The organism is Actinomycetospora soli, from assembly GCF_021026295.1.
Taxonomy (GTDB): Bacteria; Actinomycetota; Actinomycetes; order Mycobacteriales; family Pseudonocardiaceae; genus Actinomycetospora; species Actinomycetospora soli.
The window spans coordinates 1-56,697 of the sequence record NZ_JAJNDA010000022.1; the positions used below are offsets into that span (position 1 = coordinate 1).

The 56,697-nt window shown below is 73.9% G+C and carries 55 protein-coding genes (1 of these 55 only partly in view); 31 read left to right on the forward strand and 24 right to left on the reverse strand.

All coding sequences use genetic code 11. The features are described from left to right. Positions 1–116 precede the first annotated feature (116 nt). On the forward strand, positions 117–779 hold the full coding sequence (gene istB / locus LN037_RS26325) for an IS21-like element helper ATPase IstB (protein ID WP_308286196.1): 663 nt from the start codon (positions 117–119) through the stop codon (positions 777–779). A gap of 545 nt (positions 780–1,324) precedes the next feature. Here istB and LN037_RS26330 read toward each other — a convergent pair. Next, positions 1,325–1,723, reverse strand: coding sequence for a cytochrome c oxidase subunit 4 (locus tag LN037_RS26330; RefSeq protein WP_230759093.1), 399 nt, complete (start codon positions 1,721–1,723; stop codon positions 1,325–1,327). Positions 1,724–1,754: 31 nt separating this feature from the next. After that, the gene (ctaC, locus tag LN037_RS26335; protein WP_230759095.1) at positions 1,755–2,678 is read right to left on the reverse strand and encodes an aa3-type cytochrome oxidase subunit II; all 924 of its coding nucleotides are present in this window, start codon (positions 2,676–2,678) and stop codon (positions 1,755–1,757) included. 200 nt (positions 2,679–2,878) lie between these two features. On the opposite strand from ctaC, the gene asnB reads away from it, so the two are divergent. Next, positions 2,879–4,801 carry an asparagine synthase (glutamine-hydrolyzing) gene (gene asnB / locus LN037_RS26340; RefSeq protein ID WP_230759097.1) on the forward strand — a complete coding sequence of 641 codons (1,923 nt, stop codon included), beginning with the start codon at positions 2,879–2,881 and terminating at the stop codon, positions 4,799–4,801. A gap of 100 nt (positions 4,802–4,901) precedes the next feature. Continuing rightward, positions 4,902–5,891 (forward strand): adenosine kinase, encoded by a 990-nt coding sequence (locus LN037_RS26345; protein WP_230759099.1) that lies wholly within the window; start codon positions 4,902–4,904, stop codon positions 5,889–5,891. A gap of 133 nt (positions 5,892–6,024) precedes the next feature. On the opposite strand, the gene LN037_RS26350 is transcribed toward LN037_RS26345, so the two are convergent. From LN037_RS26350 to LN037_RS26360, 3 genes are all read right to left on the reverse strand, one after another. Beyond that, positions 6,025–6,381: a HesB/IscA family protein gene (locus LN037_RS26350; protein WP_230759101.1), complete on the reverse strand. Its 357-nt coding sequence runs from the start codon at positions 6,379–6,381 to the stop codon at positions 6,025–6,027. 168 nt (positions 6,382–6,549) lie between these two features. Then, on the reverse strand, positions 6,550–6,723 hold the full coding sequence (locus LN037_RS26355) for a hypothetical protein (RefSeq protein ID WP_230759103.1): 174 nt from the start codon (positions 6,721–6,723) through the stop codon (positions 6,550–6,552). Between the two features lie 9 nt (positions 6,724–6,732). Then, positions 6,733–7,275: a glycerate kinase gene (locus tag LN037_RS26360; RefSeq protein WP_230759104.1), complete on the reverse strand. Its 543-nt coding sequence runs from the start codon at positions 7,273–7,275 to the stop codon at positions 6,733–6,735. A 90-nt stretch (positions 7,276–7,365) separates the two neighbouring features. Here LN037_RS26360 and LN037_RS26365 point away from each other — a divergent pair, with 90 nt between their 5' ends. From LN037_RS26365 to cobS, 4 genes are all read left to right on the forward strand, one after another. Beyond that, positions 7,366–8,013 (forward strand): DUF3043 domain-containing protein, encoded by a 648-nt coding sequence (locus tag LN037_RS26365; protein WP_230759105.1) that lies wholly within the window; start codon positions 7,366–7,368, stop codon positions 8,011–8,013. Further along, the gene (locus LN037_RS26370) at positions 8,010–8,552 is read left to right on the forward strand and encodes a bifunctional adenosylcobinamide kinase/adenosylcobinamide-phosphate guanylyltransferase (protein WP_305059619.1); all 543 of its coding nucleotides are present in this window, start codon (positions 8,010–8,012) and stop codon (positions 8,550–8,552) included. Before LN037_RS26365 ends, LN037_RS26370 begins: the two co-directional genes overlap by 4 nt. Positions 8,553–8,615: 63 nt before the next feature. Next, positions 8,616–9,560 (forward strand): nicotinate-nucleotide--dimethylbenzimidazole phosphoribosyltransferase, encoded by a 945-nt coding sequence (locus LN037_RS26375; RefSeq protein WP_443611903.1) that lies wholly within the window; start codon positions 8,616–8,618, stop codon positions 9,558–9,560. Then, on the forward strand, positions 9,557–10,345 hold the full coding sequence (cobS, locus tag LN037_RS26380; RefSeq protein ID WP_230759107.1) for an adenosylcobinamide-GDP ribazoletransferase: 789 nt from the start codon (positions 9,557–9,559) through the stop codon (positions 10,343–10,345). The genes LN037_RS26375 and cobS overlap by 4 nt, the downstream gene beginning before the upstream one ends. On the opposite strand, the gene LN037_RS26385 is transcribed toward cobS, so the two are convergent. From LN037_RS26385 to gcvT, 4 genes are read right to left on the reverse strand one after another with little or no spacing between them, the layout of a single operon-like run. Further along, positions 10,342–11,445, reverse strand: coding sequence for a branched-chain amino acid aminotransferase (locus LN037_RS26385; protein WP_230759108.1), 1,104 nt, complete (start codon positions 11,443–11,445; stop codon positions 10,342–10,344). The two genes, cobS and LN037_RS26385, sit on opposite strands and share 4 nt — an antisense overlap. A gap of 10 nt (positions 11,446–11,455) precedes the next feature. Beyond that, a complete protein-coding gene (locus tag LN037_RS26390) occupies positions 11,456–13,438 on the reverse strand; it encodes an MFS transporter (RefSeq protein ID WP_230759109.1) in 1,983 nt (660 codons plus the stop codon). 47 nt (positions 13,439–13,485) lie between these two features. Then, entirely contained in the window at positions 13,486–13,977 is a 492-nt protein-coding gene (locus LN037_RS26395) for a cupin domain-containing protein (RefSeq protein ID WP_230759111.1), read from the reverse strand. 7 nt (positions 13,978–13,984) lie between these two features. Then, a complete protein-coding gene (gene gcvT / locus LN037_RS26400; protein ID WP_230759113.1) occupies positions 13,985–15,106 on the reverse strand; it encodes a glycine cleavage system aminomethyltransferase GcvT in 1,122 nt (373 codons plus the stop codon). A gap of 89 nt (positions 15,107–15,195) precedes the next feature. On the opposite strand from gcvT, the gene LN037_RS26405 reads away from it, so the two are divergent. From LN037_RS26405 to LN037_RS26440, 8 genes are all read left to right on the forward strand, one after another. Further along, complete coding sequence (locus tag LN037_RS26405; RefSeq protein ID WP_230759115.1) at positions 15,196–16,746, forward strand: leucyl aminopeptidase; 1,551 nt, start codon at positions 15,196–15,198, stop codon at positions 16,744–16,746. Positions 16,747–16,904: 158 nt separating this feature from the next. After that, a complete protein-coding gene (gene lpdA, locus LN037_RS26410) occupies positions 16,905–18,287 on the forward strand; it encodes a dihydrolipoyl dehydrogenase (RefSeq protein WP_230759116.1) in 1,383 nt (460 codons plus the stop codon). A gap of 37 nt (positions 18,288–18,324) precedes the next feature. Continuing rightward, complete coding sequence (sucB, locus tag LN037_RS26415; RefSeq protein ID WP_230759117.1) at positions 18,325–20,358, forward strand: 2-oxoglutarate dehydrogenase, E2 component, dihydrolipoamide succinyltransferase; 2,034 nt, start codon at positions 18,325–18,327, stop codon at positions 20,356–20,358. A 233-nt stretch (positions 20,359–20,591) separates the two neighbouring features. Continuing rightward, positions 20,592–21,479, forward strand: coding sequence for a TIGR01777 family oxidoreductase (locus tag LN037_RS26420; RefSeq protein WP_230759118.1), 888 nt, complete (start codon positions 20,592–20,594; stop codon positions 21,477–21,479). Next, positions 21,476–22,756 carry an NAD(P)/FAD-dependent oxidoreductase gene (locus LN037_RS26425; RefSeq protein WP_230759119.1) on the forward strand — a complete coding sequence of 427 codons (1,281 nt, stop codon included), beginning with the start codon at positions 21,476–21,478 and terminating at the stop codon, positions 22,754–22,756. The genes LN037_RS26420 and LN037_RS26425 overlap by 4 nt, the downstream gene beginning before the upstream one ends. A gap of 105 nt (positions 22,757–22,861) precedes the next feature. Continuing rightward, positions 22,862–23,596, forward strand: a complete 735-nt coding sequence (lipB, locus tag LN037_RS26430) for a lipoyl(octanoyl) transferase LipB (RefSeq protein ID WP_230759120.1) — start codon at positions 22,862–22,864, stop codon at positions 23,594–23,596. 93 nt (positions 23,597–23,689) lie between these two features. Then, a complete protein-coding gene (locus tag LN037_RS26435; RefSeq protein ID WP_230759122.1) occupies positions 23,690–24,187 on the forward strand; it encodes a CAP domain-containing protein in 498 nt (165 codons plus the stop codon). Between the two features lie 159 nt (positions 24,188–24,346). After that, positions 24,347–25,039: a CAP domain-containing protein gene (locus tag LN037_RS26440; protein WP_230759123.1), complete on the forward strand. Its 693-nt coding sequence runs from the start codon at positions 24,347–24,349 to the stop codon at positions 25,037–25,039. A 24-nt stretch (positions 25,040–25,063) separates the two neighbouring features. On the opposite strand, the gene LN037_RS26445 is transcribed toward LN037_RS26440, so the two are convergent. Continuing rightward, complete coding sequence (locus tag LN037_RS26445; RefSeq protein ID WP_230759124.1) at positions 25,064–25,987, reverse strand: LLM class F420-dependent oxidoreductase; 924 nt, start codon at positions 25,985–25,987, stop codon at positions 25,064–25,066. A gap of 44 nt (positions 25,988–26,031) precedes the next feature. Between LN037_RS26445 and lipA the strand changes: the two genes are divergently transcribed. Further along, positions 26,032–27,054: a lipoyl synthase gene (lipA, locus tag LN037_RS26450; RefSeq protein ID WP_230759125.1), complete on the forward strand. Its 1,023-nt coding sequence runs from the start codon at positions 26,032–26,034 to the stop codon at positions 27,052–27,054. Between the two features lie 25 nt (positions 27,055–27,079). Further along, a complete protein-coding gene (locus LN037_RS26455; protein WP_230759126.1) occupies positions 27,080–27,823 on the forward strand; it encodes a DUF4191 domain-containing protein in 744 nt (247 codons plus the stop codon). A gap of 60 nt (positions 27,824–27,883) precedes the next feature. On the opposite strand, the gene LN037_RS26460 is transcribed toward LN037_RS26455, so the two are convergent. Continuing rightward, positions 27,884–28,339 (reverse strand): RDD family protein, encoded by a 456-nt coding sequence (locus LN037_RS26460; RefSeq protein ID WP_230759127.1) that lies wholly within the window; start codon positions 28,337–28,339, stop codon positions 27,884–27,886. Between the two features lie 313 nt (positions 28,340–28,652). Between LN037_RS26460 and glnA the strand changes: the two genes are divergently transcribed. Beyond that, positions 28,653–30,104 (forward strand): type I glutamate--ammonia ligase, encoded by a 1,452-nt coding sequence (gene glnA / locus LN037_RS26465; protein ID WP_230759128.1) that lies wholly within the window; start codon positions 28,653–28,655, stop codon positions 30,102–30,104. 117 nt (positions 30,105–30,221) lie between these two features. On the opposite strand, the gene LN037_RS26470 is transcribed toward glnA, so the two are convergent. Next, on the reverse strand, positions 30,222–30,542 hold the full coding sequence (locus LN037_RS26470; protein WP_230759129.1) for a hypothetical protein: 321 nt from the start codon (positions 30,540–30,542) through the stop codon (positions 30,222–30,224). A gap of 239 nt (positions 30,543–30,781) precedes the next feature. Here LN037_RS26470 and LN037_RS33215 point away from each other — a divergent pair, with 239 nt between their 5' ends. After that, entirely contained in the window at positions 30,782–32,449 is a 1,668-nt protein-coding gene (locus LN037_RS33215; RefSeq protein ID WP_305059600.1) for a trypsin-like peptidase domain-containing protein, read from the forward strand. A 199-nt stretch (positions 32,450–32,648) separates the two neighbouring features. Continuing rightward, positions 32,649–34,016: a S1 family peptidase gene (locus tag LN037_RS26480; protein ID WP_230759130.1), complete on the forward strand. Its 1,368-nt coding sequence runs from the start codon at positions 32,649–32,651 to the stop codon at positions 34,014–34,016. Between the two features lie 78 nt (positions 34,017–34,094). Here the strand turns inward: LN037_RS26480 and LN037_RS26485 are convergent, their stop codons facing one another. The 4 genes from LN037_RS26485 to LN037_RS26500 form a co-directional block, all read right to left on the reverse strand. Continuing rightward, on the reverse strand, positions 34,095–35,471 hold the full coding sequence (locus tag LN037_RS26485) for a pyridoxal phosphate-dependent decarboxylase family protein (RefSeq protein ID WP_230759131.1): 1,377 nt from the start codon (positions 35,469–35,471) through the stop codon (positions 34,095–34,097). An 8-nt stretch (positions 35,472–35,479) separates the two neighbouring features. Then, positions 35,480–38,524 (reverse strand): bifunctional [glutamine synthetase] adenylyltransferase/[glutamine synthetase]-adenylyl-L-tyrosine phosphorylase, encoded by a 3,045-nt coding sequence (locus LN037_RS26490; protein ID WP_230759132.1) that lies wholly within the window; start codon positions 38,522–38,524, stop codon positions 35,480–35,482. A 110-nt stretch (positions 38,525–38,634) separates the two neighbouring features. After that, the gene (locus tag LN037_RS26495; RefSeq protein ID WP_230759133.1) at positions 38,635–39,978 is read right to left on the reverse strand and encodes a glutamine synthetase family protein; all 1,344 of its coding nucleotides are present in this window, start codon (positions 39,976–39,978) and stop codon (positions 38,635–38,637) included. Positions 39,979–40,041: 63 nt separating this feature from the next. Then, positions 40,042–41,631, reverse strand: coding sequence for an alpha/beta hydrolase (locus LN037_RS26500; protein ID WP_230759134.1), 1,590 nt, complete (start codon positions 41,629–41,631; stop codon positions 40,042–40,044). Positions 41,632–41,851: 220 nt separating this feature from the next. Here LN037_RS26500 and panB point away from each other — a divergent pair, with 220 nt between their 5' ends. Then, positions 41,852–42,670, forward strand: a complete 819-nt coding sequence (gene panB / locus LN037_RS26505) for a 3-methyl-2-oxobutanoate hydroxymethyltransferase (RefSeq protein ID WP_230759136.1) — start codon at positions 41,852–41,854, stop codon at positions 42,668–42,670. 38 nt (positions 42,671–42,708) lie between these two features. Continuing rightward, a complete protein-coding gene (locus tag LN037_RS26510) occupies positions 42,709–43,041 on the forward strand; it encodes a DUF3140 domain-containing protein (protein ID WP_230759138.1) in 333 nt (110 codons plus the stop codon). Between the two features lies 1 nt (position 43,042). Here the strand turns inward: LN037_RS26510 and npdG are convergent, their stop codons facing one another. Both npdG and LN037_RS26520 read right to left on the reverse strand, forming a co-directional pair. Further along, positions 43,043–43,729, reverse strand: a complete 687-nt coding sequence (npdG, locus tag LN037_RS26515; RefSeq protein WP_230759140.1) for an NADPH-dependent F420 reductase — start codon at positions 43,727–43,729, stop codon at positions 43,043–43,045. 49 nt (positions 43,730–43,778) lie between these two features. Continuing rightward, the gene (locus tag LN037_RS26520) at positions 43,779–44,708 is read right to left on the reverse strand and encodes an alpha/beta hydrolase (protein ID WP_230759142.1); all 930 of its coding nucleotides are present in this window, start codon (positions 44,706–44,708) and stop codon (positions 43,779–43,781) included. Positions 44,709–44,895: 187 nt separating this feature from the next. On the opposite strand from LN037_RS26520, the gene LN037_RS26525 reads away from it, so the two are divergent. Then, positions 44,896–45,174 (forward strand): hypothetical protein, encoded by a 279-nt coding sequence (locus tag LN037_RS26525; protein WP_230759143.1) that lies wholly within the window; start codon positions 44,896–44,898, stop codon positions 45,172–45,174. A 72-nt stretch (positions 45,175–45,246) separates the two neighbouring features. Here LN037_RS26525 and LN037_RS33220 read toward each other — a convergent pair whose 3' ends face one another. Beyond that, a complete protein-coding gene (locus tag LN037_RS33220) occupies positions 45,247–46,008 on the reverse strand; it encodes a DUF4190 domain-containing protein (protein WP_305059605.1) in 762 nt (253 codons plus the stop codon). Positions 46,009–46,151: 143 nt separating this feature from the next. Here LN037_RS33220 and LN037_RS26540 point away from each other — a divergent pair, with 143 nt between their 5' ends. The 3 genes from LN037_RS26540 (at position 46,152) to LN037_RS26550 (ending at position 48,985) form a co-directional block, all read left to right on the forward strand. Next, positions 46,152–47,012, forward strand: a complete 861-nt coding sequence (locus tag LN037_RS26540) for a hypothetical protein (protein WP_230759144.1) — start codon at positions 46,152–46,154, stop codon at positions 47,010–47,012. Positions 47,013–47,299: 287 nt separating this feature from the next. After that, on the forward strand, positions 47,300–48,436 hold the full coding sequence (locus LN037_RS33910) for a polyhydroxyalkanoate synthase family protein (RefSeq protein WP_230759145.1): 1,137 nt from the start codon (positions 47,300–47,302) through the stop codon (positions 48,434–48,436). A gap of 102 nt (positions 48,437–48,538) precedes the next feature. Then, positions 48,539–48,985 (forward strand): DUF6918 family protein, encoded by a 447-nt coding sequence (locus LN037_RS26550; protein ID WP_230759146.1) that lies wholly within the window; start codon positions 48,539–48,541, stop codon positions 48,983–48,985. A 62-nt stretch (positions 48,986–49,047) separates the two neighbouring features. On the opposite strand, the gene LN037_RS26555 is transcribed toward LN037_RS26550, so the two are convergent. After that, positions 49,048–50,226, reverse strand: a complete 1,179-nt coding sequence (locus LN037_RS26555; protein WP_230759147.1) for an alpha-hydroxy-acid oxidizing protein — start codon at positions 50,224–50,226, stop codon at positions 49,048–49,050. Positions 50,227–50,233: 7 nt separating this feature from the next. Here LN037_RS26555 and LN037_RS26560 point away from each other — a divergent pair, with 7 nt between their 5' ends. The 5 genes from LN037_RS26560 (at position 50,234) to LN037_RS26580 (ending at position 54,325) form a co-directional block, all read left to right on the forward strand. Next, positions 50,234–51,067 carry a putative protein N(5)-glutamine methyltransferase gene (locus tag LN037_RS26560; protein WP_230759149.1) on the forward strand — a complete coding sequence of 278 codons (834 nt, stop codon included), beginning with the start codon at positions 50,234–50,236 and terminating at the stop codon, positions 51,065–51,067. Further along, on the forward strand, positions 51,052–52,053 hold the full coding sequence (locus LN037_RS26565) for a patatin-like phospholipase family protein (RefSeq protein ID WP_230759151.1): 1,002 nt from the start codon (positions 51,052–51,054) through the stop codon (positions 52,051–52,053). The genes LN037_RS26560 and LN037_RS26565 overlap by 16 nt, the downstream gene beginning before the upstream one ends. 64 nt (positions 52,054–52,117) lie before the next feature. Continuing rightward, positions 52,118–53,347: a Rieske 2Fe-2S domain-containing protein gene (locus tag LN037_RS26570; RefSeq protein ID WP_230759153.1), complete on the forward strand. Its 1,230-nt coding sequence runs from the start codon at positions 52,118–52,120 to the stop codon at positions 53,345–53,347. Continuing rightward, positions 53,344–53,511, forward strand: a complete 168-nt coding sequence (locus LN037_RS26575; protein ID WP_230759154.1) for a hypothetical protein — start codon at positions 53,344–53,346, stop codon at positions 53,509–53,511. The genes LN037_RS26570 and LN037_RS26575 overlap by 4 nt, the downstream gene beginning before the upstream one ends. Before the next feature lie 37 nt (positions 53,512–53,548). Then, positions 53,549–54,325: an SDR family NAD(P)-dependent oxidoreductase gene (locus LN037_RS26580; RefSeq protein WP_230759155.1), complete on the forward strand. Its 777-nt coding sequence runs from the start codon at positions 53,549–53,551 to the stop codon at positions 54,323–54,325. Positions 54,326–54,351: 26 nt separating this feature from the next. On the opposite strand, the gene LN037_RS26585 is transcribed toward LN037_RS26580, so the two are convergent. The 4 genes from LN037_RS26585 to LN037_RS26600 all read right to left on the reverse strand — a co-directional run. Continuing rightward, positions 54,352–54,990, reverse strand: coding sequence for a biliverdin-producing heme oxygenase (locus LN037_RS26585; RefSeq protein WP_230759156.1), 639 nt, complete (start codon positions 54,988–54,990; stop codon positions 54,352–54,354). Positions 54,991–55,072: 82 nt separating this feature from the next. Continuing rightward, entirely contained in the window at positions 55,073–55,855 is a 783-nt protein-coding gene (locus LN037_RS26590) for a polysaccharide deacetylase family protein (RefSeq protein ID WP_230759157.1), read from the reverse strand. Between the two features lie 246 nt (positions 55,856–56,101). After that, on the reverse strand, positions 56,102–56,491 hold the full coding sequence (locus LN037_RS26595; protein ID WP_230759158.1) for a helix-turn-helix domain-containing protein: 390 nt from the start codon (positions 56,489–56,491) through the stop codon (positions 56,102–56,104). 175 nt (positions 56,492–56,666) lie between these two features. Continuing rightward, positions 56,667–56,697: the end of an Hsp20/alpha crystallin family protein gene (locus LN037_RS26600; protein WP_230759159.1), read on the reverse strand. 458 nt of this gene lie beyond the right edge of the window; 31 of the gene's 489 nt are visible here — the last part of the coding sequence; the start codon falls outside the window, past its right edge; the stop codon is at positions 56,667–56,669.

A 56,697-nucleotide genomic window follows, 5' to 3' on the forward strand; every position in this document is an offset into this window, starting at 1 on the left:
CCGCGGCGTCGTTGGCGACCGACTGAAGATCTTCGTCGTTCACTGGGACGTCCTTCCCGACCACCATGCCCGGCACGGAAGTCGATCTTGGTCCGTCCGCTGCTTACACGGTTGCCGTGACACGCCCCCTCGCGGCCTGCCTGCAACGCGAGGTCGCCGCCCGCGAGGCCCATGGCGGGGAGAGCCGGGTCCGCGCCGCCCGATTCCCCGCGCGAAAGTCGCTGGAGGACTTCGACGTCGAGCACCAGCGCTCGCTCAAGCGCGAGACCCTGGCCCACCTCGGGACCCTGGACTTCATCGCGAACAAGGACAACGTGGTGTTCCTCGGCCCGCCGGGCACCGGCAAGACCCACCTCGCGGTCGGGCTCGGGGTCCGGGCCTGCCAGGCCGGGCACCGCACCGCGTTCGCCACCGCCGCCGAGTGGGTCGCCCGCCTTGCCGAGGCCCACCACGCCAACCGGCTGCAGGACGAGCTGGTCAAGCTCGGCCGGGTCCCGCTGCTGATCATCGACGAGGTCGGCTACATCCCGTTCGAAGCCGAGGCCGCGAACCTGTTCTTCCAGCTCGTCTCCTCGCGCTACGAACAGGCCAGCCTGATCGTCACCTCCAACAAACCCTTCGGACGCTGGGGTGAAGTGTTCGGCGACGACGTCGTCGCCGCCGCAATGATCGACCGGCTGGTCCACCACGCCGAGGTCGTGTCCCTCAAGGGCGACAGCTACCGCCTCAAGGACCGCGACCTCGGCCGCGTCCCCGCCGCCGGCAAGACCGACGACTAGCTAGATCAACAACCGCAGAGGGGTCCGTTTTCGGCCGTCGCCAGAGGGTCCAGATTCAGGCGCCGTTGACATCAGCTCGGCGGCAGCTCCGCGACTGATAGCCAGGCAGCCGATGCGTCTCCGGGCCTGCCACATGCACCTCTCGCCAGCCCCTCGCGAGGTGTACACCAGGCATCCTGATGCGCCTCGCGGCCTGCCTCATGTGCCTCTCGCGCGACGGGCCCGCGGCCAGCCCCTCGCGAAGTGCACACCAGGCATCCCGATGCGTCTCAAGACCTACCTCATGTCACTTTCGCGCCCGACCGGTGCATCGACGTCGCGCTCAGCTCGGCGACTGGTACGTCAGGCAGCCCCTCGGGGGGCCCGGGACCAGTCCCATGTACCGCTCGCCGGCCCTTCGCGAGGTGCACACCGGGCAGTTCAGCGGGCCCCAGGAGCTGCCTCATGTACATCTCGCGACCAAGAACGCAGGCGACCAGAGAAGCCCCCGTACACACACGAAGGGCCCCTCCCGCCGCAGCAGGAGGGGCCCTCGGGGTCGAACGTCAGTGGGCCTCGGGGCCCGCGTGGTACTCGAAGACCAGGCCGCAGATCGTCACGATCATGAAGATGCCCGCGAGCACGATCAGCCACCACTGGTAGATGGCCAGGCCCAGCCCGGTCAGCGCGACACCGCCGGCCACACCGAGCGGCCAGTAGCTGCCCGGGCTGAAGAAGCCGATGTCGCCGGCGCCGTCGGAGACCTCCGCCTCCGGGTTGTCCTCCGGGCGCTCCTCGAGGCGCCGGGCGACGAACCGGAAGTACGTGCCGATGATGAGGGTGAGGCCACCGGTCAGCGTCAGCGCGACGATGCCCACCTCCTCGCCCGACAGCACGCCGTAGACGATCGCGCAGACGAAGCAGAAGACGGTCAGGATTTCGAAGATCCGGGACTCGACCTTCATCGCCGAGTGCTCCTCTCAGCTGCCGTGACCATCAGAACGCCAGGCGGTCGGTCGGGTTCGGGTTGAACGGCCGCGTGGTGGTCGCGGTGGGCGAGCAGAGCTCCCCGCAGTTCATCTGCTGCAGCGCCTCGGCGGCCGAGTACGGCTGCCGGGTCTGCGGGTTCAGCGACTGCCGGAGCTGCATGTACTGGTCGAACAGGTTGCCCGGCAGGGCGCGGACCTCGAAGTTCATCATGGAGTGGTACGAGCCGCAGTACTCCGCGCACCGGCCCACGAAGGAGCCCGGGCGCTCGATGCGCTCGATGACCCAGGTGTTCTTCTGGTCGTTCTTCTCCGGCTCCGGCAGCACGTCGCGCTTGAACAGGAACTCGGGGACCCAGAACGAGTGGATGACGTCCTCGGCGTGCTGGGTGAACGAGATCGGCCGGTCGGTCGGCAGGACGAGGAGCGGGACGTCCTCGGTGGTGCCGACGGTGGCGACGGGCGTGCCGTTCGGCGTGCGCGCCTCGGGGTAGGCGAACTCCCAGTTCCACTGGAAGGCGACCACGTCGACCTTGAGCTCGTTGCCGGCCGGCTGGCGGTCGACCACGTTCTGCACGACGACGGTGAAGTAGAAGAGCACCGCGACGATCACCAGCGGGATGACCGTGAGCACCAGCTCGAGCGGCAGGTTGTACTGGAACTGCCGCGGCAGCTCGGACGCGCCGGCCTTGCGGCGGTGGAACGCGACGGTCCAGGCGGTCAGGCCCCACACGATGACGCCGACGACGAGCGCGGCGATCGCGGACCAGGTCCACAGCTCGCGCATCATCCCGGCCTCGGGGGTGACACCCACGGGCCAGCCGAAGCGGATGGCGTCCTGGAACGAGCAGCCCGTGGCCGTGAGCGCCGTGACGACGGCGAGACCGGTGAGCTGTGCGGCTCGCGTCAGACGTCGCCGCCGGGTGGTCGACACCTCCCCGGCCTGGGCAAGACTCCCTGCTCGGCGCACTGCTGGTTGCCCTCCTCGAGGCCGTGCGACCTGGGTGTTCGACGCGCTGCCGCCCACCCGAGGTCCGGACACGCGGAGCCTAGCCGAGCTGACTCCTACGCGCTGTCGGAGGGGCGCCACGGGCGGGTCCGAGGGTGTCGGACCCCGTCGCCATACTGGCTGACGTGTGCGGGCTGATGGGGTGGATCACCACCGAGCGGACGGGAGCACGACACGCCCAGGATCTCGAGGCGGCGCTGCCCTGCATGCGCCACCGGGGTCCCGACGAGGCGGGGACGTGGTCCGACGAGGACGTCGCCCTGGGCTTCGCGCGGCTGTCGATCATCGACGTCGAGGGGTCGCACCAGCCGCTGGAGTTCGACGGCGGGCGCTACCGGATCATCTTCAACGGCGAGATCTACAACTACCTCGAGCTGCGCGAGGAGCTCGCGCGCGACCACGGGGTCACCTTCGCCACCGAGGGCGACACCGAGGCGATCGTGGCGGCGTACTCGGTGTGGGGCGCCGACGCGGTGCCGCGACTGCGCGGGATGTTCACGTTCCTCATCTGGGACACCGTCGAGCGTGTCCTGTTCGGCGCCCGGGACCCGTTCGGCATCAAGCCGCTGTTCTTCGCCGCGGGCGCACACGGTGTGGCCTTCAGCAGCGAGAAGAAGTGCCTGCTCGAGGTGCTCGAGCCGCTCGGGGCGTCGTCGGCGGCGCCCGACCCCGAGGCCCTGCAGCACTACCTGACGCTGCAGTACGTCCCCGAGCCCGCGACGCTGCACCGTGGCGTACGACGGCTCGAGTCGGGCTGCTCGTTCACCATCTCCCCCGGCGAGCCGATCGCCGTGCAGCGCTACTTCACCCCGCGCTTCGACGAGCGCCCGATCCCCCGCGGCGACGCCGCGGAGGAGACCCGCCGGCACGAAGAGATCACCGAGGTGCTGCGGGACTCGGTCGCGAAGCACATGCGCGCGGACGTCACCGTCGGCGCCTTCCTCTCCGGCGGCATCGACTCCACCGCGATCGCGGCCCTCGCCCGCGAGCACAACCCGGACCTGATCACGTTCACCACCGGGTTCGAGCGCGCCGGCTACTCCGAGGTCGACGTCGCCGCCGAGTCGGCGCACGCCATCGGGGTGCAGCACGTGGTGAAGACGGTCACCGCGCAGGAGATGATGGACGCGCTCCCGCTGATCGTCTGGTACCTCGACGACCCGGTGGCCGACCCGGCGCTGGTCCCGCTCTGGTTCGTGGCCCGCGAGGCCCGCAAGCACGTCAAGGTCGTGCTCTCCGGGGAGGGCGCCGACGAGCTCTTCGGCGGCTACACCATCTACAAGGAGCCGCTCTCGCTCGCGCCGTTCGACGCGCTGCCGGGCGCGGTCCGCAAGCTCGCCGGGGCGCTCAGCGAGAAGCTGCCCACCGGCATGCGCGGCAAGGACCTGCTGCGGCGCGGCGCGCTGCCGCTGGAGCAGCGCTACTACGGCAACGCCCGGAACTTCTTCCCGGCCCAGCTCGCCGACGTCCTGCGTTCCTACGACGACGAGCTCTCCCACGTCGACGTGACGGCCTCGTTCTACGAGGGCTCGCGCGACTGGAGCCCGGTGGCGCGGATGCAGCACGTCGACCTCTTCACCTGGCTGCGCGGCGACATCCTGGTCAAGGCCGACAAGATGACGATGGCCAACTCGCTGGAGCTGCGGGTGCCGTTCCTGGACCCCGAGGTCTTCCGGGTCGCCTCCGCCCTGCCGACCGACCAGAAGATCGCGCACGGCACCACCAAGTACGCCCTGCGCCGGGCGATCGAGGGCATCGTGCCGCCGCACGTGCTGCACCGCCGCAAGCTCGGGTTCCCGGTGCCGATCCGCCACTGGCTGGCGACCGACATGCTCGACTGGGCGCGCGGGATCGTCCGCGAGTCGCAGACCGACGCGATCCTCGACAAGGCGGCCGTCCTGCGTCTGATCGACGAGCACCGCAGTGGCCCGGTGGACCACTCGCGGCGCATCTGGACGCTGCTGGTCTTCATGCTCTGGCACGGCATCTTCGTCGAGCAGCGCATCCGTCCCGAGATCCCCGCGCCGGTGTACCCGGTCTATGCGTGACGTGGGCAGGACAACGATCGGGCTGTCGGAGCAGCGTCGTTCACCTACGGTGATGCGTTGATCCGTAGCGAGTAGTCAACCGAGAGGATTCTCCGGCCCGATGGACGTACTGGGGATCGGCAACGCCATCGTCGACGTGCTCACGCAGACCGACGACGACACCATCACCGCCTTCGACCTGCCGAAGGGGGGCATGACGCTCGTCGACCAGGACCAGGCGGAGTCGCTGTACGCGAAGGCCGGACAGACCACCGAGCGGTCCGGTGGCAGTGTCGCCAACTCCATCGCCATCGCGGCCGCGCTCGGCTCCGACGCGGGCTACGTCGGCAAGGTGCACGACGACCAGCTGGGCACCTCGTTCACGGAGTCCATCCGCAGCCACGGCGTGAGCTTCCGCACGCCGGCGCTCACCGAGGGCCCGTCCACCGCGCGCTGCCTGGTGCTCGTGACGCCCGACGGCGAGCGCACGATGGGCACCTACCTGGGCGCGTGCACCGCGCTCGGCCCGTCCGACATCGACCAGGACGAGGTCGCCGGCTCGGCGGTCACCCTGATCGAGGGCTACCTGGCCGACACCGAGCACGCCCGGCAGACGATCGGCAAGATCATCGACGCGTCGGCCAAGAGCGAGGCCAAGGTCGCGCTGAGCCTGTCCGACGCACTGTGCGTCGAGCGGCACCGTGAGTACTTCCGCGAGCTCGCCGCCGCGAACATCGACATCATCGTCGCCGACGAGGACGAGGTCGCGGCGCTGGTCGGGGACGACGCCATCGAGTCGCTGCTGAGGGACCGGGGCGGCAACTGCGAGATCGTGGCCGTCACCCACGGCGCCAAGGGCTCCACGATCTACGCGACCGGCGGGGTGCGCCACGAGATCGAGTCGCGCCCGGCCGACGAGCTGGTCGACACCACCGGCGCGGGCGACGCCTACGCCGGCGGGTTCCTCCACGGCATCACCCACGGCCTCGACCTCGACGTCGCGGGCCGGGTGGGCTCGGTGGCCGCGTCGCACGTGGTCGCCCAGCTCGGGGCGCAGCCGCCGGAGAACCTGAAGGCCAAGGTCGCGCAGGACGTGCCGCAGGCCGGCTGACGCATCGACACCCACGAACGGGCCGTTCGTCACGGACGACCGTGACGGGCGGCCCGTTCGTCGTCGGTGCACGGCCCCCGGAACGACGAGAGCCCCGGTCCGCAGCGGGACCGGGGCTCGTCGTCGGGAACGATCAGTTGAAGCTGTCGCCGCAGGCGCACGACCCCGTGGCGTTCGGGTTGTCGATGGTGAAGCCCTGCTTGTCGATGGTGTCGACGAAGTCGATGGTGGCGCCCTGCACGTACGGCGCGCTCATGCGGTCGACGGCCACCTTGAGGCCGGCGAAGTCGCGGAAGAGGTCGCCGTCGAGGGTGCGGTCGTCGAAGAACAGCTGGTAGCGCAGACCGGCGCAGCCCCCGGGCTGCACGGCGATGCGCAGGTGCATGTCGTCACGGCCCTCCTGGTCCAACAGGGCCTTAGCCTTGCTCGAGGCCGCGTCGCTGAGCTCGACGCCGTGCTCCTCGGTCTTGGTGGGGTTCTCGACGGTCATGGTTCTCCCTGAGCTCCCGATGCGTTTCGCGCCGTGCAACCCCGCCGGGCGGCGGGATGTTCCCGCCCGGCGCGGCCCCGTCGTCTCCGAAGGGTCCTCCCGACGACGGCGGGACGCGGCTCGCCTGCGATCTCCATGGTGTCACATCGCGGGCGCTCCCATCACGTCTCAGGAGGTCCCGGTGGCGCGCGGCACGGCCACGTGGTGCCAGCGGGACCCGCGGACGAGGGCGAAGGCCGCCACGACCAGCATCCACGTCACCTGCCACCCGGTCCCGAGGACGAGCGCGGGAACCCCGGTGACCACCACCAGCAGGACGAGTCCGTCGACGTGGTCGTCCATGACGTCCCCTCACTCCGGGGGGTCGTCCTCCCCGGGTCGCGGCCCCGGCACGAGGGGTTCGGGACGCGGCGGCGGCAGCATCTCCGGCCGCAGGTCCGACCGGCCGCGGCGGCCGCCCCAGTGGACCGCGATCCCCTCGGCCAACGTCGTGAGGGTGCCCGAGGGATCGGCCATCGACGCCTCGACCGAGCCGGCCTCCGCGGCCGTGCCGTACGCCCCGTGGATCCCGGCCTCGAACGCGACGCGCGCACCGACGTGGACCTGCCCCGCCAGCACCACGCACGGGACCGAGCGGGCCATGGCGGCGGCCGCGAGGGCGGCGACGGCGGTGTCGCGCAACGACCGGAACTCGAGGCTGCCCTCGCCGGTGACGACGAGGTCCGGCAGTTCCTCCTCCGGCGCCATCTCCAGGGTGTGGGCCGCCTCGCCGACCGGGGACCGCCGGATCTCGTCGGCGGTGGCCCCGCGGGTCCAGCCCTCCGCGATCGCCGTCGCGGCCTGGTCACCGGTGAGGGTGCCGCGGAACGCGTCCGGCGCGATGAGCACGCGCATGTCCCGCACCGTAGGGCCCCGGCGCGCGACCCGCGAGAACCCCTGCTGCGAGGTGTCCGGATGCTGCGCCGGGTGTCCTATCCTGGAGGCGTGAACTTCCTGCGTCGTGGCACGTCCGCCCCCGAGAGCGCCGTCGCCGACGAGGCCGCCGAGGCCGAGGACGTCGTCGCGGTGGGCGCGCGGCGCAACCAGACGGCGGGCAAGGGCCGCCCGACGCGCTCGCGCCGGGACGCCGAGGGCCGCAGCCGCGGGCCCGTCGCGCCGGCGCCGAAGACCCAGCGCGAGGCGATGAAGCGCGCGAAGGCGCTGCGCGGGGACAAGACCGAGCGCCGGCAGGCCGCCGCCGAGCGCCGCAAACGGATGATGGCCGGCGACGACCGCGTGCTCCCGGTCCGCGACCGCGGACCCGTCCGGGCCTACGTGCGGGACCTCGTCGACTCGCGCCGCCACCTCATGGGCCTGTTCATGCCCCTCGCGATCCTGATCTTCGTCACCGTCGTGATCCCGATCCCGAACATCCAGAACATCGGCAGCCTGCTGTGCCTGTGCATGCTCGCCGCGATGGTCGTGGAGGGCACGCTGCTCGGCCGCCAGATCTCGGCGCGGGCCCGGGCGAAGTTCCCGGACGAGGAGATCAAGGGCTTCTCGATGGGCTGGTACGCCTTCACGCGCGCCACCCAGATCCGCAAGCTCCGCATGCCGGCGCCGCGGGTCTCCCCCGGCACCCCGGTCGACTGAGCACCCTCGTCCTCGGCGGGACCCGGTCCGGGAAGTCCGCCCACGCCGAGGGGCTGCTGCCCACCGACCACGCCGTCTACGTCGCCACCGCGCGACCGGTCGACCCCGCCGACGACCCGGAGTGGGCCGACCGCATCGACGTCCACCGCCGCCGTCGTCCCGACTCCTGGGAGACCGTGGAGGACGTCGACGGGGCCCGGACGGCGGACGCGGTCCGGTCCCGGCCGGAGCCGGTGCTCGTCGACGACCTCGCCACCTGGGTGACCGGACTGCTCGACGACGCCGGGTGGGCCCGCGACGCCGCGTCCGTCGCGGCCGCCCGCGCGGACCTCGTGGCGGCGGTACGCGAGCGGACCACGCCCCTGGTGCTGGTCTCGGCCGAGGTGGGCCTCGGCGTCGTGCCGTCGACGTCGGCCGGACGCCGGTTCCGCGACGAGCTGGGCCTGCTGAACGCGGAGCTGGCCGCCGTGTGCGACGAGGTGGTGCTGCTCGTGGCGGGTCTGCCGGTGCCGCTTAAGGTGGCTGCGCCCCGTGAGTAGTTCCGACGGTCATCACCGTCGGTAGTCCTCACACGCGACCGAAGGGAGCACCCCGTGCCGTCGGTGGCACCACCCGACGACGCCGCCCGCGCCGACCTCCGCCGCCACCTCGACGGTCTCCCGCTGCCGACCCACGCGCTGGGCCGGCTCGAGGACGTCGCCGGCTGGCTCGCGGCCTGCCAGGCCCGCTCCCCCGCGCGTCCGCCCGCCGCGCCGCGCGTGGTGCTCTTCGCCGCCGAGCACGGCATCGCCACCGCCGGGGTCTCCGCCTTCGACGCCGGGGAGACCGCGCGGCGTCTGGCCGCGGTCCGGGAGGGCACCGCCCCCACCAACTCGCTCGCGACCGTGGCCGGCGCCGACGTGCGCGTCGTCGAGGTCGGCGACGGCCCGAGCGGACGCATCGACCGGGCGGACGCCCTGAGCCCGGACGGGCTGCAGGACGCGCTGGACGCCGGGGTCCGGGCCGCCGACGAGGCCGTCGACGAGGGCGCCGACCTGCTCGTCCCGGGCGACCTCGCGGTGGGGATCTCGACCCCGGTCGCGGTGCTCGCCGCCGCGCTGTGCGCGCGGGAGCCGGTGGCGGTCGTCGGGCGGGGCTCCGGGATCGACGACCTCGCCTGGATGCGCAAGGCCGCCGCGGTGCGCGACGCGCTGCGCCGGACGAAGACCGTCGGGCGCGACCCGGAGGGGCTGCTGCGGGTGGCGGGCGGCGCCGACCTCGCGGCGCTCGTCGGCTTCCTCACCCAGGCCGCCCGTCGCCGCACCCCGGTCCTGCTCGACGGCGCCGCGGTCTGCGTGGCCGCCCTGCTCGCCGACGCCCGCTCCCCCGGGGCCCGCGCCTGGTGGCTCGCGGCGACCCGCGACACCGAGCCCGCCCAGGCCCTCGCCCTCGAGGTGCTCGGGCTCGACCCGCTGCTCCTGCTCGACCTGCGCGCGGGCGCCGCCACCGGCGCCCTCGCCGCGGTGCCGCTGGTGACGATGGCCGCCCGGGTGGCCGCGGGCTCGTGACGACGGGTCCGGACGGCGGGTCCGGTCGGTCCGGGGCCCTCCGGCTCGCGCTGTCGTGGTTCAGCGTCGCCCCGGTGCGCGCCGACGCGGTCGACCGCCGCACGGCGGCCCGCGCCCTGGTCCTCGTCCCGCTGGTCGGGCTCGTGCTCGGCGGCGTGGTCGGCGGGGTGGTGCTGGGGCTGCTCGCCCTCGGCGCGCCGGACCTGCTCGCCGGCCTCGTCGGCGTGGCCGCCGGGGCGCTGCTGACCCGGGGCCTGCACCTCGACGGGCTCGCCGACCTGGCCGACGGACTCGGCTCCTACGGCGACGCCGAGCGGATGCTCGCCGTCATGAAGGACCCGTCGACCGGCGCGTTCGGCGTGGTCACGCTCGTCGTGGTCGTCGGGGCGCAGGCCGCCGCCCTCCCCGCGGTGGCGCACCACGGGCTCGCCGGGCTCGTCGGGGTCGCCGTCGCCTGGGCCGCCGGCCGCGCGTCGTTCTCCTGGTGCGCCCGACGACGGGTGCCCGCCGCGTCCGCGGGCGGGCTCGGTGCCCTGGTGGCGGGCTCCCAGCCGACGGTCGTGCCGGTGCTGTGGCTGCTCGTCCTCGCCGGGACCGCCACGCTCGCCGTGCCCGGCCGCTGGTGGCAGGGCCCCGCGGCGGTCGGGGTGGCCGCCGTCGTGGCCGTGCTCCTCGCGCGCCACGCCGTCCGTCGCCTCGGCGGGGTCAACGGCGACGTGTTCGGCGCGGTCGGCGAGGTCACGGTGACCGTGACGCTCGCCGTCCTCGCCCTGGACCCGGGCTAGCCCAGCTTCGCCATCCAGCCGTGCGGGTCGGGCGCCGCACCACGCTGGATGTCGGTGAGCCGCTCACGCAGGCGCGCGGTGACGGGCCCGGGCGACCCGTCGCCGATCTCGAACGACCCGCCCTCGTACTTGACCGAGCCGACCGGCGTGATCACGGCCGCCGTGCCGCACGCGAACACCTCGGTGAGGCCGCCGGAGGCGACCTCCTTCTCCCACTCGTCGGTGGAGATGCGGCGCTCGGTGACGGTGGCGCCGTCCTCCCGGGCGAGCTCGAGCAGCGAACGGCGCGTGATGCCGGGCAGCAGCGACCCGGACAGCTCCGGCGTCACGACCTCGTGGTTGCCGTCCGCGTCGGTGAAGACGAAGAACAGGTTCATCCCGCCCATCTCCTCGACCCACCGGTGCTCCAGCGCGTCGAGCCACACCACCTGGTCGCAGCCCTGCGCGGCGGCCTGGGCCTGCGCGGCGAGCGACGCGGCGTAGTTCCCGCCGCACTTGGCCTCACCGGTGCCGCCGGGCACCGCCCGCACGTAGTCGGTGGACAGCCACACGCTGACCGGGGCCAGGCCGCGCGGGAAGTACGCCCCGGCGGGCGAGGCGATGAGCAGGTAGAGGTACTCCTCGCTCGGCCGCACCCCCAGCCCGGACGAGGACCCGAACATGAACGGGCGCAGGTAGAGCGACTCCTCGCCGCCCGCGGCCGGCACCCACCGCGCGTCGACGGTGAGCAGCTCGCGGATCGAGTCGAGGAAGAGCTCCTCCAGCAGCGGCGGCATGGCCAGGCGCTCGGCCGAGCGCGCCATCCGCTCCGCGTTGGCCCACGGCCGGAACGACGCGATCGACCCGTCGGGCTGCCGGTAGGCCTTGAGCCCCTCGAAGATCGTCTGGCTGTAGTGCAGCACCACCGACGCGGGGTCGATCTGCAGGGGCGCGTACGGCTCGACCTTCGCGTCGTGCCAGCCCCGGGCCGCGTCCCAGCGGATGGTGACCATGTGGTCGGTGAAGTACCGGCCGAACCCGGGCGCGGCCAGTACCTCCGCCACCCGCTCGTCCGTCGCCGGGGAGGGGTGCGGGAGAACCTCGAAGGCCGTGCTCGACATGGCGCTCACTCTAAACCGCACCCCCGACGGCGAACACGCCCTCGACCACGACGTCGTGGTCCGCCGGAGCGCCGAGCCCGACCGGCACCACCGCGGGCGCCCCGCCGCCACGACCGCGCACGACCAGCAGTCCGGTGCCGTGGCCCGGGTTCGCCAGCCCGAAGGCGCCGTCGGCGTCGGTCTCGGTGCGCGCGACCTGGTGGCCGTCGGCGTCGACGAGGGTCAGCACGGCCCCGACGGGACGGTCGGCGCCGTCGTGCACCCGTCCGGTCAGCACGGAGGTGGTCCCGACGGCCGGTCGTGGCGCGCTGCTGACGTCGGGCGTCAGCCGTGTGCCACCGCTGACACCGGGGACCGCCGCCATCCCGGCCGGCACCACGACGACGGGCCGGTCGGCGCGGGCGAACAGCGCGCGGTCGGCGCTGGGCCGGGCCAGGGCGGCGAGCGGACCCCCGTGCGGGCTGCCGACGACGATCGCGCGGGCGTCCCGGGCGGCGGCCAACTCGGCGAGGGCGGGGCCGACCGCGTCGTGCGTGGTGACCGGCGGGAGCGACTCGGCGGCGACGCGCAGGTCGTCGCCGACCACGGCCGTGGCGTGGTCGAGCACGGCGGCGTCCGAGCCGACCGCGTCGCCGAGAACCGCGTCCTCGGCCACGTGCACGAGCAGCAGCGGCGCGTCGACGGTGCGGGCCAGGCTCGCTCCGGTCGCGAGCACGGCGTCCGCGTGCGGGGCGTCGTCGACCGCGACGAGGACGGGACGCTCCCCCGCCGCCGGCACCGACCCGCCGTCGGGAACGGCTCCCGGATCCGACCCCGACCCCGTCTCCGCGGCACGGAGCAGCCGGTGCGCGGAGGCGAGGACCAGCATGCCGAGAGCGACGACGATCGCGGCGACCCAGAACGGGGTGTTCGGCAGGAACGCCTCGGCGAGCAGGCCGGAGACGAACGGGGCGAGGCCGCCGCCGAGGAAGCGCACGAAGCTGTACGAGGCCGAGGCGACCGGGCGCGGCACCGGGGCGACGGACATGACGGCCTGCGTGACCAGCGTGTTGTTCAGCCCGATCATCGCCCCCGCGACGATCACGGCGCCGATGACGACGCCCGGGGTGCCCTGGCCGACGGCGATGACGAGCAGGTCGAGCGCGAGGAGGCCGAGCACGACGTAGAGGACGCGGACCGTGCCGAAGCGCCGCTCGAGCGCCGGCGCCGCGAACACGGCGAAGACCGCGACGAGCACGCCCCAGGCGGTGAAGACGCCGCCGAGCGCGAGGGGGCCCAGGTCGCCCATCGAGTAGGGCGAGTAGGCCAGCAGCGTGAAGAAGCCCCAGTTGTAGGCGAACGCGGTGAGGGCGATCGTCGCGAGGCTGCGGTGGCGCAGGGCGGCGAGCGGGGCCCCCAGGGAGATCTTCTCGGTCGGCCTCGGTGTCCTGTCGAGCAGCACCAGCGTCGCGATCAGCGCGACCGCCATGAGCACCGCGACACCGAAGAACGGCGCCCGCCAGCTGACCGAACCCAGCAGGCCGCCGACCAGCGGCCCGAGGGCGATCCCGACGCCGAGCGCGGTCTCGTAGAGGATGATCGCGCCGGCGAAGCCGCCGGAGGCGCTCGCGACGATGACGGCGAGCGAGGTCGCGATGAAGAGCGCGTTGCCGAGCCCCCAGCCCGCGCGGAAGCCGACGATCTCGCCGATCGAGCCGGACAGGCCCGCCAGGGCCGCGAACACGACGATGATCGCGAGGCCGGTGACGAGCGTGGCCTTGGCGCCGATGCGGCTCGAGACCCAGCCGGTCACGAGCATCGCGACCGCGGTGATCAGCAGGTAGCTGGTGAACAGCAGCGAGACCTGGGCGGGCGTCGCGGCGAGCTGCTGCGCCAGCGCCGGGAGGATCGGGTCCACGAGCCCGATGCCCATGAACGAGATGACGCAGGCGAACGCGACCGCCCAGACGGCCTTCGGTTGGCGAAACGGACTCGCCGGGGCATCGTGGGACATGCCTTTAGTTGTACTGCGCTAAAGGATTGTCGTCGACGCCTGCCCCGTCACAGCTCCGCGAAGCGTGCGTACGCGGGCCAGTCGCGCAGGTTGACCTGGTCGCACTCGGCCGCCATGGCGTCGATCTCGTCGGCCGACGCGCCGCGCTGCAGACAGTCCGCCAGCCGTCGGAAGTACTCCTCGCGCGGGGCGCCGGGCACGAACAGGATGAGGAACCGCGCGACCTCGTCGCCGACGGCCCCGAAGGCGTGCACGCCGTTGACCGGCACGTGCGCGAAGTCGCCCTCGCCCAGGGTCCGCCAGGTGTCGTCGCTCATCACCGCGAGCCGCCCGGAGATCACCCAGAACGACTCCGAGAACCCCTGGTGGTAGTGCGGGACGGCCCCGATCCGCCCGGGCGCCGCCGCGGACTCGAAGAGCCCGAACCCGCCCCCGACGACGTCGCCGGGGGCGATGAAGCGGGCGGGCCCGGCGACCTCGGCCTCATCGCGGTAGCGGTAGACGCCCGGGTCGGCGTCGGGGACCGTCGGGAAGCTCATGGGGCGATCACCGCACGTGGGAGGCGACGAAGGGCGGCGCCACGACCTCGCACTCGAGCGCGCGGCCACGGACGTCGATGCTGACGACGTCACCCTCCGACAGGCCGGCGGCGGTGTCCAGCAGCGCGAGCGCGATGCCGGTCCGCAGCGTCGGCGAGAAGGTGCCCGAGGTCGTCTCCCCCACCGGGCTGCCGCCGACGGTCACCGTCATGTGCGCGCGCGGGACCCCGCGCCCGGACGCCTTCAGACCCCACGCCCGCCGGCGGGGCCCCCGCTCGCGCTCGGCGAGCAGCGCCTCGCGGCCCCAGAACTCCGCCTTCTTCCAGCCGACCGCGAAGCCGACCCGGGCCTGGACCGGCGTGATCTCCGGCCCGAGGTCCTGGCCGTGCAGCGGCAGCCCGGCCTCGGTGCGCAGCGTGTCGCGGGCGCCGAGCCCGGCGGGCAGGCCGCCCTGCTCGGCGACGACGGCGGCGAGCGCGTCCCACAGGGTCTCCGCGACCTCGGCGGGGGCGATCAGCTCGTAGCCGTGCTCGCCGGTGTAGCCGGTGCGGCAGACGCGGACCTCGCGGTCCTCCCACGTGCTGTCGACGAAGGCCATGTAGTCGAGGTCGACGTCGCCGGTCTCGGGGAGCACCCCGGTCTCGGCGAGGACCGCCCGCGAGCGCGGACCCTGCACCGCGAGCACGACGTGCGCGTCGTGCTCGTCGGTGACCGTGATGCCGTCGGGGGCGGCGTCCGCGAGCTGGCGGCCGACGCCGGCGGAGTTCGCGGCGTTGGGCACGGCGAAGACCTCGTCGTCGCCGACGAGGTAGAGGATGAGGTCGTCGACCACGCCGCCGTCGGCGGCGCAGCAGAGCGTGTACTGCGCCTTGCCCGGGACGATCCGGCCCAGGTCGTTGGTCAGGCACCGGTCGACGAAGGCGGCCGCGCCCGGGCCGCTGATGCGCACCTTGCCGAGGTGGCTGACGTCGAACAGGCCGACGGCCTCGCGGGTGGCGGTGTGCTCGGCGACCGTGCCGGAGTACTGGACGGGCATCTCCCAGCCGCCGAACGGGGCGAACGTGGCACCCAGGGCCTCGTGGCGGGCGTGCAGGGGGCTCCGGCGCAGGTCCTGTCGCTGTTCGGTCACGGGTCCGGGACCGTACGGCACGGCACGCCGTCGGGGGTCGGTCCTAGCATGCGATCACATCCACCAGCAGCACCGGAGGCGCACCGATCGTGACTACCCTGCCCGACCTCGAACTCAGCGACGCCCAGGCGGCGGGGGCGGTCGTCGACGTCCTCGTCGTCGGCCTGCGCCCCGGGGCCGCCGCGGGTGACGGGGACTCCGACGAGCCGGTCGCCCCGGTGCTGGTCGGGGCGCAGGGCGTCGACGCCGCCTTCGGCGGCGAGCTGACCGCGCTGCTGGCCCTGACGGGGGCCACCGGCAAGGCCGAGGAGGTCGTCAAGGTCCCGACGCGCGGGGCGGTCACCGCGCCGGTGCTGCTCGCGGTGGGCCTCGGCCCGGAGTCCGCCGCCACGGGTCTGCAGGGCGGCCCGGACGTCGCCGAGCAGGTGCGCCGCGCGTCGGGCGCCGCCGCGCGGGCCCTGCCGAAGGGCGCGACGACGATCGGCTCCACGCTCTCCGAGCTCGACCTCACCGCGGCGGTGGAGGGCACGGTGCTCGGGGCCTACTCCTTCACCGAGTACCGCACGGCGCAGGACGGCCCGGCCCGCACGGTGTACTTCCTGGGCTCGCCCGGCGGCAGCGGCGGCGCCCCCGAGCGCGAGCGCGCCCGGCTCGCCGACGCGGCGATGACGGCGCGGGCCGTGTGCGCCGCCCGCGACCTGATCAACACCCCGCCGAACGACCTCTACCCGGCCGAGTTCGCCCGGCGCGCCACCGACCTGGCGGAGACGGTCGGGCTCGGCGTCGAGGTGCTCGACGACGCCCAGCTGGCCGACGGCGGGTTCGGCGGCGTCCTCGGGGTCGGCGGCGGCTCGTCGCGTCCGCCCCGGCTGGTGCACCTGACCCACACCCACCCCGACGCCACGCGCACGGTCGCGCTGGTCGGGAAGGGCATCACGTTCGACACCGGCGGCATCTCGATCAAGCCGGCCGCGAACATGGACCACATGACCTCGGACATGTCCGGGGCCGCCTGCGTCATCGCCGCGACCTGCCTGGCCGCCGAGCTGGGCCTCGCGGTGAACGTCAGCGCGTGGGTGCCGATGGCCGAGAACATGCCGTCGGGGACCGCCTACCGTCCCGGCGACGTGCTCACGATGTACGGCGGGAAGACCGTCGAGGTGCTCAACACCGACGCCGAGGGCCGCCTGATCCTCGCCGACGCGATCGTGCGGGCCTGCGAGGACGCCCCCGACTACCTGGTGGAGACCTCGACGCTCACCGGCGCGCAGGTCGTGGCACTGGGCTCGCGCACCGCCGGGATCATGGGCGAGGACGCGTTCCGCGACCGGGTGACCGCGGCGGCCGCCTCGGTCGGCGAGGGCGCCTGGGCGATGCCGCTGCCCGAGGAGCTGCGCGGCGACCTCGACTCGCGGGTGGCCGACATCGCGAACGTCACCAACCACCGCTTCGGCGGGATGCTCGCGGCCGGTCTGTTCCTGCGCGAGTTCGTGGCCGACGGCGTGCCGTGGGCGCACGTCGACGTCGCGGGGCCGGCCTTCAACACCGGCGGGGCGCACGGCTACACGCCCCGCGGGGGCACCGGGATGCCGGTGCGGACCCTGGCCGCCGTCCTGGCCGACGTCGCCGCGCACGGCTGACGTGATCGATCACCCCGGCGGCCGGTTTGCCTGCGGTGGAAGGATGGACGTCGAGAACCGGTTCCGACTCGTTCCGACGACGGGGCCGGCGGTTCCCGAGCCGGTGACACCGGCCGTCGGGAACGCCGCACGTCACACGCCGACGCGGGAGAAGTGAGTTGAGCGAGAGCGACACCTACGACGTCCTCATCCTGGGCGGGGGTTCCGGCGGCTACGCCTGCGCGTTGCGCGCGGCGCAGCTGGGGCTCTCGGTGGCGCTCGTCGAGCAAGACAAGCTCGGCGGGACCTGCCTGCACCGGGGCTGCATCCCGACCAAGGCGCTGCTGCACGCCGCCGAGGTCGCCGACAACGCCCGTGAGGGCGAGCAGATCGGTGTGAAGAGCTCGCTGTCGGGCATCGACATGAGCGGCGTCAACTCCTACAAGGACGGCGTCGTCGCGAAGCTCTACAAGGGCCTGCAGGGGCTGATCAAGTCCCGCAAGGTCACCATGATCGAGGGCCACGGGCGCCTCGTCGGGCAGGACACCGTCGAGGTCGACGGCCAGCGCTACACCGGCCGCAACGTCGTGCTCGCCTCCGGCTCGTACTCCAAGACGCTGCCCGGGCTCGAGCTCGGCGGCCGCGTCATCACCTCCACCGAGGCGATCAACCTCGACTACGTGCCCGACCGCGTGGTCGTGCTCGGCGGCGGCGTCATCGGCTGTGAGTTCGCCAGCGTGTGGAAGTCCTTCGGGTCCGAGGTGACCATCGTCGAGGCGCTGCCGCACCTGGTGCCCAACGAGGACGAGTTCCTCTCCAAGCAGCTCGAGCGCCAGTTCCGCAAGCGCAAGATCGCCTACAAGATCGGCACGAAGTTCACCGGCGTCGAGCAGTCCGCCGACGCGGTGACGATCAGCCTGGAGAACGGCGAGCAGATCGAGGCCGACCTCCTGCTGGTGGCGGTCGGGCGCGGCCCGAACACCGCCGACCTCGGGTACGAGGAGCAGGGCGTCACGCTCGACCGCGGCTTCGTGCGCACCGACGAGCGCCTGCGCACCGGTGTCGGCAACGTCTACGCCGTCGGCGACATCGTCCCGGGCCTGCAGCTCGCGCACCGCGGCTTCCAGCAGGGCATCTTCGTCGCCGAGGAGATCGCGGGGCTCAACCCGCCGGTGATCGACGAGACGGGCATCCCGCGGGTCACCTACTGCGAGCCCGAGATCGCCTCGGTCGGCCTCACCGAGGCGCAGGCCAAGGAGGCCTACGGCGAGGTCGTCACCACGACCTACGACCTCGCGGGCAACGGCAAGTCGCAGATCCTGCGCACCGCCGGCGCCATCAAGCTCGTCAAGGGCGGCACCGGCGACGACGCCCCGGTGGTCGGCGTGCACATGATCGGCGCCCGGATCGGCGAGCTCGTCGGGGAGGCGCAGCTGGTCTACAACTGGGAGGCTCTGCCGGTCGAGGTCGCGAACCTCGTCCACGCCCACCCCACGCAGAACGAGGCGTTCGGCGAGGCGCACCTGGCGCTCGCCGGCAAGCCCCTGCACGCGCACGGCTGATCGCCCACACCGGTTCGACGAGGGAGTACCGAGCACGATGGCCTACACCGTCCAGATGCCTGCTCTCGGTGAGAGCGTCACCGAGGGCACCATCACCCGGTGGCTGAAGCAGGAGGGCGACCACGTCGAGGTCGACGAGCCGCTGCTGGAGGTGTCGACGGACAAGGTCGACACCGAGATCCCGTCGCCGCAGGCGGGGATCCTCCAGCGCATCGTCGCCAACGAGGACGACACCGTGGAGATCGGCGGCGACCTCGCGGTCATCGGCGACGGTGACGACGACGGCGGCAGCTCCGGTGGCTCCGGGGGCGGACAGGCCGAGGCCCAGCCCGAGCCGGAACCCGAGCCCGAGCCCGAGCCCGAGCCGGCGCAGCAGCAGTCCGAGCCCGAGCCCGAACCGGCCCCGGCGTCGTCCGGTGGCGGCAGCGGCTCCGGGGGTTCCGGGGGCTCCGGGGGCTCCGGGGGCTCCGGGGGCTCCGGGGGCTCCGGGGGCTCCGGGGGCGGCTCCGGCACGACGATCGAGATGCCGGCGCTCGGCGAGTCGGTCACCGAGGGCACGATCACCCGCTGGCTCAAGCAGGTCGGCGACTCCGTCGAGGTCGACGAGCCGCTGCTGGAGGTGTCCACCGACAAGGTCGACACCGAGATCCCGTCGCCGGTCGCGGGCACGCTGCTCGAGATCAAGGCGAACGAGGACGACACCGTCGAGGTCGGCGGCGCCCTCGCGGTCGTCGGGGACGGCTCGGCGGGCGGTGGCTCCGGTGGCGGGTCGGCCCAGCCCGAGGCGCAGTCCGGGCCCGACGCGCAGGAGTCCACGGACACCGCGTCGGAGCCCGAGCCGCGCCAGGAGCAGCAGCAGCCCGAGCCGGAGGCGCAGCCCGCGTCGTCCGACGGCCAGAACACGGCGCAGAGCTCCGACGGGGCGGTCGCCGCTTCCGGTGCGGACGACTACGTGTCCCACGAGACCGAGCAGCCGGCCGGTCCGAGCGGCCCGGCGAACGCGGGGTCGCTGGAGTCCGGCGGGGCACCGTCGAACGGCACCGGTGGCGGCGAGGCGGCGGGCTCGCCCTACGTCACGCCGCTGGTCCGCAAGCTCGCGCAGGAGCGCGGGGTCGACCTGTCGTCGGTCTCGGGCACCGGGGTCGGCGGGCGCATCCGCAAGCAGGACGTCGTCGCCGCGGCCGAGGAGCAGGACAAGGCCACGCAGCAGGCGTACGCCGCGCCGTCGGCGAACGAGCCGGCCGCGACCCCGTCCGACGGGTCGCAGGGCGCGGTGCACGGCGGCGAGGTGCAGAAGCCGGCGGCGAACCGCAGCCCCAACATCCCGACGCCGGACGACTCCGGACTGCGGGGCACCACGCAGAAGCTCTCCCGGCGCCGCGCGACGATCGCGAAGCGCATGGTCGAGTCGCTGCAGACCTCGGCGCAGCTCACGACGGTGGTCGAGGCCGACGTCACCCGGATCGCGCGCCTGCGGGACCGGGCGAAGGCCGACTTCGAGCGCCGCGAGGGCGTGAAGCTGTCCTTCCTGCCGTTCATGGCGCTGGCCACCGTGGAGGCGCTCAAGGCGCACCCGGTCGTCAACGCGATGATCGACACCGAGAAGGGCGAGGTGACCTACCACGGCTCCGAGCACCTCGGGATCGCCGTGGACTCCCCCGCCGGGCTGATCGTGCCGGTCATCCACGACGCCGGGGACCTCAACCTCGGCGGGCTGGCCCGCAAGATCGCCGACGTCGCGCAGCGGACCCGGGACAACAAGATCGCCCCGGACGAGCTCTCGGGCGGCACGTTCACCATCACGAACACGGGCTCGCGCGGCGCGCTGATCGACACCCCGATCATCAACCAGCCGCAGGTCGGCATCCTCGGCACCGGGGCCGTCGTCAAGAAGCCCGTGGTGGTCAGCGACAGCGAGGGCGGCGAGTCGATCGCGATCCGGTCGACGGTCTACCTCTGCCTGTCCTACGACCACCGCATCGTCGACGGCGCCGACGCCGCCCGGTTCCTCGGGTCGGTGAAGGCACGCCTCGAGGCCGGTGCGTTCGAGGCGGACCTCGGCCTGGTGTAGGCACCGCCCGTCCCGTCCCGACCGAGGGCCCCGCCGCGAGCTGCGGCGGGGCCCTCGTCGTCGGTGAGGCCCGGTGAGGCCCGGTGAGGCCCGGTGAGGCTCGGTGAGGCCCGGTGAGGGGAGGATTCGAGCGCTCTTGTGGCACGAGGGTTCCCCTCACGGGGCGAGGCCCGGACGAACCGGACAGCGTGTCCAGGTCGCGCCGCACCCGCGACTCCGCGACGATCACCGTCATGCGCGTCGTCATCTCAGGTTCCTCCGGGCTCATCGGCACCGCCCTGGTCCCCCACCTGCGCGCAGCCGGGCACGAGGTGATCCGCCTCGTGCGGCGCACCCCGCAGGCCCCGGACGAGCGCGGGTGGGACCCGCCGTCGGGCCGGATCGACGACGGCGCCCTCGACGGCGCCGACGCGGTGATCAACCTGTCGGGCGCGGGCATCGGCGACAAGCGCTGGTCGGGCGCCTACAAGCAGGAGCTGCGCGACAGCCGCACCATCCCCACCGACGTGCTGGCCCGCGCCGTCGCCGCCCACGGGATCCCGGTGATGCTCAGCGGCTCGGCCGTCGGGTACTACGGCGACACCGGTCAGGTCGCGGTGGACGAGAGCGGGGCCCGCGGGCGCGGGTTCCTCGCCGACCTCGTGCGCGACTGGGAGAACGCGACGGCCCCGGCGGTCGAGGCCGGCGCCCGCGTGGTGCTGATCCGCACCGGGCTGGTCCTCTCGCACTCCGGCGGTCTCATGGGTCGCCTCAAGCCGATCTTCTCGTTCGGGCTGGGCGGCAAGCTCGGCTCGGGCGAGCAGTACTGGCCGTGGATCTCCCTCGACGACGAGGTCGGGGCGATCACCTACGCCCTCGAGCACGACTCCGTGGTCGGCCCGCTCAACGCCACGGGCCCGGCGCCGGTGACGAACGCCGAGTTCACCAAGGTGATGGCGGCGACCGTGCACCGGCCGGCGCCGTGGATCGTGCCGGGCTTCGCCATGCGCGCCGTGCTCGGGGAGTTCGCCGACGAGGGCGTCCTCGTCAGCCAGCGGGTGCTGCCCGGCGTACTGGAACGCGAGGGCTACACCTTCTCGCACCAGACGGTGCAGACCGCGCTCGCCGCGGTGCTGGAGTGAGCGGGGCGACGCGCAGCACGGCGGAGCCGGAGCGGGGCGGCGGGCCGCTGCCGGACGCGGTCGACGTCCTCGTCGTCGGGGCCGGGCTCGCCGGCCTCAACGCGGCGCGGACGGTGGCGCGGTCCGGGCGGTCGGTGCTGGTGTGCGAGGCGTCCGACGGGGTCGGCGGCCGGGTGCGGACCGACGTCGTCGACGGGTTCCTCGTCGACCGCGGGTTCCAGATCCTCAACACCTCCTACCCGGCGCTGCGCGCGGCCGTGGACCTCGACGCGCTCGACCTGCACCCCTTCGTGCCCGGGGCCGCCGTGCGCACCGAGGACGGCGTGCTGCACCGGGTCGCGCGGCGCCCCACCTGGCTGCCGCGCACCGCGCTGACCCGGCTGATCTCGCTGCGCGGCAAGCTCGGCATCGCCGGCTTCACCGCCCGGTCGGTCCTGGTGCCGCCGCAGCGCCAGGCCGCCGCGCCCGAGCGGTCCGCGGCCGAGGACCTCGCCCGCTTCGGGCTCCGCGACGGCGACGTCGACCGCTTCCTGCGGCCGTTCCTCGCCGGGGTGCTGGGTGACGGCGAGCTCGCGACGTCGTCGCGGGTCGTCTCCCTGTTCTGGCGCACCTTCGCCCTCGGGGACCTGACCCTGCCCGGCCGCGGCATCGGCGCGATGACGACGCACCTCGCGGCCCGCCTGCCCGCAGGCACCGTGCGGCTGGACACCCCGGTCCGGGAGGTCGCCTCCGGCCGGGTGGGAACGGACGCCGGGACGGTGCGGGCCGGCGCGGTGATCGTCGCGACCGAGGGCACCGACGCGGCCGGGCTCCTCGGGGGCCGCGTCGAGGCGCCCCGGCCGTTCGCCCTGACCAGCCACTACCACGTCACCGACCGCCCGCCGACCCGTCAGGGGCTGCTGCACCTCGACGGCACCGGCGGGCCGGTGGTCAACACGATGGTGCTCACCGCTGCGGTGCCGTCCTACTCCCCCGACCACCGCCACCTCGTGGTCTCCACGGTGCTCGGCGGCGAGGCGCTGCCCGAGCCGCGGCTGCGGGCCGAGCTCGAACGGATCTGGGGCACGGGGACGGCGCACTGGGAGCACCTCGCCACCCGCGAGATCCCGCACGCCCTGCCCGCGACCCCGCCGCCGACCCCGCCCGGCCTGCGCCGCCCCGTGGACCTCGGCGACCGCCTGTTCGTGGCCGGCGACCACCGGGACACCCCGTCCGTGCAGGGCGCGCTGGTCTCCGGCCGCCGCACGGCCCGGGCGGCGCTGGCGGCGCTGGGCTGAGCCCGCCCCTTCCGGTGGCAGGAAAGCGTCGTTGCTGTCGCGGCGTGACAGCAACGACGCTTTCCTGCCACAGGGGGGTGCGCGCGCCGGAGTAGGTTCGACCCCATGGGTTCCCACCGCGCGAGCAGTGAGCCGGTCGAGGTGCTCGACCTCGGCACCGTCGAGTACACCGCCGCGTGGGACCAGCAGCGTGCCCACCACGCCGCGCGGGCCGACGACTCCGGGCCCGACGTGCTCATGCTGCTCGAGCACCCCAGCGTCTACACCGCCGGGAAGCGCACCCAGCCCGAGGACCGTCCGGCCGACGGCACGCCCGTCGTCGACGTGGACCGGGGCGGACGGATCACCTGGCACGGCCCGGGGCAGCTCGTCGGCTACCCCATCCTCAAGCTCGGGCAGCCCTTCGACGTCGTCGACCACGTCCGTCGCCTCGAGGAGGCACTGATCGCGGTCTGCGCGAGCTACGGCCTCGACACGGGGCGCGTCGACGGCCGCTCCGGGGTGTGGCTCGCCGCGGGTGCCGGGCGGCCCGAACGCAAGATCGCGGCGATCGGGGTCCGGGTGGCCCGCGGCGTGACCCTGCACGGGTTCGCCCTCAACGCCGACCCCGACCTCACCGCCTTCGGCGCGATCGTCCCCTGCGGGATCACCGACGCGGGCGTCACGAGCCTGACCGCCGAGCTCGGTCGGCGCGTCGGTGTGGACGACGTCCGCTCCGCCGTCCGTGACGCCATGCTGGCCGCGTTCGCGGGAGATCTGCCGGTCCGTGACCACTCCTTGGTCCGTCCGGAGGTCACGGATACGCTGATGGTGGGTAACGTCCCCGTCCAGATGTTGTAATCTTTCAACCGGCTAGCTGCTCTCAGTGACCGCTCGTCGCGGATGGTGACGACAAACGTCGTGCGGGTCCGGTCGGCCGCCGACCGTGGTGGCATGAACCACGACGACATCCGAACGGCAGGCCGACGCGGCCGCGCGGGCGCCGGGCTCGTCGCGGCCCTGGTCCTGGCCGGACTCACCTTCCTCGCGCCGGCCGCGTCCGCCGCGGTGACCCCGACCCAGGCGACCTGGCTCTCCCAGGTCGTGTCCCTCACCAACCAGCAGCGGCAGCAGGCGGGCTGCAAGGCCCTCGTCCGCGACGCGCGCATCGACCGCGCCGCCCAGGCCCACGCGGAGTGGATGGCCTCGACCGGCACGTTCTCGCACACCGGGCAGAACGGGTCGAGCTTCGTCGACCGCCTCAAGGCCGCCGGCTACCCGAGCCCGGGCGGCGAGAACATCGCCTACGGCCAGGCCGACGCGAAGGCCGTGGTCACCGCGTGGATGAACTCCGCCGGCCACCGCGCCAACATCCTCAACTGCCGGTTCACCACGATCGGCGTGGGCGTGGCCGGGACCCGGAACTACTGGGTCCAGAACTTCGGCTACTGAGTCATCCCGAGTCATCCCGACGACGGGTGCGGTCGTCCGGGGCAGTCGGCTGCCCCGGACGGCCGCACCGTTCGTCGACCGCCCCGCCCCGACGGACCGTTCGCCGCCCCCGCCGCCCGTGACCTTCCCGTGACCTGACGCTCCTGCCAGGTTCGGCGCGTGGGCCTCCATCGCTTCGAGCACGACCCGCGCCGGCAGCGACGCTCCCGGACCGTCGTCGGCGTCGGCGCCGCGGTCGTCGTGCTCGGCCTCCTCGCCGCCGTGCTCACCCTGCGGCCCTGGTCGGCCGACACCGCGGTGCAGGACGCCGGCGCGGTCGCCGCCCTGCCCGCCCTGCCCGCGCTCCCCGCCCCGGTCCCCCTCGCCCTGCCGCCCCTCCCCGCGGCGGCACCGGTCCCCACGACCACCACGGCGTCGAGCACGACGACCACCACGGCGACCACGACCACCCGCCGCACCACCACCCGGGCCGCCGCACCCGCCGTCGCGACGGGACCGACCGGCCGGGTCCTCGCCCTCGTCAACGCGGAGCGGGCCGAGGCCGGCTGCGGCCCGGTCGCCGGCAACGCCACACTGGACCGGGCCGCCGCGGACTACGCGGCCCTCATGGCGCGCACCGGGACGTTCTCGCACACCGGTCCCGACGGCTCGGACTTCTCCGACCGGGTGCGGGCGGCGGGCTACGACGACCCGGGTGGCGAGAACATCGCCCAGGGACAGACCAGCGCGGACGAGGTCATGGACGACTGGATGAACTCCCCCGGGCACCGCCGCAACATCCTGGACTGCTCCTTCCGCACCCTCGGGGTGGGCGAGGCGGAGAACTACTGGGTGCAGGAGTTCGGGCGCTGAGCGCCCGCCGACCTCCGAACGACCTCAGAGGCCGCACACCTGGGCGACGAACTCCAGGTGCTCCAGGTCGGACAGGTCGAGCACCTGCAGGTACACCCGCTGCACGCCGACCGCGCCGAACGCCTCGAGCCGCTCGGTGACCTCCGCGGCGGTCCCGGCGATGCCGTGGGCGCGCAGCTCGTCGGGCTCGCGGCCGATCGCGGCGGCCCGCCGCACCACGTCGGCCTCGGTCGCCCCCGCGCAGAGCACCTGGGCCGTGGACCGGTGCAGGGCTGTGGGGTCGCGCCCGATCGCCGCGCACGCCTCGTCCACCCGGCCGTACTGCGCCGCGACCTGGTCGACCGACGCGAACGGCACGTTGACCTCGTCGGCGAACCGCGCCGCCAGGGCGGGCGTGCGCCGGGGGCCGGACCCGCCCACGATGATCGGCGGGTGCGGCTCCTGCTGCGGCTTGGGCAGCCCGGGGCTCTCGGTGAACCGGTAGTGGTCGCCGTGGAAGGTGTAGGTCTGCCCCACCGGCGTGCGCCACGCCCCGGTGAGCACCTCCAACTGCTCGGCGAGCATGTCGAAGCGGGCACCCGTCGTCGGGAAGGGGATGCCGTAGGCGTGGTGCTCGGCCTCGTACCAGCCGGTGCCGATGCCGAGTTCCACGCGGCCGCCGGACATCTGGTCGACCTGGGACACGGCGACGCCGAGCGGGCCGGGCAGCCGGAAGGTGACCGACGTCATCATCGTGCCGAGCCGGATCGTGGAGGTCTCGCGGGCGAGGGCACCGAGGGTGACCCACGCGTCGGTCGGTCCGGGTAGGCCGGTCGAGCCGTTCATGGCGAGGAAGTGGTCGGAGCGGAAGAAGGCGTCGAAGCCGCAGTCCTCCGCGCACCGGGCGACGCGGAGCAGGTCCTCATACGTGGCACCCTGCTGCGGTTCGGTGAAGATCCGGAGGTCCATAGCGTTGATCAGCCTAACGGGGGAGCGGGCGTAGTCTGGTACCCGTGACCACGAGCGCTGACCCCACGGCCCCGGCCGGACGCAAGCTGCTCCGCCTCGAGGTCCGCAACTCGCAGACGCCGATCGAGCGCAAGCCCGACTGGATCCGCACGCGGGTGCAGACCGGTCCGAACTTCTCCGAGCTCAAGGGCATGGTGCGCTCGGCGGGCCTCGCGACGGTGTGCGAGGAGGCGGGCTGCCCCAACATCTACGAGTGCTGGGAGGACCGCGAGGCGACCTTCCTCATCGGCGGCGAGCAGTGCACCCGGCGGTGCGACTTCTGCCAGATCGACACCGGGAGGCCCTCGCCGCTCGACCGGGACGAGCCCCGCAAGGTCGCCGAGTCGGTGCGCCAGATGGGCCTGCGCTACTCGACGATCACCGGCGTCGCCCGTGACGACCTCGACGACGGCGGGTCCTGGCTCTACGCCGAGACGGTCCGCCAGGTCCACGCGCTGAACCCCGGCACCGGCGTCGAGCTGCTGATCCCCGACTTCGACGACCGGGACGACCAGCTCGGCCCGGTCTTCGACTCCGCCCCCGAGGTGCTCGCGCACAACCTCGAGACGGTGCCGCGCATCTTCCGCCGCATCCGCCCGGCGTTCCGCTACGAGCGCTCGCTCGACGTGATCCGCAAGGCGCGCGCCGCGGGCCTCGTTACGAAGTCCAACCTCATCCTCGGCATGGGCGAGACCCCCGAGGAGGTCACGGCGGCGATGCAGGACCTGCACGACGCCGGGTGCGACCTGCTGACCCTCACCCAGTACCTGCGCCCCTCGCTGCGCCACCACCCGGTGGAGCGCTGGGTGAAGCCCGAGGAGTTCGTCGAGCACCGGGACGCCGCCGTGGAGATGGGCATCGCCGGCGTCATGGCCGGGCCGCTGGTGCGCTCGTCGTACCGCGCGGGCCGGCTCTACGCGCAGGCGAAGCTGCACCGCGGCGAGGCGCTGCCCGAGGGCATGGAGGAGCTGGCCGCCGAGGGCGAGGCGCGCCAGGAGGTCGGATCGGTCCTCGCGCGCCGCACGTAGGTGCGCATCCGGCAGAATGGTGAACATGGCCAAGGGCACTGCCGGTAAGGCGACCAAGGAAGAGAAGAAGGCCGCCAGGCAGGCTGCGCGCGCCGCCCGCAAGCAGCGCTGGTCGCAGATCTGGCAGGCCTTCCAGATGCAGCGCAAGGAGGACAAGCTCCTCCTGCCGCTGATGATCGGCGCGGTCGTCGTGACCGCCCTGATCTTCCTGGTCATCGGCCTGCTGCTCGGGCAGTCGTGGTACCTGGTGCCGATCGGCGTCATCCTCGGCCTCGCCGTCGCGATGATCGTGTTCGGCCGCCGCGTGCAGAACAACGTCTACGCGAAGGCCGACGGCCAGCCCGGGGCCGCCGGGTGGGCGCTGGACAACATGCGCGGTCCGTGGCGGGTCACGCAGGCCGTCGCGGGGACCACCCAGCTCGACGTGGTGCACCGCGTGATCGGGCGACCGGGCGTGGTCCTCGTGGCCGAGGGCGCCTCGCACCGCACGAAGGGCCTGCTCGCGCAGGAGAAGAAGAAGGTCGCGCGCGTCGCGGGGCAGGTGCCGATCTACGAGGTCGCGGTCGGCAACGCCGAGGGCGAGGTCCAGCTCTCCAAGCTGCAGCGCCACATGGCGAAGCTCCCCCGCAACATCGACCGCTCGCAGATGGACACCCTCGAGAAGCGCCTCGCGGCCATCGCCGGCCGCGGTGGCCCGGCCATGCCGAAGGGCCCGGTGCCCAAGGGTGCGCAGATGAAGGGCATGCAGCGCACGGTCCGCCGTCGCTAGCGTCCCGACGACGGGTCCGGCTCGGGACGGGGGCGGCGGGCGACGCGGCCCGCCGTCGCCTCAGCGCGTGCGCACCACCACGGTGCGGCTGACGCGGTCGTGCAGGCCGCGACCGTCCCGGTCCATGATCGCTGCGGGGATGACGAAGAACAGCGACACGGTGCGGGCGAGCGCCCACGGCCCCACCCGCTCGGCGCCGTCGACGCGCAGCACCCGCATCCCGGTGACCACCATCGCGGGCGTCTGCCCGATCACCGCCACCGGGACGGTGACGAGCACGGCCCACACGACGAGGCTCAGCTCCGGCGGGGCCGGGAACGAGAACGCCGCGGCCACGAGGCCGCCGACGAGCAGGTCGAGCACGAACTGACCGAGGCGCAGCGGGGCGCTCGCGACCGAGCCGGGGCCGGTCTCGGGGAGCCCGAGGTCGCGACCGGGATACCCGTCGTCGACGTCCTCGGCGCGGGTCGCACCGCGCACCGACGAGGGACGCCCGTTCGGCCCAGCGCCGGCCACGTCGCGTGCCTCGCGGGAGGGCCGATCGGGACGTTCCCGACCTTCCGGGCCACCACTCGACGCCCGATCAGGCCCGTCGTCGGTGAGCCATTCACGAAACCAGGACACTCTGACAGGCTACGGTGCCGCGATGTCGGGGCGCGTCACGGCAACGAGGCCGACCGTGCCCCCAGGGAGCGGGCGAGACGTGTGACACGTGCCCGTTAACTGCTGTGAAACACCGGTGCGACGAGCGAGAAACGTCCGCCGCCTAGCGTCCGGGTCACCTGAAACGGTGAGGCGATCCCGGCCGGGCGGGGGTCGCTCGGCCGTGATGACAGTGCCAGAGAAGGAGCCAGCGAGAGTGTTCGGCAACAAGGACGAGGTCTTCAAGTACATCTCCGACGAGGGGGTGCAGTACGTCGACGTCCGGTTCTGCGACCTCCCCGGCCAGATGCAGCACTTCACCGTGCCCGCCTCGGAGTTCAACGACGCCGTCTTCGAGGACGGTCTCGCCTTCGACGGATCGTCGGTCACCGGGTTCCAGACCATCAACGAGTCGGACATGACGCTGCTGCCCGACGTGGCGACCGCGCGCATCGACCCGTTCCGGGCCCAGAAGACCCTGAACATGAACTTCTTCGTCCACGACCCGCTGACGCTCGAGGCGTACAGCCGCGACCCGCGGAACGTGGCCCGCAAGGCGGAGAACTTCCTGTCGACGGTCGACGTCGCCGACACGTGCTTCTTCGGCCCCGAGGCCGAGTTCTACATCTTCGACGAGGTCCGCTACGAGTCCTCGATGCGCACCCAGTTCTACGCCGTCGACTCGATCGAGGGCGCCTGGAACACCGGCCGCGACGAGGTCGGCGGCAACAAGGGCTACAAGATCAAGCCCAAGGGCGGCTACTTCCCCGTCGAGCCGACCGACCAGACCTCGGACCTGCGCGGCGCGATCGGCACCAACCTCATCAACGCCGGCTTCGAGCTCGAGAAGCTGCACCACGAGGTCGGCACCGGCGGCCAGGCCGAGATCAACTACAAGTTCAACACGCTGCTGCACGCCGCGGACGACCTGCAGCTGTTCAAGTACATCGTCAAGAACACGGCGTGGCAGGCCGGCAAGACCGTGACCTTCATGCCGAAGCCGATCGCCGGCGACAACGGCTCGGGCATGCACTGCCACCAGTCGCTGTTCAAGAACGGCGAGCCGCTGTTCTACGACGAGAACGGCTACGCCGGGCTCTCCGACCTGGCCCGCCACTACATCGGCGGCATCCTGCACCACGCGCCCTCGCTCGTGGCGTTCACCAACGCCACCGCGAACTCCTACCACCGCCTGGTGCCCGGCTTCGAGGCCCCGATCAACCTGGTCTACTCGAACCGGAACCGCTCGGCCTGCGTGCGCATCCCGATCACCGGCAACAACCCGAAGGCCAAGCGCCTCGAGTTCCGCTGCCCGGACTCGTCGGGCAACCCGTACCTGTCGTTCGCGGCCATGATGATGGCGGGCCTCGACGGCATCCGGAACAAGATCGAGCCGCCGACGCCGGTCGACAAGGACCTCTACGAGCTCCCGCCGGAGGAGGCCGCCAACATCGCGCAGGTGCCGGCCAGCCTCGACGCCGCGGTGAACAACCTCGAGGCCGACCACGACTACCTGCTCGAGGGCGGCGTGTTCACCTCGGACCTGATCGAGAAGTGGATCGAGCTCAAGCGCGACGACGTCACGGGCCTGCGGCTGCGCCCGCACCCGTACGAGTTCGAGCTGTACTACAACTGCTGATCCGGCAGAGCCGAGTCGACGGCCGAGCTCCGCTCCGCTGCGTCTCCCACGGCCCGGTCCCCGCGCGGGGGCCGGGCCGTTCTGCGTTCCCGACGGTTCCCGTCCCCGGCCGCCCGACTACCGCCGGTCGCGCAGGTCCTCCCGCGGGGAGAGCGCCGCGGCCGCGACGTACTGGTACACGTACCGGATCTCCTCACCCTGGCTGATGGGGACGCAGACCCACCCGACCCACTCCCCCGTCGTCGTCCGGCGCCAGCCGAGGAGCTCGCCCGGGACGCGGCTCTGGAGGTCCACCCCGTCGGGGACCGGACGGGGCGGCCGACCGGTCGGACGCGGGTAGGCCACGGCGAGGTCCACCCACACGCGGCGCACCTCGGTGCGCTGCAGCGCGCCCGAGCGGTCGTTGCGCCGCTGCGCCGGCCCGCGCTCCTCGAACACGTGTTCGATGATGACGCCTCGCCCCGGCCTCGCGCCAGCCGACCCGCCCACGTCACCCGCCGTAGTGATGGACGGAGCGTGACGATGAGCCGCGAGAAGAGTCAATTTTCGACATAAAACCGCGAATCGGCTGCGGAAAGCTTGCCTCAGTACGCACGCTGTGTGACTCTATGGCGGTCCACACAGGTGAAGCACTCGCTCACCGGACACCGAGAAGTCACTTTCCGTGAGGAGTCGCCATGCGTCAGCACCTGCCGTCCTGGAAGTCCGCTCTCGCCACCGTCGCCGTCGCCGGGGCCGCGCTGCTCGCCACCGCACCCCCAGCCCTGGCCCAGGATGGTGGGGGTGGCCCCGATCCGACCCGGGCGCCGATCGCCGAACGGGTCAGCGGCGAGGTGCTCCCCGCCGTCGACCAGCTCGAGATCACCTCGGCCGGCGGCCTGCTGGTCGACACCACGACCGGTGACTACTTCCGCATCCCGGAGTTCCAGCTCAGCTGCACCGGCTTCACCGTCGGCTCGGACGGCTGGATCGCCACCGCCGGGCACTGCGTGGACCCCGCCATCATGGCCGACCAGGCCCGCGTGATGGCCGCCGAGAGCTACGCCCAGGACTACGGCGCCAGCGCCGACGCGGTCTACGCGCAGCTGCAGAGCTGGGTGTTCGTCGACGGCACGGGCTCCGCCGCCCCGGGCATCACCGTGACCGCCCTGCCGGCCACCTCCGGCCCCGGCGCGACGCCGATGACGGCGAAGGTCGTGGACTACCAGCCCTTCACCAACGGTGACACCGCGCTCCTCAAGGTCGAGGGGCAGAACATGCTGACCGTGGAGGTCGCGCAGGGCGGCCCGGCCGCGACCGGCACCCCGGTCATGTCGATCGGCTATCCCGGCGTGCGGGACCGGGCGATGGACCCGAGCCTGACCCCGACCTGGAAGGAGGGCTCGGTCAGCTCGCAGCAGACGCGCGAGGGCATCGCCTACACCGAGATCACCGCCGAGATGGGCAAGGGCATGAGTGGTGGGCCCACGGTGAACCAGCAGGGCCAGGTCATCGGCATCAACAGCATGGGGATCGCCGACAAGGGCAACTCGTTCAACTTCGTCGCCCCGTCGTCGCGGCTCGCCGAGATGATGGCCCGCAACGGCGTCCCGACCGTGCCGAGCCCGGTCGACGCCGCCTACCGCGCCGGGATGGACCTGTACTACCAGGGCTACTACTCCGACGCGGTCGAGGAGTTCGACGAGGTCCTCGCGCTCGCCCCGGGCAACCGGGCCGCGGTCGACTACAAGAACAAGGCCGTGCAGGCGCACGACCAGTTCGGGGACACCGGCCTGGGCCTGCTCGGCTGGGCGCTGATCGGCGGCGGTTCGCTGCTCGTGCTGGTCGTCGGCGGGTGCGTCATCGGCGTGGTCGTCAGCCGCCGGCGCCGCACGACGCCGGCCGCCCCGCAGGTCAACCTCGCCCAGCCCGGCTTCGGCCTGCCGACCGGCTACCAGGTCCCGCTGGCGCAGCCCGTCGCGAATCCGCAGCAGCACCCGCTGCAGCACCCGCAGTACGGCCCGCAGGTCCCGCAGCAGGCCCCGGCCGGCTTCGGTGCCGCTCCCTTCGGCCAGTCCGGCTCGATGCCGGCCGCGCCCGCCTCGCCGCCGGTCGGGTTCCCGGCCCCGGCCCCGGCCCCGGCTCCGGCTCCGGCGGCTCCCCGGCACGAGGCACCCGCCGTCGCCCCGGAGGCCCCCGCGGTCGCCGTCGCGACGCCGCCGTCGGGCTTCCCGGCGCCGGCCGCCGAGGGCCCTGCCGCACCCGCGACCGGGACCACGAGCGGCCCCGGCCACTGCCCGAACTGCGGCGCCGCCCGCGCCGCCGGCGCCCGCTTCTGCGGCGGCTGCGGGGTGGGGCTCGGCTGATCACCACCTGCTCCACCCCGCACGACGACGGGCCGTCCGGCTGCTGCCGGGCGGCCCGTCCGCGTGGGCGGGACACGAGCAGAAACCCCCGGGCCACCCGGGGGCTTCTACGCATTCGCCCACGCATCGCGCTTCGTAGTTTCGGCGTCACCGCTGGTCAGGGCCTCGGACAGGCCCCCGGAACGAAGCGAGCACCGCCATGAAGCGAGCGTTGACCACCCTGCTCACGGGCGCCGTCGTCGGGAGCGCCCTCCTCGGGACCGCCGGTCCCGCCGCTGCCCGGACCGAGCCCGCCCTCCCCCGCGAACGGCTGGTCGCCGAGGTCGCCCCGGCCGTCACCTACGTCCAGACCCGCGCCACCGCCTGGGTGCGGGAGAAGGGCACCGGCCGCCAGATCGGCACCGTGCGGCTCACCGGGACCTGCTCCGGGGTGATCGTGTCGAACGACGGTCACGTCGCCACCGCGGGCCACTGCGTCGACGACGCCGACCTCACCGACTCCCTGCGCCGCCGCCTCGCCGGCGACGTCGCCACCTCCCCCGGCGCCACCGGCACCGCCGCGCAGTACGAGGCGTTCATCCTCGCCCGCTACGACCTCGGCGGCCCCACCCCCGGCAGCCCCGTGCAGCGCGACGTCACCGTCGTCCGTGCCGACGCGTCGGGCCCCGAGCAGCGCCTCGACGCGCGGGTCGTGGACTCGCTGCCCAACGAGCGCGGCGACGTGGCCCTGCTCGACGTCGACGGCGAGGACCTCCCCGCCGCCACCCTCGCCCCCGCGGGCGACCCCGCGCCCGGCACGCCGGTCACCGCCGTCGGCTACCCCGCCGACCGCGACCGTCTGATGGATCCGAGCCGCGACCCGAGCTGGAAGGACGGCACGGTCAGCTCCCTCCAGACCCGCGACGGCGTGCCGTTCGTCGAGGTCAGCGCCGACATGGCCCCGGGCATGAGCGGTGGCCCGGCGGTCGACGCCCGCGGCCGGGTGATCGGTCTGAACAGCATGAGGATCGGCGACTCCGGCGCCTTCAACTTCCTCGCCCCCACCGCCACGCTGCGCTCGATGCTGGAGCGCAACGGGGTGCGCACCGAGCCCGGTCCGGTCGACCTGCGCTACCGCGCCGGGCTCGACGCCCTCGCCGCCGGGGAGAACGCGGACGCGATGGTCGCGTTCGCCGACGTCACCCGCCTGCGCCCGGACCACGCCCTGGCGGCGAAGCAGCTCACCGCCGCCCAGCAGGCCTACGCCACGGACGGCGACGCGAGTGAACGGCGCACCCGGACCCTGGTCCTCGTCGGCGGCGGCGTCGGCCTGCTCCTGCTCCTCTCCGGCGGCGTCCTCACCACGGTCCTGCTCGTCCGCCGCTCCCGCCGGGCCGTCGCGGCCGACGCCCCGGCGACGGGCCCGATCGGGCCGTTCCCGCCCGCGGGTCTCCCGGCGGGCCACCCGAGCGGCCCCTTCCCGACGGCGGGTCCGGTCGCCCCGTTCGCGACCCCGCCCTGGGGCACGGTGCCCGCCCCGCGCCCGGAGGAGGCACCCGTCGTCGAACGGGCCACGGAGGACCACTGAGGACCACCGAGGACCCACCCCACCGGGACGGCCGGCCGCGATCCCGCGGCCGGCCGCTCGTCGTGAGCCGCCGCGGCGTCACGGGTCGCGCGCGGCGAGCTCGTCGCGCAGGGCCAGGATCCGGTCGACGGACCGGTCGACGTCGTCCGCGGTGGTCGACCAGTTCGACACCGAGAACCGCAGCGCCGGCGCGTCCTCCCACACGGTGGTGCCGACCCAGCAGGTCCCGTCCACCGCCACGGCCCGCGCGAGGTCGGCGACGTCCACCCCCGGCACGCGCAGCAGGACCTGGTTCAGCACCACGTCGTTGCACACCTCCACGCCGCCCGCCGCGAACCGGGCGGCCGCCCGCAGGGCGAGGTCGCAGCACCGGTCGACGAGGTCGGCGACGCCCGTGCGGCCCAGGGCGCGCAGCGCGGCGTACACCGGCACCCCGCGCGGGCGGCGCGAGTTCTCCAGCGTGCGGGTGGACGGGTCGAGATCGGACAGCGGCAGGTACGGCGACGACACCGACAGGGCCGCCACCAGTGCCGCGCGGTCGCGGACGACGGCGAGCGCCGAGTCGTACGGCACGTTCAGCCACTTGTGCGCGTCGACGGCCCACGAGTCGGCCCGGTCCGCCCCGGCGACGAGGTGCCGGCGGGTCGGCGACGCGGCCGCCCACAGCCCGAACGCCCCGTCGACGTGCAGCCCGGCTGTCCCCACCGACCGCACGACGTCGGCGATCCCGTCCAGCGGGTCGCACCCCCCGGTGTTCACCTGCCCGGCCTGCGCGCACACGAGGACGGGTCCGGTGACGGCGTCGAGGGCCGCGGCCAGCGCGTCGGGTCGCATCCGTCCCTGCCCGTCGACCGGCACTCGGACGGCGTGCCGGGACCCGAACCCGAGCAGCTTCAGGGCCTGCACCACGGTCGCGTGCGCGCCGGCGCCGAGCAGCACGGTCACCGCGGGCGCGCCCGCCAGCCCCTCGGCCTCGACGTCCCAGCCCGCGGCGGCGAGCAGGGCGTGGCGGGCCGCGGCGAGGCAGGCGATGTTGGCGGTCTGCGCGCCGGTCGCGAACCCGACCGCCGCGTCCGCGGGCAGACCCAGCAGCTCGAGCGCCCACCGCCCGGCCACGTCCTCGACGACGGCCGCACCCGGCGACATCACCGCGACGGCCGCGTCCTGGTCGGTCGCCGACACCACCCAGTCGGCCGCGAGCGCCACCGGCAGCGACCCGCCGGTGACGAACCCGAAGTAGCGGGGCCCGCCGCTCGCGACGAGGCCCGGCTCGAGCGCCGCGGTCAGGTCGTCGAGCACCTCGACCGCACCGAGCCCGTCGTCGGGAAGGTCCCCGAGCCGCGCCCGCAGGGCCGCGGGGTCGGCCGGGACCCCCACCGGCCGCGTCGGCAGCGACGCGAGCCAGCGGTCGGCGAAGGCGCGCGCCGCGTCGAGCGCCGGTCCGTGGCCGGTCACGCCGTCCATCAGACCGCGGAGAACACCCGGTCCACCACCGCGCGGGCGTGGCGGGTGACGCGGCGGTACTCGTCGACGCACTCCCCCGGGTCGTCCTCGGGGAAGCCGAGCGCCGAGGCGATCCCGGCGAGCTCCCGACCGGAGCGCGGCAGCTGGTCGGTCGGCTTGCCGCGCACGAGCGTGGCGATGCCCCGCGCACGGGTGGCGGTCGTCCAGCCCGCCGCGAGCTCCGCGGCGTCGGACGCCGAGAGCAGGTCGGCGGCCTGCAGCGCCTCGAGGGCGTCCAGCGTCGACGGCGTGCGCAGCTCCGGCACCGCGGCCGCGTGCTGGAGCTGCAGCAGCTGCACCGTCCACTCGACGTCGGCGAGGCCGCCCGTGCCGAGCTTCGTGTGCAGCGCCCGGTCCGCGCCCCGCGGGAGACGCTCGGCGTCCACGCGGGCCTTCATCCGCCGGATCTCGGTGGCCTGCTCGTCGGGCAGCCCGCCCTCGGGGTAGCGGTAGGGCGCGATCATCTCGGTGAACCGCTGCCCGAGCGCCTCGTCGCCCGCAACCGGCCGGGCCCGCAGCAGCGCCTGGCACTCCCAGGTCTGGGCCCACCGGCGCAGGTAGTCCGCGTACGACGACAGCGTGCGCACCAGCGGCCCGCTGCGGCCCTCCGGGCGCAGCTTGGTGTCGACCTCGAGCGCCGGGTCGGGGCTGGGGGCCCCGAGCGCGGCGATCGCGGACTCCACGACGCCGCGCGCGTAGCTGGTCGCCTCCTGGTCGGTCGCGCCCTCGGTGGGCTCGCACACCGCCACGACGTCGGCGTCCGACCCGTAGCCGAGCTCACCGCCGCCGAGCCGGCCCATGCCGATGATCGCGATGGTGGCGGGGGCCGGGGTGTCGCCGGCCCGCTCCCGGATCGCGGCGTCCAGCGCCGCCTGCAGCACGGCCGCCCACACGCCGGTCAGCGCCCGGCACACGCTCGCGACGTCGGTCAGCCCGAGCAGGTCCGCGCACGCCACCCGCAGCAGCTCCACCCGCCGCAGGGACCGGGCCACGTTGCCCGCCGAGCGCGGGTCGGTGTGCCGGGCGACGGCGGCCCGCAACGACTGCGCGACCTCGGCCGGGTCGCGCGCCACGAGCTCGGCGGTCGGGCCGTCGCCCCCGAGCAGCCGCAGCACCTCGGGCGAGCGCGGCATCATCTCGGCCACCCAGCGGGAGGTGCCGAGGACGTACATCAGCCGGTCCGCGGCCAGGCCCTCGTCGCGCAGCAGGGCGAGGAACCACGGCGTGTCCGCCAGCGCCTCGGAGACCTTGCGGTACGCGAGGAGACCGTGGTCGGGGTCGGCGGTGTGGCCGAGCTGGTCGAGCAGCACCGGCAGCAGCGCCCGCTGGATGCGGGCGGCCCGGCTCGTCCCCGCGGTCAGCGCCGCGACGTGCTTGAGCGCCCCCGACGGCGAGCTCCACCCCAGCGCCGCGAGCCGCCGGGTCGCCGACTCCTCGGTGAGGACGAGGTCCGATCCGGCGACCTTCGCCACCGACTCCAGCAGCGGCCGGTAGAAGAGCTTCTCGTGCAGCCGCCGCACCCGCACCGTGGTGCGGGACCGCTCGGCCTGCAGCACCCCGACCGCGTCGCGCCGGCCGTCGGCGCGCAGCTTCGCCGCGCGCGCGAGCCAGCGCAGGCCCGCCGTGTCGTCGTCGGAGGGGAAGAGGTGGGTGCGCCGCAGCCGCTGCAGCTGCACCCGGTGCTCCAGCATCCGCAGGAACCGGTACGACGCGGCGAGGTTCGCGGCGTCGTCGCGGCCGATGTAGCCGCCCTCGCCGAGCGCCGCGAGCGTCTCCAGCGTGTTCTGCCCGCGCAGCGACTCGTCGCCGCGGCCGTGGACGAGCTGGAGCAGCTGCACCGCGAACTCCACGTCGCGCAGCCCGCCCCGGCCGAGCTTGAGCTCGCGGTCGGCGACGTCGTGGCGGATGTGGTCCTCGACCCGCTTGCGCATCGCCCGGACGTCGGCGACGAAGTCGTCGCGCTCGGCGGCGCTCCACACCATCGGGGCGAGCGCCTCGCAGTACTCCCGGCCGAGCTCGAGGTCGCCCGCGACCGGCCGGGCCTTGAGCAGCGCCTGGAACTCCCAGGTCCGCGCCCAGCGCTGGTAGTAGGACACGTGCCCGTCGAGGGTGCGGGTCAGCTGCCCCTGCCTGCCCTCCGGCCGGAGGTTCGCGTCGACCTCGAGGAACGCCTCGGTGGCCACCCGCATCATCGTCGAGGCGAGCCGGGTCGCGGCGTCCGCCGGGCCCTCGTGCAGGAAGATCACGTCGATGTCGGAGACGTAGTTGAGCTCGCGGCCGCCGCACTTGCCCATGCCGATGACGCCGAGGCGCACGTCGGCGACCCGCTCCGCGCCCACCTCCGCCCGGGCCACCGCGAGCGCCGCCTCCAGCCCGGCGGCCGCGACGTCGGCGAGCTGGCCGGAGATCGCGTCGACCGGCCAGAACGGCAGCTCCGGCTCGCACACCGACTGCAGGTCGGCCGCCGCGAGCAGCAGCACGTCGTCGCGCCAGGCCAGCCGCAGCAGCTCCACCGCGGAGGGGCCGGTGACGTTCGCGACGGGGGCGTCCGCGTCGGCGTCCGCGCCGACGGCGTCGAGGTGGGTGCGGCACCGGTCCTCGGCGCTCGGCATCCGGGAGGTGTCGTGCACCCGGCCCGGGGCGAGGACGGTGCGCAGCAGCCGCCACCGCTCGGGCTGGTTGATGAGGTGGTCGCCCAGCGCCGTCGAGCCGCCGAGCACGCCGAACAGGCGCCCGCGCAGCCCCTGGTCGACGCGCAGCGCCTCCTCCAGCTCCGACCACGCCTCGCCCAGCGACTCCCGCAGCCGCTCGACCGCCGTCAGCGCGAGATCCGGGTCCGCCGCCCGCGCGAGGGCCCAGACGACGAGGGCCGCGGCCGGCACCGCGTCGTCACCGTCCCACCAGCCGAGGTCGGCCAGGCGCTGCCCGGCGTCGGGCTCGGTGAAGCCGAGCCGGGCCGGCGCGCGAGCAGGACGGCGGTCGCGCGCGACGGGGGGTGTCGTCACCCGGGCGAGCCTAGTCGCGCGGGGCCCGCCGTCGTGGCGCGCTGCTGACGACGAGCGTCAGCCGTGTGCCACCGCTGACGACGGGGCGGCAGGCGCGGCGGGCCCGGGCCCTACAGCGTCGGCAGGTAGGTCGCCAGCTCGTAGGGCGTGACGTTGCGGCGGTAGGCGTCCCACTCGCTGCGCTTGTTGCGCAGGAAGAAGTCGTAGACGTGCTCGCCGAGGATCTCCGCCATGAGGTCGGACTGCTCGAAGGCCTGCAGCGCGCCGTCGAGGTTCTGCGGGAGCGTCTGGTAACCCATCGCCCGGCGCTCGCCCTCGGTCAGCGACCACACGTTGTCCTCGGCCGCCGGCGGCAGCTCGTAGCCCTCCGCGATGCCCTTCAGCCCGGCACCGAGGATCACGGCGTAGGCGAGGTAGGGGTTGGCGGCCGAGTCCAGCGAGCGGACCTCGACCCGCCGCGACGACGCCTTGCCCGGCGAGTACATCGGCACGCGGACCAGGGCGGAGCGGTTCGCGTGGCCCCAGCACACCGCGGTCGGGGCCTCGCCGCCGACCACGAGGCGCTTGTAGGAGTTCACGAACTGGTTGGTCACCGCGGACATCTCCCGCGCGTGGCGCAGGACCCCGGCGACGAACGCCTTGCCGGTCTTGGACAGCTCGTAGGGCTCGGCGGCGTCGTGGAAGGCGTTCTGGTCGCCCTCGAAGAGGCTGACGTGGGTGTGCATCGCCGAGCCCGGGTGCTGGGTGAACGGCTTGGGCATGAACGAGGCCCGCACGCCCTGGGTGATCGCCACCTCCTTCACGAGGTAGCGGAACGTCATGATGTTGTCCGCCATCGTCAGCGCGTCGGCGTAGCGCAGGTCGATCTCCTGCTGCCCCGGACCACCCTCGTGGTGGGAGAACTCCACCGAGATGCCCATCGCCTCGAGCGAGTCGATGCAGCGCCGGCGGAAGTGCGGCGCGATGTCGTGGCTGGCCTGGTCGAAGTAGCCGCCGGTGTCGGCGGGGACCGGCGGCGTCCCGTCGTCGGGGAGGTCGCGCAGCAGATAGAACTCGATCTCGGGGTGCACATAGCAGGTGAACCCGGCCTCGGCGGCGCGCGAGAGCGCGCGGCGCAGGACGTGGCGCGGATCGGCCCACGACGGCGAGCCGTCGGGCATCGTGATGTCGCAGAGCATGCGCGCCGAGTAGTGGTCGCCGTCCGCGTCCTCCCAGGGCAGCACCTGGAAGGTCGACGGGTCCGGCTTCGCGACCATGTCCGACTCGTAGACCCGGCTGAAGCCCTCGATCGACGACCCGTCGAACCCGATGCCCTCCGCGAAGGCGCCCTCCAGCTCGGCAGGGGCGATCGCGACGGACTTGAGGTACCCGAGGACGTCGGTGAACCACAGCCGCACGAAGCGGATGTCGCGCTCGTCCAGCGTCCGCAGGACGAACTCCTGCTGCCGATCCATGCTCGCGACCCTAAGGAGACGGTGTTACAGGGACGTCACAGGGGTCCCCCGTGGGGAGGATGATCACCCGGTCTCGCCGCACCGGGCGTTCGGCGGGGCCGGCGTGCCGTCGACGAGGTAGCGCGTGACGATCGCGTCGACGCACGGGAAGTTCTGGAAGGTCGCGGTGTGCTGGTCGCCGACCTTGGTCAGCAGCGAGCCGTTCAGCGCCTTCGCGAGGTCGACCCCCGCCTGGTACGGCGTGGCCGGGTCCCCGGTGGTGGAGACGACCAGCGGCGGGGCGAGCCCGGGCACCTGCGGGGTGTGCGGCCCGCCGGTCACGGGCGCCTGCGGCGGCCAGAACGCGCACGAGTCGAGCGCGGAGCTCGCGCCCCGCCCGGAGTCGAGGAACGGCGCGGCCTCGTTGTAGCGCCGCGCCCGGTCCAGGGCCTGGGCCGGGTCGGTCACCCGCGGGTCGTCGACGCAGCGCACGGCGGTGAACGCGTCCTGCTGCGGCGAGTAGGACCCGTCCGGCGCGCGGTCGTAGTACTGGTCGGCGAGCCCCATGAGCGTCTGCCCCCGGCCCTGCGCGAGCTCGGTGAGCCCCTGGCGCAGGTCCGGCCACAGCGAGGTGGCGTAGAGGGACTGGATGGTGCCCTGCTGGGCGTCGTTGTAGGAGAGCGCCCGTCCGTCGGGTAGCCGGACCGGCGCCTCGATCAGGGGCCGCGTCATCGCCTGGAACCGGGCGGTGGCCTGCGTCGGGTCGGTGCCCAGTGCGCAGCCGGGCTTCGTCGCGCAGTCCTTGGCGAACGCCTCGAACGCGCCCTGGAAGCCGCGGCCCTGGTTGACCACCTCGACCGTCGGGTCGAGGTTCGGGTCCAGCGCGCCGTCGAGCACGAGCGCGCGCACGTTCTGCGGGAACTGCTCGGCGTAGGTGTAGCCGATCCGCGTGCCGTAGGAGAAGCCGAGGTAGGTGAGCTTCCGGTCGCCGAGCGCGGCGCGCAGGACGTCCATGTCCTTGACGACGTCGCGCGTGCCGACGTTCGCCAGCAGGTCGACCCCGCTCTTCTGGGCACAGCCGTCGGCGGTCTGCCGGGCGAGGTCGTCCGCGCGCTGCACGCCCGCGGGTGACGGGTCGGTGATGTCGGCGGCGCGCTGCGCGTCCTGCTCCGGCCCGGTCAGGCACCGGATCGTCGGGGTGCTCGCGCCGATGCCGCGCGGGTCGAAGCCGACCAGGTCGAACCGGCGGGCCACCTCGTCGCCGCGGGTGAGGATGGCCAGCTGCGAGGACAGGCTCACCCCGGAGGCGCCGGGCCCGCCCGGGTTGACCAGCAGCGAGCCGATGCGCTGGTTCGGATCGGTCGCGCGCACCCGCGACACGGCGATCTGCGCCGTCCGCCCCGCCGGGTTCGCGTAGTCGACCGGCACCTCGAGCCGCGCGCACTCGAAGCCGGGCTGCTGGTAGTAGAGCCGGTCGTCGTCGGTGGTGGCGAACGGCAGGCACGAACCCCACGAGAGCTGCTGCGCGTAGAAGCGCTCCAGCCCGGCGGGGACGCCGTCGGCGGGCGCCGCGGAGCTCGACGTGGGCGACGTGACCGTCGCGGTGCCGGGGACGGCGTCGGCACAGGCCGCGGCGGCGAGCACCACGGCGAGCAGCGCTCCCAGGCGCCACACCCGCCGTCGGGAACTCCTCGGACGGATGGACCTGCTCCCCGGACGCACGCGGCCATCCTCGCAATCGCCCGATGAGGTCCCCGTCCGGGTCCCGTGCTGTGAGGCTGACGACACGGACCCGCAGCGCACGGCGGGTGGGTGCACGCTTCCACGCGCACTGTTCCCTCTCGGCACGCCCGGGGACCCGCGGTCGCGGGCCTCGAGGCAGGAGGACCCGACGATGACGTCACCCGCAGAGCTGCCCAAGCGCGTCCGGATCCACCACCTCCAGCAGTGGAAGGACGCCGGCGAGCGCTGGCCGATGCTGACGGCCTACGACTTCCCGACGGCGAAGGTGTTCGACGCCGCGGGCATCCCCGTCCTGCTCGTCGGCGACTCGGCCGCGAACAACGTGCTCGGCTACGACTCGACCGTCCCGGTCTCCGTCGACGAGCTGCTGATGCTGACGAAGGCGGTGGTCCGGGGGGCGTCGCGCTCGCTCATCGTGGCCGACCTGCCCTTCGGCTCCTACCAGGTCTCCCCCGGCCAGGCCCTCGAGACCGCGGTGCGGTTCATGAAGGAGGGCGGCGCGGCCGCGGTCAAGCTCGAGGGCGGCGAGCACTACGCCCCGCAGATCCGCGCGCTCGTCGACGCCGGCATCCCGGTGATGGCCCACCTCGGGTTCACCCCGCAGAGCGAGCACGCCCTGGGCGGGTTCCGGGTGCAGGGCCGCGGGGCCGGCGCGGACAAGCTGCTCTCCGACGCCCTCGCGGTCCAGGAGGCCGGGGCGTTCGCGACGGTGCTCGAGATGGTGCCCGCCGACGTGGCCAAGAAGGTGACCGGCGAGCTCCGGATCCCGACCGTCGGCATCGGCGCCGGACCCGACTGCGACGCCCAGGTGCTGGTGTGGCCGGACATGGCCGGCCTGAACACCGGCCGCGTCCCGCGGTTCGTCAAGCGCTACGCCGACCTCGCCGGGGCGCTCGGCGGGGCCGCAGAGCGGTTCTCCCGCGAGGTCCGCGAGGGCGTCTACCCGGCCGAGGAGCACTCCTTCCGGTAGCGGGTTGATCGTCGGCCGTACGGCGGGTACGCCCCCGCATGGCCGACGACACCGACACCATCCGCAGCGAGTTCGACGACGCCGTCAACATGACGCCGAAGGAGCTCGACGACTGGCTGGACACCGACGAGTCGCAGTCGGTGGGCAACTCCTCCGGCGACGAGGAGTCGACCGGGCACCACATGGGTCGCCGGATCGTGGAGATCCAGCGCAAGAAGGTCGGCGACCTCGACGACGACGACGTCGCCGCCATGAAGAAGGTCAAGGGGTACGTGGCCCGGCACCTCAAGCAGAAGCCTTCCAAGGAGGACATCGAGACCTCGAAGTGGCGCTACTCGCTGATGAACTGGGGCCACGACCCGCTGAAGTGACCTACCCGTGCTCGGGCCACACGATCTTCACGCCGGCGTGCACCTTGTAGCGGCGGTTGATCGCGATGAGGTTCGCGGTGAGGCACTCCACCTGGTAGGCGTTGCGCAGCCGGCCGGCGAAGACCCCGCGCATGCCGGGGATCGCGTCGGCCAGTGCGCGCACCACGTCGGTGGCCTCGCGGTCGTCGCCGAGGACGAGGACGTCGCAGTCGACCTCGGCCTGGTCGAGGTCGGCGAGCAGGACCGCCGAGACGTTGTGGAACGCCGCGGTCACCCGGGTCTCGGGCAGCAGCTGCTCAGCCTGCTGCGCGACGCTGCCCTCCTCCACCGGCAGCGGGTACGGGCCCTTCTTGTCGAACCCGAGCGGGTTGACGCAGTCGATCAGGATCTTGCCCCGGAGCGGCTCGACGAGCCCGGTCAGCGTGTCCGCGTGCGACTCCCACGGCACGGCGGCCAGCACGACGTCGGCCTGCGCCGCACACGAGGCGTTGTCCGTCCCGCTGATGTGGTCGGTGCCGGTGAGCTCGCGGTACTCGGCCGCCGAGGCCTCCGCCCGCTCCGCCGCGCGCGACCCGATGATCACGCGGATCCCGGCCTGCGCCCACCGCAGCGCGAGGCCCTTGCCCTGCGCGCCGGTGCCGCCGAGGACCCCGACGGTGAGGGTCGTCGGGTCGATGGGTTCGGTCACGGATGCTCCTTCTCAACAACGGTCAGACCGGACTGTTTGTGGCTTCCTATCACGCGCTGATCAGCGCGGCGAACTCCCGGTGCAGCGCCGCGACGGCGTCGTCGGCGGCCGGCACCACCCCGGTGAACCCGAGGAACCCGTGCACCAGCGACGGGTGCTCGCGCAGCCGCGCGTCGACGCCGGCCGCGGTCAGCGCTTCGGCGAACGCACGGCCGGCGTCCCGCAGCGGGTCCAGGCCCGCCGTCGCGACGATCGTCGGGCCGAACCCGGCGAGGTCCGCGCGCAGCGGGGAGAGGCGGACGTCGCCCTTCGGGCTCGCCGACCCGAGGTAGAGCTTCGAGCACGCGACGACGTCACCCGCCGTCAGGAAGTACCCCTCGCCGTTCTCCCGGACCGAGGCGTACCGGCCCTCGAAGTCCGGGGGCGGGTAGACCAGCAGGGTCCCGACGACGGGGTTGCGCCGGTCGCGGCGCGCGAGCGCGGCCCCCGCGACGAGGTTGGCGCCCGCCGAGTCGCCGGCGAGGGCGACGCGCGCCGGGTCGGCGTCCCAGTCGGCGGCGTGGTCGACGGCCCAGGCGAGCCCCTCGAGGACGTCGTGCAGCGGCGCCGGGAAACGGTGCTCGGGCGCGAGGCGGTAGTCGACGGCGACCACGACGGCGCCGGTGTCGTCGGCGAGGCGCTGGGCGACCGGGTCGTAGACCTCGCCCCCGCCCAGCACCCAGCCACCCCCGTGGGCGTGGACCACGAGCGCGGCGGTGCTCCGCTCGGCCGGTCGGTGCACGCGGACCGGCACCGGGCCGTCGTCACGGACCTCGGGGGCGGCGTCGACCGGGCGGACCGTCTCGCGCAGCAGCGCGGCGTAGCGCTCGCGCGCCGCGGCGACGCCCTCCGCGGTGTCGGTACCGGCGAACATGGCGGGCTCACCGCGGTCGGACCACCGGGCGAGCAGGGCGGCGACGTCCGGGTCCACAGCGGTCACGACGGCACCCTAGGGCGGGCACCGGCCGTTGCCGAATCGAGACCTGACCGTGGAGCAACGCGGCTGCGGGTACGACGTCTGTGGGCATGCCGGGCTCGATCGATTCACGGACGGGCCCGGTGCACCAGCCCCGCTAGTACCGATTTCCCTTCGCCCACCTCGATCCGTGAAGGACCACGCGCTCCCGATGGCTCTGCCCTGGCCCCAGAACGCCCCGACCCTGCCCCGCTTCGCCCCCGTCGGCACCACCGCCGAGCCGACCCGGGCCACCCGACTCGACCTCGACCGGCTGCGCGCCGTGGCGACGTCGCCCGTGACCGCGCTGGTCGTCATGGTGCTCGGCCTCGCCGGCCTGTTCGTCGTGCCGATGATCGGCCTGCCCTTCGTGGCGCTCGTGGTGCTGCCGGTGGTCGTCCACCAGCTGCGCGCCGAGCAGCGCGCGAACCTGCGCCGCGCGCGTCGCTGAGACCCGCACGACACCGCCCCCGGACCCTGCTGGGTCCGGGGGCGGTGGTGTGTCCGGGGTCCTCCCGCGGCGTCAGTAGCCGCCGGCCGAGATCGCGGCGGTGATCCCGATGACGATGAACACGACCCCGATGACGATGAACGCGACGAAGATGTAGCCGATGATCAGCCCGGCGAGCGCGAGCCCGTCGCCGCTCTCACCGCGCTCGCGGATCTGCTTCCGCGCGATGTGCCCGCAGATCACCCCGCCGATCGCGGTGACGACGAAGAAGAACGAGAGCAGCGACAGCACCAGCGAGGTGATCGCCAGCCCGTTCGTCGGTGCCGCGTAGCCGTAGCCGGGCGCGGCCGGGTAGCCGCCGGACTGCGGGTAGCCGGGCTGGCCGTAGCCCGGCGGCTGGCCGTACCCGGGCTGGCCGTAGCCCTGCTGGGTGTACTGGCCGTAGGCCGGCTGCTGCCCGTAGGTCTGCTGCCCGTACGCGGGCTGTTCGGACGACGGCGGGCCGTACCCGCCCTGGCCGTACGCCGGCTGCTCCGACGACGGCGGGCCGTACCCGCTCTGGCCGGACGCGGGCTGCTCGGACGACGGCGGGCCGTACCCGCCCTGCCCGGACGCGGGCTGCTCCGACGACGGCGGGCCGTAGCCGCTCCGGTCGCCCGGGGTGTCGTGCGGGGTGTCGGCGCCGCCCGTGCCCGGGGCGGCGGTCGGCTGCGAACTCGGCTGGGAGCCCGGGCCGGAGTAGGCGGTGGGCGGCGGGTATCCGCTGCCGCTCTGTTCACCCTGCGGGCGGGCGAACGGGTCGGCGTCCTGCGGCTCGCGGTTCGACTCGCTCATGATCCCGTCCCCTGGTGCGTGGCCCGCCTCGAGGCCCCGGCGTGAGGCGGCATCCTCGCAGATCGCGGGCCGCCCGACCCGCCGAAACGGGGCGGACGGCACCGACCGCGTCGGCACCGTGGCCGACTCCCCCGGCTCAGGACGTGGAGCCCTCGCCACCACCGGTCGGCTCCGGCGACGACGCGCTGCCGGACCCGGACGGCGTGCCCGAGCCCGTGCTCGGCTCGCTCGTGGGCTCGCTCTTCGGCGGCTCGCTCGTCGGGGACTCGCTCGTCGGCGGGGTCGTCGGGGACTCGGTCTTCGGCGGGGACGTCGGGGACTCGGTCTTCGGCGGGGACGTCGAGGGCTGGGACGTCGACGGCGGCCTCGTCGTGGGTGGGGTCGACACCGGGGCGGTGGTCGACGACGGCGCGCCACTCGACGGCCGACCCGTTCCGGGCGTCGACGACCAGCCACCGCCCGAGGCGCCCGACCACCCGCCCGACGAGGGCGCGGGCGCGGAGCCGCCACCACCGCCGGCGGCCTGCGTCCCCGCCGCGGACCGCGTCGCGTCGGGCAGGTCGCCGGGGCCGGCGAGCGGACCCCGCGACGCCCGCAGCGCGACCTCGGGCGACGTGGGGACGGCGGGCGTCGGGGACAGCGAGCCCAGGTCGGTGATCGCCGGCGCGGCAGGCGCGGCGGGGGCCACGGCCGGGCCCTGCGGGGTGGGCGTGGACGTCGCGCCCAGGAAGGCGCTCAGACCGCCGGTCATGGCGAGCGTGGTGGAGGTGCCGGTGACGGTCTGGAAGACGGCGGTGCTGACCGCGGCGGCGCCCATGAGGGACACCCCGGCCACGGCGAGACGTCGACGTCGGGCCTCGGTCGCCTCGGCGGACGTGTCGGCGGGGGCGCGCACGCTCGTCCCGACGACGCTCGGCCCGACGCTCCCGAAGAGCCCGGGCACCCCCTGCACCGTTGCCGCGCTCGGGTCCACCGCTGAAGTCCTCCCGTCGTCCGCCCGGTGACCCGCCGCGCCGCGCGCCGGGCCGCGGCGTCCGGACCGTTCACTTGCCCCGATGCCGCCCGACCAGTCAAACGGACGAACGGTGTAGTCGTCCCTCTGACGATCAGGCGGCATGTCATGCCTCCGTGTGGGCCCCTGCATCACTCCCCGGAGTGGGACATCGACACAGCGTCAACCTGCGCGGACGTCGACCGGCCGCGGGTGATCGACCGCTCGTCGCGTCACCGTTCGCCACCGCCGAGGCGCTCCGATCGCCCGGCCTCCCCCGATCGGCCCTACGATCCCGCCGTGTCCAGCGCGCGCACGCCCGCCCCGGCCGGCGACCCCGACCACACCCCGACGGTGCTCGACGCCGCGCTCCGCGAGGTCGGCTCGGTCCTCGGCCGGGTCTCCTCGGCGACGGAGAACGTGTGGGACCGGCTCTGGGAGGGACACCTCGCCGACACCACGCGGCGGGCACGCACCGCCGTGACGGGCGGGCGCGGGTGGACGCTGCACCGCTACGCCGCGATTCCCGACGCGCCCGTCGTCGGGAACCCGGTCCTGCTCGTGCCCCCGCTGGGGGCGCCGGACCTCGCGTTCGACCTGCGCCGCGGCAACAGCCTCGTCGAGCACCTGCTCGAGCACGGCCGGACGGTCTACATCGTCACCTACGACGCGGCCTTCTGGCGGGGGCGGCGGCGCGGGCTCGAGACCTGGGTGGACGACGTGCTGCCCGCCGCGATCGAGGCGGCGCACTCCGACGCCGACGACGCCGGCGACCTGCACCTGGCGGGGTGGAGCCTGGGTGGGCTGTTCGTGCTGCTCACCCTCGCCGCGCACGATCTGCCGGTCGCGTCCGGGACGGCCTTCGCCGCGCCGGTCGACGTCGACGAGGTGCCGATCGTGGCGCCGTTCCGGTCGATCGCCGAGTACACCGGCGGCCGGGTCTTCACCACCGCCTACCGCGTGCTGGGCGGCTTCCCCGCCCCGGCCGTGCGGGCGGCGTTCCAGCTCGTCAGTGCGGACCGCTACATCACGAAGCCGATCACCGTGCTGACCCACCTCGACGACCGCGAGCTCCTGGAGCAGATGGAGGCGGTCGACGTGCTGATGAACAACATGGTGGCCTACCCCGGCCGGGCGTTCGGGCAGGTCTTCCACCACGTCATCCGCGGCAACGAGATCGCGCGCGACGCCGTGCGGATCGGCGGGCGGCGGGTGCGGCTGGCCGACGTCACCGACCCGGTCCTGCTCGTCGCCGGGGCCGACGACGGGATCGCGCCGGTGGACAGCGTCCGCAAGGGCGTCGAGCTGCTGACGCACGCGGCCGACCTGCGCTTCGACATCGAGCCGGGCGGCCACCTCGGCGTGCTGACGGGTCGGCGGGCGAAGACCCATACCTGGCCGGTCTTCCTCGACTTCATCGCCGACCACGACGACTAGAACCACACGGATGTGATTCGGGGGGCGGGGTGTTCGAGGGGCCCTCGAACGGGTGTCGTACCGTCACCGCGGCCCTGCTCCCCCGTGGAAGGACACCCGCCCGTGGCCGTCACCCTCAAGGCAGCACTGCTCGACTCCGACAAGCGCGGCTTCGTCGTCACCGACCTCGAGACGCTCGTCGACGACGAGGTCAAGGACAAGAGCGGCCTGTCCGGCGGCGTGATCAAGACCGGGTACGCCGCCGTCAAGAAGATCAAGCCGGGCATCATCTGGGGCGTCATCGACACCCTGCTCGACGAGTTCGTCGAGGCCCTCGAGCCGCACTGGACCGCCTACCAGGCCGCCCCGACGGGCGACTTCGGCGCCTACCTCGCCGCGCACCCGCAGCCGGTGTCGGAGGCCCTGCTCGGCGTCACCGACCGCCGCGCGGAGAAGTCGAACCGCCAGGCCATCACGTCGGTCTACTCGAAGCTGCGCGGCAAGGCGCAGGAGAACGTCATCGAGGCGCTGCCGCGTCTCGGCGCCGTCGTGGAGAAGCACGCCGCGTAGGTGAGCTTCGCTCACGTGAGCACTAAGGGTCGCTATAGCGACCCTTAGTGCTCACATGGCGGCTACGCCACCCGGTGCGGCAGCCGCCGGATCGACCCGGGCGCCCGGAGGTCGGCGAGCGTCGGATAGCCGTCGACGGCCATGACGAGGTCGGTCTCGGCGAGCACCGAGCGCAGGTGGTGCACCACCCCGTCCTCCCCGCCCAGCGCCAGCGCGTAGGCGTAGGGCCGGCCGAGACCCACGGCCGTGGCCCCGAGCGCGAGGGCCTTCGCGACGTCGGCGCCGCTGCGCACCCCGGAGTCGAACAGCACCGGGACATCGCCCGCCGCCTCGACGACGTCGGGCAGGGTCTCCAGCGCCGGGAGCCCGCCGTTGGCCTGGCGGCCACCGTGGTTCGAGCAGTAGACGCCGTCGACCCCGAGCTCGACCGCGCGCCGCGCGTCGTCGGGATGGCTGATCCCCTTGAGCAGGATCGGCAGGTCCGTCGCCTCGCGCATCCACGTCAGGTCGTCCCAGCCGACGCTGTGGCCGAACAGCCGCGACCACAGCGAGATCGCGGCCCGCGGGTCCTCCTCGGGGCTGTCGGTGAGCAGCGCGCGGAACGCCGGGTCGGAGAAGTAGTTCGCGAGGACGTGCCCGCGCAGCTGCGGGAAGTTCGCGGTGTTCAGGTCCCGCGGGCGCCAGCCGGTCACCCACGTGTCGAGGGTGACGACGAGGCCGCGGAAGCCCGCCTTCTCGGCACGCTGGATCAGCGACACCGCCACGTCGCGGTCCTTCGGCGTGTAGAGCTGGAAGAAGCCGGGGGTGTCCCCGAGGGCCTCGGCGACGTCCTCCAGCGGGTCGTTGGTCAGCGTGGACATCACCATCGGCACGCCGGTGCGCGCGCAGGCGCGGGCGACGGCGAGGTCGCCGTGGAAGTCCTGCGAGCAGATGCCGATGACGCCGACGGGCGCGCAGAACAGCGGCGTCGGGAGGTCGACGCCGCAGAACGACGTCGTCAGGTCGCGCTCGTAGGCGCCCCGCATCATCCGCGGCACGATCCCCCACCAGCCGAACGCCTCGGCGTTGCCGCGCTGGGTCCGCTCGTCCCCCGAGCCGCCGGCGACGTAGTTCAGGATCCAGTCGGGCAGCGCGGCCGCGGCCGCGGCCTCGAGTCCGGCGAAGTCGACCGGCCAGCGCGGCAGCACCCCCTTGAGGCCCGCGCCGTAGATCTCCAGCTGGTAGTCCCCGTACTGAGCCACACCGGAGATGCCACCACGGACGGGGCCCGGCCACCACCCGTCCTACGGTGGGTCCGTGGATCTGGTGGCCCGGCTCCGCGCCGCCGGGTGCGTGTTCGCCGAGGAGGAGGCGGAGCTGCTCCGCGACGCCGACGACGAGCAGGTCGGACGCCGCATCGCGGGCGAGCCGCTCGAGCACGTCCTGGGCTGGGCGGAGTTCCGCGGACTGCGGGTGGCGGTGGCGCCGGGCGTGTTCGTGCCGCGGCACCGCAGCGAGCTGCTGGTCGACCTCGCGATCGCCCGGTCGCGTCCGGGAGCGGTCGTCGTCGACCTGTGCTGCGGGACGGGGGCGCTGGGGGCGGCGGTCGCGGCGGCGGTCGGGCCGGATGACAGCAGTGCGTCACTGCTTGCACCCCGTGACAGCAGCGCCGCACCGTCGGTCGAGCTCCACGCCGTCGACCGCGATCCGGCCGCCGTCGCGTGCGCCCGCCGCAACGTCCCCGGCCGGGTCCACGCGGGCGACCTGGACGCGCCCCTGCCCGACGAACTGCGGGGACGGGTCGACGTCCTGCTCGCCTCTCCGCCGTACGTGCCCACCGACGAGATCGCGCGGATGCCGCCCGAGGCCCGGGAGCACGAACCGCGCGCCACGCTCGACGGCGGCCCCGACGGCCTCGCCCTCGCCCGCCGGATCGCCGCGCTCGCCCCGCACTGGCTCGCCCCCCGCGGGGCGCTGCTCGTGGAGTGCGCCACCCACCAGGGGCCGGCGCTCGCCGTCGCCGTGCGCGACGCCGGGCTGACGGCCACCGTGCACACCGACGACGACGCGACCGCCGTGGAGGGCCGATGGCCGACGCGCTGACCGTGCTGGCCCGTCGCCGGGAGACGCAGCGGAGCGGAGCTCGACCCGAGGGCCGGGAGACGCAGCGGAGCGGAGCTCGACCCGGAGCTCGACCCGCGGATCGTCCGGACGGAGTTCCCGACGACGGGTCGAGGGTCGCGCTGGTCGTCGAGGGCGGCGGGAGCCGCGCGACGTACTCGGCGGGCATGGCCGCGGCGCTCGAGGACCAGGGGTTCGGCGGATGCTTCGACGCGGTCTACGGCGTGTCGGCGGGCTCGCTGAACGCGGCGTGGTTCACGGCCGGGATGGCGCGTGCGGCGATGGCGCCGTGGGTCGACCGGTCGGTGATGCGCGGGACGATCAGCCCGCGCCGGCTGTTGCGCGGCGGGCCGGTGGTCGATCTGGCGCACCTCGTGGAGCAGGTCTACGTCCACGAGTTCCCGATGCCGTTCGACCGCGTGCTCGCCGGCCCCTTCCACCCGATGGCGACCGACGCCGTGACCGGTGCGTCGACGGACCTGCGGCCCCTGCTCACCGGTCCCGGGGACGTCCCGCGGGCGCTCCGGGCGAGTTCGACCCTGCCGGTCCTGGCCGGGCCGCCGCAGACCCTCCACGGCCGGCGCTTCGTCGACGGCGGCCTCGCCGAGCCGGTCGCGGTCCACACGGCGCTGGCGGCCGGGATCACCCACCTCGTCGTCCTGCGCACCCACGCCGCCGAGCACGTGCCGGCCGAACCGCCGGGCCTGGTCGACGCGGTCGTGCGCCGCTGGCTGCGCCGCCACGCGCCGGGCGTCCTCGGCCCCTGGCGCGAGCGGGTGGCCGAGGCCGCCCGCACCGAGGCGGTGCTGGACGGGCTCGGCGAGCGGGTGGTGCAGGTCCGGCCGCCCGGCGACGCACCCGCCGTCTCGCGCACCTCGACCGACCTGGTGCTGCTCGGCGAGGCGCTGGCGGTGGGCCGGGCCCAGGTCGAGCAGGCGGTGTCGGCGTCCGTCGGGAGCGGTGCCTGACGACGTTCCCGGGCGCGGAACCGCGCGCTCCCGGAGCGTCCGGCACGGTCGGACACTCGCGCCCATGCTGAGTCCGGAGAAGAACGAACGGCTCACCCGGGTCGGACCGGGCACGCCGATGGGAGACCTGCTGCGCCGCTACTGGTGGCCGATCGCGACGCACGACATGGCGACCCGCGTGCCCGTGAAGCGCCGCCTGCTCGGCGAGGATCTCGTGCTCTACCGCGACGGGTCGGGCACCGTCGGCCTGCTCGCCGAGCAGTGCCCGCACCGGCGGGCGGCCCTGTGGCTGGGCTGCACCGAGCGGACGGGGCTGCGGTGCGGCTACCACGGCTGGGTCTTCGACGCCGACGGTCGGTGCCTGGAGCAGCCGGGCGAGCCCGCCGACTCCACCTTCGCGGCGCGCATCCGCACGACGGCCTACCCGGTGCAGGAGCTCGGTGGCCTCGTCTTCGCCTACCTCGGCCCGCTGCCGGCCCCGGAGCTGCCGCGGTACGACCTCTTCGTCTGGGACGACGCGTGGCGCGACATCGGCCATGCCGAGCTCCCGTGCAACTTCCTGCAGATCATGGAGAACTCGGTCGACCCGTACCACGTGGAGTGGCTGCACGGCCGGTACGGCTCGTTCCTCCGGGAGCTCGACGGCGGCGCGCCGCTGCCGGTCGTGACGAAGAAGCACGTCAAGGTGGCCTTCGAGGTGTTCGAACACGGCATCCTCAAGCGCCGCGTCCTCGAGGGCCACACCGAGGAGGACGACGACTGGAAGGTCGGGCACCCGCTGGTCTTCCCGCACATGCTGCGCGTCGGCGCCGCGGGGCTCGCGACCTTCCAGATCCGCGTCCCGATCGACGACGAGACCACCTGGCACGTCTGGTACCAGACCTACCGTCCCGACGGCGGGGCGCCGCCGCAGACGTCGATCCCCACCTACGAGGTGCCCCTGGTCGACGAGCGCGGGGAGTGGCTGCGCGACTACGTCGACGGCCAGGACATCGTCGCGTGGATCACGCAGGGCCGGATCTCCGACCGCTCCCGCGAGCACCTCGGGAAGTCCGACCTCGGCGTCATCCTGCTTCGCAAGCTCTACAGTGAGCAGATGGCCCGGGTCGCCGCGGGCGAGGACCCGATCTGCACGTTCCGCGAGCCGCACGACGTCATCGACCTGCCTATGGAGAAGGACAAGTTCGGGCCGGCGGCGCAATTCCGGGCGATGTGGTGCCGGGAGAGCTCGATCCGCTTCTCCCCCATCCGCGACGAGGTCCTCGACCTGTTCGGCGACCCCGCCCTCGCATGAACTTCTGCCCGGTGTGCGGCGCCGACCTGCGCGACGGCGCCTCGTTCGTCCAGGAGTTCTGGGTCGCGCAGGACCGCGACTTCCTCGGGTGGTGCGCGACGTGCACCACGATGTCGTCGGTCGTGCTCGCCCCGACGGTCGTCGGTCACGAACCCGAGCACTGACGCGTGCCCCGACCCGTCGTCGGGAACGCCCGCGTGCATGAGACCCCTCGCCTTCGTCACCGGCGGTTCGTCCGGCATCGGCTTCGAGCTCGCCCAGCAGCTCGCCCGGCACGGCCACGACGTCGTGATCTCGGGTCGCGCCGACCGCGTGCACGGGTCCGCGGCCGCCCTGCGCGGGCACGGCGGCGAGGCCTGGGGCGTCCAGGTCGACATGGGAACCCGCGAGGGCGTCGAGGAGTTCTGGTCGTTCGTGGCGGGCCTCGACCGGCCCGTCGAGGTGGCCTGCCTCAACGTCGGGATCGGGATCGGCGGCGCGTTCGCCGACACCGACCTCGACGCCGAGCTCGAGCTCATCGCGATCAACGTGACCGGCACCGTGCACCTGGCCAAGCGCGTGGTGCACGCGATGCTGCCGCAGGGCCGAGGCCGCATCCTGGTCACCTCGTCGATCTCCGCGCTGCAGCCGACGCCCTACGAGACCGTGTACGGCCCGAGCAAGGCGTTCGGCTTCTCCTTCGCCGAGTCGCTGCGTGAGGAGCTGCGGGAGTCCGGGATCAGCGTCACCGCCCTGCTCCCCGGCGCCACGAACAGCGAGTTCCACCACTCGGCCGGCATGGACGACACCGTCTTCGGCGACGACTCCTGGAAGAACGACCAGGCCGAGGTCGCCCGCCAGGGCTACGAGGCGCTCATGCGCGGCGACGACCACGTCATCGGCGGCGACGACGCCACCCGCCGGCAGGTCGAGGACGGCAAGCAGCTCACCGAGGTGGAGAAGGCCGAGAAGCACGCCGCGATGGCCCGCCCTTCCTGACGACGGGTACGGCCGGGGCGGCCCGCTCAGGCGGCGGTGAGCTCCGTCGTCCCCCAGAGCTCGGTGAGCATCGCGATGTTCAGCTCGAAGGCGTGCTCGACCTCCGCGACCACGCGCGCCCGCTCGGCCTCGTCCCAGGGGGCGTCGTCGAGCAGCGCCCGGTAGCGGTCGCGGAAGCGGGGCGTGGAGCCGAGCTCGCGGAAGTCGTAGAGGGCGGTGCCGCCGCCGGTCACGCCGTAGACCCGCGGGAGCAGTCCGCGAATGGCCTGGCCGCCGGCGATGTCGCCGAGGTAGCGGGTGTAGTGGTGCGCGACGAACCCGCCGGGCCAGCCGTCGGTGGCCTGGATGGCGTCGACGTACCGCTCGGTGGCGGGCAGGGCCGTGAGCTCGTCGAGGCCGTAGAAGCGGATGTCCTCGGCGAGCCGCGGGACCCGGCGCAGCTCCTCGGTGACGAACGGGCCCGCCACCGGGTCGTCCGCGAACCGGTCCCCCGCCGCCTCCAGCGCCTGGTACACGAACCAGTACTGCTCGACGAGCCGGGCGTAGTCGGCGACCCGCAGCCGCCCGTCGAAGAGCGCGCCCATGAACGGCGAGTGGTTCGCGCGCTCGTGCACGGCGAGGGTCGATCGGCGCACGGTCTGGTGGAAGGGGACGGTCTCGGACATCCGGCGCCTCCGGGAGGTGTGCGGGCCCTGCCGGTCACCGACCCTAGGCACGATCACCGGGTGAGGGAACCCTCACCTGCACTCACCGCGGCAGCACGAACGAGTACCCGTGGTCGGTCAGCCACGGCAGGAGGGCCTCGACCGCGGCGACGGTCTGGGCGCGCGGGCCCCCGCCGTCGTGCAGGAGCACCACCGCACCCGGGTGCACCCGCTGCTGGACCCGGGTGACGATCGCGTCGGTGCCGGGGGTGGTCCAGTCGAGCGGGTCGACGTCCCAGCCGAGGGCCCGCATGCCGTCCGTCGCGGACATCCGCACCAGGGCCGGCGACCACTTCCCCTGGGGCGCGCGGAAGTAGTCGACCTCCGCCCCGCCGGAGACCTGGGCGATCACGTCGCGGCTGGCCTGCAGCTGGCGGCTCATGAGCTCGGGCGGTCGCGCGCCGATCCCGGCGTCGTGGGTGATCGTGTGGTTGCACAGCCGGTGGCCCTCGGCGACCACGCGCCGCACCAGGTCGGGGTGCGCCTGGGCCTGCTGACCGACCATGCAGAACGTCGCCCGGGCCCCGTGCTGCGCCAGCAGGTCGAGGATCCGCGGCGTCGTCGCCGGGTCGGGCCCGTCGTCGAAGGTGAGCGCGACCGCCTTCCCGGTCCCGGCCGTCGTCGTGAGCAGGGTGGGGGTGATCGCCGGACGTTCCGGCGGGAGCGGCACGACGGCGGGTGCGGTGGCGACGGGCAGCTCGACGACGGGTCCCGCCGCGAGGGTCGCCGAGGGTCCGCGGTCGACGAGGACGACCGTCGCGACCCCGGCGAACAGGCCCACGATCGTGAGGAGGCCCGCCCACCGGTAGACGTACGGAGGCCGCACGATCTGCCGGAGGATGACCCGCTGTCGTCGAGTCAGCAACGCCACGTTCACCCCATCCGTCACATGGGTAACAGGGGCCACACGATAGGGGGGCCGTCGCTCACGTCCACGCGACGCGCCGAGAACCCTCGATGTCGACTCGAGGGACGGTTCGGGGCCTCGGCGCCGTGACCGCGGGCCGCGGGAGGTGGTCGGACCGCACCCACCGCGTGGCCACGGGACCTCCTCGACAGGGCGGCCCGGCGCCTACTCGGGGCCGGCCCGACGGGCCTCGTCCCGCTCCTCGCGCGCGGAGTCGCGCTGGCGCACGGCGTCGTCACGCTCCCGGCGGGCCTCGTCCCGCTCGTCGCGGGCCTCGTCGCGCTCGTCGCGGGCGGCGTCGAGCGAGGCCCGCAGGGCGAGGATCTCGGCGGCACTGGCGAGCGTGTGCCCGTCGTCGGCGAGGGCGCGCAGGGCGGCGACGCGGTCGAGCTGGTTGCGGGAGTAGCGACGGTGCCCGCCCTCGGAGCGGGCAGGGCTGATCAGCCCCGAGGCGTCCAGACTGCGCAGGAACGCGGCCGGGACACCGAGGAGGTCCGCGGCCTGCCCCATCCCGAAGGTGGGGTGGTCGGGATCGTCGAGCCGGTCGAGCGCCACGGGGTGATCCTGCCCCGCGGACGGCTCTCCCGCCCGGACGTGCACACGCCGGACGGGGCGGGTCGTCGTGCACCCGCCCCGCCCGGTCCCGGACATGGTCATGGTGGTTCGGTGATGATCATCGGTTCACGGGACGAGGGCACCACCTCCCTGGTCGTGGCACGGTTCCGGGGGATCAGGAGGCCGCCGCTCCGGCCTCCGCGCCG

What these genes read in the sequence shown, in the direction of transcription:
- LN037_RS26385 (WP_230759108.1), bottom strand. Translation starts at nt 11,445, where the DNA reads ATGTCGAGCACGGCCTTCGAGGTTCTCCCGCACCCCTCCCCGGCGACG.
- LN037_RS26585 (WP_230759156.1), bottom strand. Translation starts at nt 54,990, where the DNA reads ATGTCCGAGACCGTCCCCTTCCACCAGACCGTGCGCCGATCGACCCTC.
- LN037_RS26495 (WP_230759133.1), bottom strand. Translation starts at nt 39,978, where the DNA reads ATGGATCGGCAGCAGGAGTTCGTCCTGCGGACGCTGGACGAGCGCGAC.
- LN037_RS26330 (WP_230759093.1), bottom strand. Translation starts at nt 1,723, where the DNA reads ATGAAGGTCGAGTCCCGGATCTTCGAAATCCTGACCGTCTTCTGCTTC.
- LN037_RS26580 (WP_230759155.1), top strand. Translation starts at nt 53,549, where the DNA reads ATGAGACCCCTCGCCTTCGTCACCGGCGGTTCGTCCGGCATCGGCTTC.
- sucB (WP_230759117.1), top strand. Translation starts at nt 18,325, where the DNA reads ATGGCCTACACCGTCCAGATGCCTGCTCTCGGTGAGAGCGTCACCGAG.
- LN037_RS26480 (WP_230759130.1), top strand. Translation starts at nt 32,649, where the DNA reads ATGAAGCGAGCGTTGACCACCCTGCTCACGGGCGCCGTCGTCGGGAGC.
- LN037_RS26360 (WP_230759104.1), bottom strand. Translation starts at nt 7,275, where the DNA reads ATGCGCGTGCTCATCGCGCCGGACGCGTTCCGCGGCACCCTCACCGGT.
- LN037_RS26575 (WP_230759154.1), top strand. Translation starts at nt 53,344, where the DNA reads ATGAACTTCTGCCCGGTGTGCGGCGCCGACCTGCGCGACGGCGCCTCG.
- LN037_RS26560 (WP_230759149.1), top strand. Translation starts at nt 50,234, where the DNA reads ATGCCACCACGGACGGGGCCCGGCCACCACCCGTCCTACGGTGGGTCC.
- panB (WP_230759136.1), top strand. Translation starts at nt 41,852, where the DNA reads ATGACGTCACCCGCAGAGCTGCCCAAGCGCGTCCGGATCCACCACCTC.
- LN037_RS33220 (WP_305059605.1), bottom strand. Translation starts at nt 46,008, where the DNA reads ATGAGCGAGTCGAACCGCGAGCCGCAGGACGCCGACCCGTTCGCCCGC.
- lipB (WP_230759120.1), top strand. Translation starts at nt 22,862, where the DNA reads ATGGGTTCCCACCGCGCGAGCAGTGAGCCGGTCGAGGTGCTCGACCTC.
- glnA (WP_230759128.1), top strand. Translation starts at nt 28,653, where the DNA reads ATGACAGTGCCAGAGAAGGAGCCAGCGAGAGTGTTCGGCAACAAGGAC.
- LN037_RS26455 (WP_230759126.1), top strand. Translation starts at nt 27,080, where the DNA reads ATGGCCAAGGGCACTGCCGGTAAGGCGACCAAGGAAGAGAAGAAGGCC.
- LN037_RS26355 (WP_230759103.1), bottom strand. Translation starts at nt 6,723, where the DNA reads ATGGACGACCACGTCGACGGACTCGTCCTGCTGGTGGTGGTCACCGGG.
- LN037_RS26350 (WP_230759101.1), bottom strand. Translation starts at nt 6,381, where the DNA reads ATGACCGTCGAGAACCCCACCAAGACCGAGGAGCACGGCGTCGAGCTC.
- LN037_RS26445 (WP_230759124.1), bottom strand. Translation starts at nt 25,987, where the DNA reads ATGGACCTCCGGATCTTCACCGAACCGCAGCAGGGTGCCACGTATGAG.
- LN037_RS26510 (WP_230759138.1), top strand. Translation starts at nt 42,709, where the DNA reads ATGGCCGACGACACCGACACCATCCGCAGCGAGTTCGACGACGCCGTC.
- LN037_RS26345 (WP_230759099.1), top strand. Translation starts at nt 4,902, where the DNA reads ATGGACGTACTGGGGATCGGCAACGCCATCGTCGACGTGCTCACGCAG.
- LN037_RS26525 (WP_230759143.1), top strand. Translation starts at nt 44,896, where the DNA reads ATGGCTCTGCCCTGGCCCCAGAACGCCCCGACCCTGCCCCGCTTCGCC.
- LN037_RS26435 (WP_230759122.1), top strand. Translation starts at nt 23,690, where the DNA reads ATGAACCACGACGACATCCGAACGGCAGGCCGACGCGGCCGCGCGGGC.
- LN037_RS33215 (WP_305059600.1), top strand. Translation starts at nt 30,782, where the DNA reads ATGCGTCAGCACCTGCCGTCCTGGAAGTCCGCTCTCGCCACCGTCGCC.
- LN037_RS26420 (WP_230759118.1), top strand. Translation starts at nt 20,592, where the DNA reads ATGCGCGTCGTCATCTCAGGTTCCTCCGGGCTCATCGGCACCGCCCTG.
- LN037_RS26395 (WP_230759111.1), bottom strand. Translation starts at nt 13,977, where the DNA reads ATGAGCTTCCCGACGGTCCCCGACGCCGACCCGGGCGTCTACCGCTAC.
- LN037_RS26390 (WP_230759109.1), bottom strand. Translation starts at nt 13,438, where the DNA reads ATGTCCCACGATGCCCCGGCGAGTCCGTTTCGCCAACCGAAGGCCGTC.
- LN037_RS26565 (WP_230759151.1), top strand. Translation starts at nt 51,052, where the DNA reads ATGGCCGACGCGCTGACCGTGCTGGCCCGTCGCCGGGAGACGCAGCGG.
- LN037_RS26570 (WP_230759153.1), top strand. Translation starts at nt 52,118, where the DNA reads ATGCTGAGTCCGGAGAAGAACGAACGGCTCACCCGGGTCGGACCGGGC.